This window comes from Labrys sedimenti, from assembly GCF_034424805.1.
In the GTDB taxonomy this organism is placed as follows: domain Bacteria; phylum Pseudomonadota; class Alphaproteobacteria; order Rhizobiales; family Labraceae; genus Labrys; species Labrys sedimenti.
On record NZ_JAXOUF010000001.1, the window covers coordinates 962,935 to 1,012,529 of the forward strand.

A 49,595-nucleotide genomic window follows, 5' to 3' on the forward strand; every position below is an offset into this window, starting at 1 on the left:
CGGACCATATCGGCGAAGCCATGGCCCAAGCCAGCGGAAATGCTTTGAAGACACCGCATAACACCTTCGGCATCCTTGACCGCGTGCGACAATCTGCCATCAATCGCAGAATTCCCGAAGGTTCACGGGGCGATGGTGATGACGACTGCGGCGGGCGCTAACGGATCTCGTTTTTCACCTGGACTGGCCCTGGCGGCGCTCGGCGTCGTCTATGGAGACATCGGCACCAGCCCGCTCTATGCCTTCGCACAGGCCATCGGCGCCAGCGGCGATGGCGGCGCGAGCCAGGCCTGGATCGTGACCGGTGTCGTCTCGGTAATCTTCTGGGCCCTGATCCTGATCGTATCCCTGAAATATGCCATCCTGATCCTGCGCGCCGACAACAAGGGCGAAGGCGGCATCGTCGCCCTCCTCGCCATTCTGGGCGGCAGCGGCCGCCGCGAAGGCCGTCACCATGTCGTCTTCCTGATCATCGGCCTGGTCGGTGCGGCGCTGCTCTATGGCGACGGCGCCATCACGCCAGCCATCTCGGTGCTCAGCGCCATCGAAGGACTGGAAGTCGCCACGCCCTCTCTGGCCCATATCGTGGTGCCCCTGACCGTCGCGATCCTTCTGGTCCTGTTCATGGTCCAGCGCTACGGCACCGGCATGATCGGCCGTTTCTTCGGCCCGGTCATGCTGGCCTGGTTCGTCCTCATCGGGCTGCTGGGCCTGGCAAGCATCGTGCGCAATCCTGCCATCCTCGCCGCCCTCAACCCGTTCGTGGCCCTGCATTTCCTGGTGACGGCCAATCCGGCCGTCAGTTTTGCCATCCTGGGGGCGGCCTTCCTTGCCGTCACCGGCGGCGAGGCGATGTATGCCGATATGGGGCATTTCGGCCGAAACCCCATCCGCCTGGCCTGGTTCACGATCGCCCTCCCCGCCCTGGTCCTCAATTATTTCGGCCAGGGCGCCCTGCTGCTCGGCAATCCCACCGCCGCCTCCAATCCGTTCTACAATCTGGTGCCCGACTGGCTGCATTTCCCGGTCATCATTTTTGCGACGGCAGCCACCGTCATCGCCAGCCAGGCCATCATATCGGGAGCATTTTCGCTGGCGCGCCAGTCCATACAACTTGGTCTGCTTCCGCGGCTCACCATCAAGCAGACCGACAACCAGGAATTCGGCCAGATCTACGTTCCCCTGGTCAACTGGCTGCTGTGCATCGCCACGCTGGGCGCCGTGCTCGGCTTCGGCTCGTCTGCCGCGCTGGCGGGTGCCTATGGCGTCGCGGTTTCCCTGCTGATGGCGATCACCACGCTGCTGGCGGCGTTGGTGGCCCGGCACTGGGGATACAATCTCTTCCTCGTCATCCTGGTCAATGGTGCCTTCTTCGCCGTTGACCTGATCTTCGTCTCCGCCAATGGCGTCAAGCTCTTCGAGGGCGGCTGGTACCCGCTGCTGTTGGCCATCTTCGTCGCCATGCTGATGCTGACCTGGCGCCGCGGCCAGATCCTGGCCGAACAGGCCCGTAAGCATCTGCGCGTGGAGGAGACGACCTTCTTTGCGGCGATGAAAACCCAGCGTCCCGTCAGGCTGCCGGGCACGGCCGCCTTCCTGAGTTCGGCCGCCATCGGCATGCCCCTTTCGCTGAGCATTTTCCTGCGCCACACCCAGGCCATTCCCGAACGCGTACTGCTGGTCACCGTGCAGGGGGCGGAGATCCCTCGCGTCAACGACGGGGACCGCGTGACGGTGACCTCGCTTCGGCCCGGTTTCGAGCGCATCGTCCTGCGCTTCGGTTTCATGGAGGAACCAGACGTGCTCAAGGGCATGCGGCTGGCCATCTCGCAAGGCCTGATCTCGGGCTTCGACCTTGCCGAGATCTCCTTCTATATCGGCAGCGAGACGATCATCCCCTCCAAGAGGATTGCGGGCATGGCCTTCTGGCGCGAGGTGCTCTACGCCATGCTCCAACGCAATGCCGAGCGCTCGGCCTCCTATTTCCGCATCCCGGCGCCGCAGGTGGTGCAGTTCGGAACTGAGATCGAGATCTGAACGGGCTCAGGAGCCGATCGGTCCCTTGAACACGAAGAAGGCACCGGCACAGATCAGGCCGAGGCCGGTGGAATTTTCAGGAAGGAGCAGAAAGTTTCTCGAGCTTGTCGCGCAGCAGATCTTCATTCAGCACGAAGGCCTGATCGTAGTCGCCCGGCTCGCCGATGAGCCAGCTATAGTCGAGGCCAAGCCGCTTGCTGAGCCATAGATAGGTGCTCTTGGTGAAATTCTCGGGAAAAAGCTCGATGACTTGCGTTCCGGGGCGGCAGAACGCCAGATTGCCGAGCCCGGCGCCATGCACGCCGACAACCACCTCGGCCTGGGAGAACAGCCGAACCTGTTCGGCATGATTGTCGCCTTTGGCCTCGAAACGCTCGAAACCATGGCCTTTTGCAATCTCCCAGAGCGCCTCTTCATTGAGCAGGCGCCGGATCTTGCTGCCTCCCCGCGAAAAGAAGATGCGCCGGCCGCCGCCGGGCTCCACCCGGTAATGTGCCCGGAAGAGTTCTGCCAACCGCCATACCGGAGCGGCATCGGCAAAGCTCCATTCGGCATTGCCGGCATCGAAGGAAAGCCATAGCGCCTCCTCGACCGCCACTTTGGCGTCGTCCGGCATGGCGACCACGCGCACGCCCGGATAGGCCTGCTCGAGCAAGGCACAGCCGAGATTCAGGCTTTCCAGGCGGGAAGGCGGCAGCAGCAGGGTGAGCGGCATGCCCTCGGGGTGAAAGCGCTCGAGATAATCGATCACCGGCACCAGATCTTCAAAAAGCGCGTGGTAGTAGTTGTCCGTGCGGGCGAGCAGATGACAACGCCCGGAAAGGGCGGGCAGGACCCGGAGCCGCTTGGCCCTGGCGAAATTCCAATTTACCCATTTCACATCGCGTATCACCACGCCCTGCTGGCGAGGTGCGAAAATGCGGCTGACATGGCCGAGCAGCTCGGCCGGCTTCACCGTCACAGCCAGCTCTTGCACCGGAACCGTGACGCCGCCCGTCCACTCGCGCGCCAATGTGTCATAGGACCAGCACCGGTCCCGCACGAAGGTGCTTTCCTCCGGCGTGAACGACGTCGCCATCTCGGTTTTGCGATCCTCGATGACCAGTGCCGCGGCGATCCCGGGATCGACCCCGCGCGGATAGAACGAAAAACGCCGCCGCAGTAGGCCAATCCGGCCAATGGTCGCCCGCGCCAGCAGCCAACGCCAGTAGCGGATATTGAAGCGCTTTCGAAATCCGGATTTGACGCGGGCCATTTCTGCCGTTTGATTGCCATTGAACAGCCAAGCGGCTATAGCCGCGCCACCACCCTCTGTCTATCGGATCAGACCTTGAAAGCAATCATTCTCGCCGGCGGCATGGGCACGCGCATTTCCGAAGAATCGCATCTGCGTCCCAAACCGATGATCGAGATCGGAGGCCGGCCGATCCTCTGGCACATCATGAAGATCTACAGCCATTACGGCATCAACGATTTCGTGATCTGCCTGGGCTACAAGGGCTATATGATCAAGGAGTATTTCTCCAACTACTTCCTGCACAATGCAGATGTGACGATCGACGCCGAGAAGAACGAAGTCATCTATCACAACCAGAAGGCCGAGCCCTGGCGGGTCACCATGGTGGATACCGGCGAGACCAGCATGACGGGCGGCCGGCTCAAGCGGGTCGCGCCCTTCCTGGCGCCGGGCGAACCCTTCTGCTTCACCTATGGTGACGGCGTCGCCGATGTCGACATCGGCGCCCTCATCGCCTTCCACAAGAAGCACGGCAAGCGCGCCACGCTGACCGGCGTGATCCCCCCCGGCCGTTACGGCTCCCTGTCGCTGGAGGGCGACAAGGTCACCCGCTTCATCGAAAAGCCGCCCGGCGACAACGCGCTGATCAATGGCGGTTTCTTCGTGCTGGAACCGAGCGTGGTCGATCTGATCGAGACGGACCAGACCTCCTGGGAAGGTGCGCCGCTCGAGGCCCTCGCCGCCTCCGGCGACCTGATGGCCTACCGGCATGGCGGCTTCTGGCAACCCATGGATACCCTGCGCGACAAGAACCATCTCGAGCAATTATGGGCACAGGGCAAGGCCCCCTGGAAGGTCTGGCCGTGAGCGAGGCACTCGCCGCAGGCGCATTGCCTTCACCCGGCTTCTGGCGGGGCAAGAAGGTGCTTCTCACCGGCCATACCGGCTTCAAGGGGAGCTGGATGGCCCTGTGGCTGCATCGGCTGGGAGCCGAGGTCACCGGTTTTGCGCTGCCGCCGGCCGCCGACCAGCCGCTGTTCGCCGCAGCCGGCGTGAAAGAAGCTGTCCACTCCATTCTCGGCGACCTGCGCGACACCGACGCCGTGCGTCGCGCCGTGGATGCGGCGCAACCGCAGATCGTGCTGCATCTCGCCGCCCAGGCCCTGGTGCGTCGCTCGCTCGCCGAACCGATCGAGACCTTCGGTTCCAATGTGATGGGCACCGTCCATCTGCTCGATGCCCTGCGCTCCCGCCCCGGCCTTGCCTGTATCCTCGCGGTGACCTCGGACAAGGTCTATCTCAACCAGGAAGAGGGAGCGGCCTTCCGGGAGGACGACAAGCTCGGTGGTAAAGACCCCTATTCCGCATCCAAGGCGGCGGCCGAGATCGTCACCTATGCCTATGCGCGCTCCTATTTCGACAAGGCTGGGGTGCCGGTTGCCACTGCACGTGGCGGCAACGTCATCGGCGGCGGCGACCATTCCGCAGACAGGCTGGTTCCCGATATCGTACGCGCCGTGCGCAGCGGAAAGCCGCTGGAACTGCGCCATCCCGAGGCCGTCAGGCCCTGGCAGCATGTGTTGGACTGCGTGAACGGCTACCTCGTCTATGCCGAGCGGCTGGCCACCGTCCCGGACACACCGCGCTCGCTCAATTTCGGCCCGGATCCCTCCCGGCCCCTGCCCGTTTCGGCCGTGGCCGATGCCGTCTTCCAGGCCCTCGACCGCAAGCCGGACTGGCTGCACAAGCCGGTGCCCGGCTCCATCGAGATGAAGGCCCTGACCGTCAATTCGGAACTCGCCCGCCAACTGCTCGGCTGGCAGGACCGCCTCGCCGGGCCGTCCAGCCTGGAATGGACGGCGCAATGGTATGCTGCCGAGGCCATCGGGCAGGACATGCATGCCTACACCCTCGACCAGATTTCCCGTTTCTCGACGCTCTGAGACCGCTGCCATGACCGCTGCCACGACGACGCTTCCCCATTGCCGGTTCTGCGCCACGCCGCTGACGACCACTTTGTGCGATCTCGGCTCGATGCCGCTCGCCAATGACTATCGCCTGCCCGACGACAGCAATCCCGAGCGCAGCTTCCCGCTGCATGCCCGCGTCTGCCCGAGCTGTCTGCTGGTCCAGGTCGACGATTCCGTGCCGCCGGACGCCATCTTCTCCGACTATGCCTATTTCTCTTCCTATTCGGACAGTTGGGTCGCGCATGCCAAGCGCTATGCTGACGCGATGATCGAGCGCTTCGGGCTCGGCGCCAACTCCCTGGTGGTCGAGATCGCCTCCAATGACGGCTATCTGCTCCAGCATTTCAAGGCTGCAGGCGTGCCGGTGCTCGGTGTCGAACCGGCTGCCAACGTCGCCGAGACGGCCCGGGCCAAGGGTATCGATACCGAGGTCGCTTTCTTCGGTGTCGAAACCGCCAGGCGCCTCGTCGGCCAGGGCAAGCGCGCCGACCTCATGGCTGCCAACAACGTGCTCGCCCATGTCCCCGACATCAGCGATTTCGTCGGCGGCTTCGCCACCTTGCTGAAGCCCGAAGGTGTCGTCACTTTCGAATTCCCGCATGTACTCAATCTGATCGAGAAGGTGCAGTTCGACACCATCTATCACGAGCACTTTTCCTACCTCTCGCTGGTGACGGTGGAGAAGGTGTTCGCCGCCGTGGGCCTCAAGGCAATCGATGTGGAGGAACTGCCGACGCATGGCGGCTCGTTGCGCCTGTTCGCGGCTCCGATTGCTTCCAGCCACCGGCCCTCGGCGCGGCTCGATGCGCTGCGCGCTAAGGAGCATACCGCCGGTCTCGACGCGCTGGCAGGCTATGAAGGCTTTGCCGCCAAGGTCGCCGAGGTCAAGCGCGGCTTCCTTGCCTTCCTGGCCGAGGCAAAGGCGGCCGGCAAGACCATCGCCGCCTATGGCGCCGCAGCCAAGGGCAACACCTTCCTGAATTTCTGCGGTGTCGGCCCTGCCGATATCGTGGCGGTCTTCGACCGCTCGCTGGCCAAGCAGGGCCGCCTGCTGCCCGGCAGCCAGATCCCGATTCTCTCACCCGACAAGATCAGCGAGATTGCGCCGGACTATCTCGTCATCCTGCCCTGGAACATCGCCGAGGAAGTGATGGAGCAGACGCGCCCCCTGATGCCATCGGGCAGTTCCTTCGTGACGGCAGTGCCCAGCATCAGGCTCACGCCGTGATCTTCAGCGAAACGCGGATCCCTGGCTGCTTCCTGATCAAGCCGGAACCGCGGCGTGATGATCGCGGCTTTTTCGCCCGCACCTATTGCCCGGACGAGTTCGCCGCGGCCGGCATCACCTTCGCGCCTGTGCAGACCAATCTTTCGCGCAACGACAAGGCCTTCACGCTGCGTGGCATGCATTTTCAGGACCCGCCTCATGCCGAGGCCAAGCTCGTCCAGGTGGCACGGGGCGCGATCCATGATGTCGTGGTCGACCTCAGACCGGACAGCCCGGCTTTTCGCCAATGGATCGGTGCGGATCTGAGCGCCGACAACCTTCATCAGCTCTATATTCCCGAAGGCTGCGCTCACGGCTTCCTGACGCTCGAAGCAGGGACGGACGTCTTGTACGGCATGGGCCGCAAATATGTTCCCGGCCACGCTCGCGGCTATCGCTATGACGATCCTGCCTTCTCTATCGAATGGCCCCGCCCACCCGCAGTGATCGCGCCGGCGGACGAAGCCTGGCCCTCTTTCGGAGCTTGAAAGGCCGTCCGCCACGCCTCAATCGCAGCGGACGGGTCCACTATTTCGCGTCGAAAGCCGGGTGGTAGGCCACGTTTCCGTGCGGCGTCTCGGCCCCGAAGGGCAGGCACTGGAAATAGACCTGCGGCAGGCCGGGAAAGCAAAGCTGCTCTTCGTTCTTGAAGCCGAAGCGGCCGTAATAGGCAGGATTGCCCACCACGACGCAGCCATCTGCCTTTTGCCGGCGAAGATGGGCCAGGCCTGCCTCGATCAGCGCCCGGCCAATACCACCCTTCTGGCGATCCGGCCGCACCGATACGGGCCCCAGCCCATACCACTGCCGGAAAGCGCCCTCGATGGTGACGGGCGAGAAGGCGGCATGACCGACAACCTCGCCGTCTTCTTCCGCCACCAGGGACAAAGTCAAGGCTCCGGCCGCCCGCAAGGCGTCGACGATCGCCGCCTCCGTCTGGCTGCTGTACGGCTTACCTTCGAAGGCCGCCTTGGTAATCGCGCGGATGGTATCGATGTCATCGGCACGTTCTGGTCGGATCTGCATGGTTTTTCCCCTATTCAGCGATTATCGGCCTGCGCGCGCACGCTCTCCCGCCCCTTGCGCGAAATACGGTAGGGACCGGAGGCGTGGGATTCGATCAGCCGTTTGCGGTGGAGTTTGCCGAATGTCTCCAGCGTGCAATCGGCCAGACGATGGCCGTCGCGGGTGAAACAGTCGACATGGTGGATGCGGCCACTATCGCCGCGGTGATGACGGATATGCCCGCCCTGGGCCAGCACGTGCAGCACACGCTGCTCGCCCCGTGAGATATTCATGATGGTGGAGCCTGTCGCAGAAACCATGACAAGCATCGCCCGCGCACGCGCCCGATCCGGCCGCAGTGCCTCGCAATGCTTTCTCATGTCTCGTCAAATCGAGACGGTCAGCGGTTTCCCACAAGCTCTGACATAAAACCTTCCGCTCAAATCAGCAGGCCGTAATCGCTTAGTTCGGCATCGGTCCGATGTCAATCCGACCCGGCCACGCGCGATCCTCCCAACCCAACAGGACATAGAGACGCCGTGCATCGATTTCGACAAGTGACGCCCGGCCGGCGAGTGCCTGAAACGACCTCGCCGTGGAACCCCGCGCCTCGCTGCGCATTTCATTGATGAATGCACTATTCAGGACGACTCGAATGACCCAGTTCATCATCATGAAACGCCGCGGCGCTCACGTCGAACCATTGCCGGATGCACCGATTTTCGATGATCTCATCGAGGCGGAGATTTGGGCGGCCACCTATCTGGAAGGCGACCCGGCCTTGTTCGACAAGGGCCTGGACTCGATCGAGGTACACCGGCAGGAACAACGGCTGGTACCGCGCCAGTTAGCATCAGGCAGGCGCTGAGCGCGCGCTACACACAAATCGACGATTCTGAATATTCAATGAATGGTGGGCGGTGACGGGCTCGAACCGCCGACCCTCTCGGTGTAAACGGCGAGGCCTCCCCTTTTAGGCCATGATTTCCGCTTCAGAGCGTCGAAATCACCCCGATTCGTGCATGTTCGTCGCCGGGGTTTATGGTGCATTTCTGGTGCGGGGTCCACCCCCAGCGATCAATACGACCCCACTGCGTCCACGACATCGCGAAGGAAGTCGGGATGGTGGTGCCCATAGACGTCACGAACGATCTTCTCTGAGGTGCCGAGCGCGCCGGCGACGAGCGGGATCGGCTGGCCGCTCTGCATCGCCCAGGTCGCGAAGGTGTGCCGGAGAACGTGCGGCGTCACATCGTCGGACAGGCCAGCTCTCAGCACCGCCGAAGCCCATGAGCGCTTGATGCTCGCAACAGGTGCGCCCTCGAACTCGATGACGTGCGTGGTGCTGTGCCGCTTCCAACGCTTGAGGTGCGGCAGCAGCCGGCTGCTGATGGGAACTGGCGTCTGCCTCTTGTTGGTCTGCGCCTGGCGCTGCGACTTCCGGTAGATGAGCCGGCGTTCGAGATCGACGCGGCCGCTCACCGTATTTGGCAGCCATTGCAGGCCGAGCGTCGCGCTTTTGCGGGTACCAGTATAGAGCGCGCAGAGAATGAAGCGGGCAAGGTGGCGGCTCATGTATTTGAGCTCCTGCCAATTCCTCTCCCTCATGTTCGGCGGCTTTGTCTGGCCCCAGCACGGCTTCCACGCCGCCCAAAGCAGGCGGGCGGCTTCGTTCCTAGTCAGCCAGCGATCGACGGCATCTGCCTTATCGGGGAGATGGACGACCGGCACGCGGTTGAGCTTGTTCTCGCCGACTGCATACCCAAGTGCGGACCGGAGATCCTCAAGCTCGCGGCGAGCCGTCTGGTCGCTGATCCGCGGGGCCTTCTCCGGATCCTTGTAGCGACTATCCGGCTGGGCCGTTCGCCACTTCACATATTCCTTGCAAGTGTTCTTCGTGATCTGGGCAACCGTCATCCCGGCCCAGAACTCGCCGAGGGTCTCGACCGACCCGAGAATGACATCGGGCCGCTCGACAGTTGGTGCATGCTCATTGGCATAGAGTGTCAGGGCATCGACGATGCTTACTTCAGACGGATCACCGCCGCCGAAGTCCGGTTGGTGTTTTTCGGCGAGGTAGTCTTTGAGCTTTCTCTCAGCCGCTGCACGGTCCGGCTTAGCGCAGCCAGTTCCTCGCTCCTTTTGTCCGTCCCTGATGAACCAGAGGCCACGGTTTTCACGGAAGACGAGGCGGGCGCCTTTTGTCGGACGAGGCATGACTCTCTCATTCTCTTGATCGCACCGAGCGTCGTGTACTCGCGATTTGCCACACGCTCGACAGCGAGAGTCCCCCGATCCCGCTCTTTGCGCAAGCCGCTCACCGACATTGATCCATCGGGATATGCGAGTTGTGCAGCGATATGAAGCTGCAGCGGTGTGTCGTCGTTGATCAGCGACGGGTCCGGGAGACGGGGAGAGCGCGTCATGCTGCTCCTCCGAACCCAGAACGGACCACTATTCCACGCCTTTCTTTTCCCGGAGAGAGAGTAAATACCGCCGACATGCATCCGTTGCTGGCCGACCTATTGCAAGCGACAGTTGTTCTGATGTGGGATGAACTTGACCCAAATTGGACTTCAACAAAACTAAATGCATACCCAAAACTTTCTTTCCATGATTGAGCACCGCAGCGTGCGGTTAATGCTGAAGACATTAGGCTCACAGTTCTCCCACGCCATTGTGGTGAACATGCAGCATGATGTGGGTGGCACCGTCGCGGTCCTTGTTGAAGAAGCGCTGCAGACGCTGAGATTTCGGTCATACCGCCTCCTTCAGCGCGTCGATATTCTGCGTATGCACGGCAAAGGTCAGCGCTACCACCCAGGGGTTTGCCTCCCAGGAGCCGGGGCCGTTGATGTATTCCCAAAGATCACGGAAGGCGTCGCGCGCAGACCCGTAGGTCTCAATGATTGCGGCAGCAACATCGCCATCGGACGCGCCGGGCCAATCCAATCTTTCAGCGCTGCGATGGAAGGAGATGATCCCCTCATCCCATGCATCCACCTCGCTGATGTCCCGCAACCGCTCGACCTTGACGCCAGTCACGGTCAGCGTGAGGCGGCTGGCCCAGCGGGGCATGTGGATCGAAGGCAGTGTCGGTCGGCGCCATGACCACACCATGTTGCCGAGATCCGGCGGAACGGCGTGGTCAGCCGCATAGCTGATCCATCGCATGCCCTGATCGTTGTGGTCCGCAGCCAATGCCTCCCGCACCCACAGGCAGTCACCGACGCGCCAGGAGTAGGCATCATCGCGCCACTTCTGATTGCCGGGGTCGAGCACGTAGCTATCCGACCAGGTGCCGTCGAACAGGTTCGGCCTATTCGGGTTATGCCGTGGCTTGATGATGCGGCGCGTTTGCGTCTTCGTGCCGGCGAGTAGGGCGCCGACCATCGGCGCAGACATGAGAATCGGGCGATCGGTCATTTGGTGCCCCTTTCCGCTCTCGATACGGTCATGCCGAAGGGGGTGACCTCGTAATGGACTGCGAACCCTCGGCGCCAGGGCTTTGGTGCCGCTTCACGCCACAAGCCTGCGGCGATCATTTTTTTTGCTGTATGGACGCCCGTTCCCACTTGCCCGACGGCGAACGTGTCGCCGCGTGCCGTGCATACCTTAGCCTTTTCGTGGTAGCGCCACTGTGCGGGCGAGAGAGCGATTTCCATTAAATACCCCCTGCCGCTTCGACGGCACTCCCGTTGAACCTGTCGATAAGCCCTCCCCACCCCCACGGCAGGTGATTGAAAGAGCGCAGAGACTCGGCCCAACGTCGTGAGATCACGCGGGGAGCGAGACGATGTCGAAGGCGCCGAAAGCTTCGGACGACAAAGGCGCGATTGCCGCCGCAGCGGTTCTGATTTTCATCGTGCTGGCTGGCTTGTTGTGGCATCCGGCAAACGCCGCCCTGTGCCCGCCGACCGACGCTATGCTCAAAGGGAACCCGGCGTTGAATTGCTTCGATTTTTGGCTGAATCGATATCAGACCTTGCTGACAGGTATTTTCACCCTCGCAGCAGCAGCAGCGGCATTTTTCGCTGTATCCGTCCAAATCCACCACAACGAGAAACTTGCAACCCGGGATGGCCGACACGGAGCGCGTGCATTGGTGGCAATACTTAGATTGTGCCACCAAAGAATGGTTGAAAATTACGGCTCCCGACTTTCTGACGTGTCGCGAATTAATGCGGATTTCGTTACTGACGGATGTGTCGCAACAATCGATGTCGTTATCCGAAATATTGATGCTATTAGAGATCGACTGTTTTCCGATGATCTCGCTGAGGCACTTAACGTCTACAACAATTTCATTTTCTTCAAAGAGCGACTGATTGCGAACAAAAATGAACTCTCTTACTTCAAAATATTCAAAGATCTTGTGCGTATTGAAAATGAAATCGAGCGCCAACTTGCGGTGTTGATCGCCGCCATCCAACACAATGCCGCGGCTCGCAGCGAGTAGAACCCGGAGGCAGGAATGCAAAGCGCTCATTCCACCTCACTCCCACACTGAAACTTCCCTCCCCGCACGGACGGATAGTCGCCGGCATCGCATCGCTGTTGGGATAGGTCGCAGGAGCAGAGCTCGACAGGCGGTAGGCCAATCGCAGTCAGGCGGTCGGATGGCACCTTCAGGTAGCCGATCGCGCCCTCCTCGAAGCCCTTCTCGATCTCCTGGTCCTTGTCCAGGACGACGGTAGCCTTGCGCTGATGCCACGAACGGATCACGCCCCGTCGGGTTACTTCCCTCTTACGGAAGCCCGTAAATTCGTCGGGCTCAGGGACGAGATCGAACGCCTTCACCTCGACGACGGCACCTGGCGGGAAGTCTTTCTGCGGCAGCCGGCATTGCAGCGTTGCCTTCGTGATGCTGAGGCCCTTGAGAGCCGCCAGCGTCTTCGCGCGGATGCTGCAATCGGGTTTGCGGTGGCAGTTGTGGCAGGGGTGCAGGACCGTCATGCCGCACCTCCAGCCGGAACCTCAATGCCGGAGGCCAGTTGTAGGGCCGAGGTACGTTCATGCACATTCATCTCTGGGCACGGCCGGTCGACCTGCAAACCTACATCGGCGATTACCGCAGGATCGCCTCGACCGAAGAAGCAGTGAGTTTCCTGCTCAAAAACTGGCCAATAGATTCCCGCGGGCAGCCGGTCCGCGGGCGCCAGAAATTCATCGTCGCGATTAGAAACGCCACGTCGACTGAGGACGCCCGAGCGACCTTCATTGAGGCGTGCATGCATCTCGGGGTGGAGATAGTCGAAGGTTCCTAGTGGCGTGGCTTCCTCCCGTGGAACCAGATCGCCCCGCCGACGTTGAAAGCGCGGAGGTGCGCCATGAACGACAAAACCTGGACTCACCCTGTCAAATTCGAGACCGGGGTCGGAACCTTTCGGGTCGCAGCATCGCCTGAGGAAGCCGCCAACGTATTGCTCAACCATTGGCCCATTGAGGGGGGCGAGAAGCATATGCTTGCCCGGAAAGCCTGCCTGGATGCCTTGGCCGGAGCGGTGCCTGCTGACCTGGCGCGTAAGGCGTTCATCGAGGCCTGCGACGAGGCTGGGATGTATGTCGTTCAGTGAAGGCATGCACCCAGCCCTCCATCCGATTTGACTTTCCTCAGGCTGAGGACCGACAATCTCAAGGGATGGGCCGAACCGTTTCAGCGGCCACGGACTATGACAATGCGATTTCGTCGATGGGCACCTGTGGTCTTCTCCGTTTCCGTGGCGACGTTGGTCCTCATGATGCCGGCGCCGGGACAATCGACGGCCAGCAATGAATCCTGGCTCGTAAACCTGATAAAGGCATTGGCCGTGGCCCTGTTTTTGGGCGCCGTTGCTCCTTGGATCGCATCCCGCCTTGAGGCGAGATTGAATCACGCCCAGAAACAAAAAGAGCTTGCCCAAAAGCGGCGGGACCAGCCTGCGGATTAGAGGGGGCTTTAGCTTCTTCCTGTCGTCTGTAACGCGACGCGCAAGGCCTGTCTCGATGCGTTGCCTGGATCGGCCACCGTGGCCTTGTCCCGCAAGGCCTTTATCGTGGCGTGCGAGGAAGCCGGCATTTATGTGATGGAGTGAGATCATGCCGTCACCTCGGGGACACCGTTGCGCTCGACACCGTCAAACAGCCGGCCGGCAGCCTTCTTGCCGACCTTGAACATGAGAGCTGGGCGGACACCGTCCACACCCGAAGGAACGCGCTGCCATTCCACGCGGGCGCCTTCCTTGAAGTGGGCGCGCTCCGGCATATGCGCCCATTGCCCCCATTGCTTGCCGAGGTAAGCGACATGGGCATCGGCGCACTGGAGGCGGATCGACCTTTCCCAGGTCGGATGCATCGGCCGCGCGCCATGTCCGCTTTCGCCACCGACGATCGCCCAATGGATGCCGGTGAAATCGATATTCTCGATCGGCCCGAGCAAGGGTTCGAAAGAGACGAAGCGAATGGCAGCCGGCGTGCTTCTGAGGTCGGGCAGACGCTCGTCCGCCCGCTTCTGATCCTCTGCTGAGACGCCGAGCCAGACATTCGGCAACGGCATGTCCAGCGGTTGCGGTTCCTTGAACCCGGTTCCGAATTGCTCGACAGCGGTCTTCGCCCAATAGGGGAAAATACGGCCTGGCAATGCACCATACTCATTGGCGAGAAACTGGTTCATCCTCGCGGAGCGCTTGGTCAGCACCTGAAAGGTATGTTGCGGCGCCAGTGCCATGACGGCGAAAACTCGATTGATCCATTCGTCCGGAACATCCTCATGAAAGAGGTCGGCCATGGAGTTGACGAAGATCTTGCGCGGCCGTTTCCAGCGCAGCGGCTGGGTGAGGATATGCTCGGGCGCGAGCGCAACCTTGCCAGTCCAGACTGCCTGTCCATTCACCTTGCGGGTGGTGCCGGCATAGTGCGAGGCCTTCGGGTTGCCGTCGAGAAGGCGCGCAGCCTGCTTCATGGCATAGCAGTTGGTGCAGCCGGGCGAGACGATTGTGCACCCAACCACGGGGTTCCAGGTCGCATCGGTCCATTCGATCTTGGTGCTGTCACCCATGGACAGTTCCCTTTGCATTGGTACTGTCGAGAGCTGAAGGAGAGCCGTCATGCCGCTGCACGATTTTGTCGGAGAGCCGTTCGTTCGCCTCCATGGCGTGGGCTTCCGGATGCAGGGCGACGCCGAAATCGTGCATTGCTTCGTGACGGCTGAAGCACTCGAAGACTTCCTCGGGCGAACGGAAGTGGAGGCCGGCTATGCCGCGACTTTCAATGAACTCCGAGCGAGAATCGGCGCCCTTGCAAGTAGGCTGTTCGATAAGGGAGATCTCGAAGGCGATGTTGTCGTTGTGAACAGTTGGGACTTGAATCCTCAGCTCTTCCCCAATCTCCATATGCGGGATCACCCCCCCTAATTTACTCATGCCGCGCCCCCATCAGCCTGCTTAGCGGCCTGGTCCAACCCCTTGAGGTGCGGCTCGATCTCGGCCATTTCGGCTTCGGTCAGCTTGCCCTTCCAGAACCTGAATGCCTTTGTCCCTTCGATCGATTTGGCACGAGCCTTCCCCAGGAGGCTGTCGTCATCCGGCAGGTCGTCGTCGTTGTGCTCGGCACCGTCCTGGTCGGTTGACGTCTCGGCCACTTCGGTTGCCGCATCGCCCGTTTCGGTTGACGGTTCCCCATCCGCCGGCACCTGATCCAGCACCTCGCCAGTCTCGGCATCGACATGTTCCTGGGAGAAACCTTCGATCTGTTGTGCCGGCTCCTGAGCGTTTCGCAGCCGATGGACGAGCCCGGTCGGCTGTTCGGCCTGCAGCTCGAGGTGATGTTCGGCTCTGTCCTCGATCTGGAGCGCGGTGCTGAGATCGGGTGATTGCGGCAGCCGCTTCATCAGCCGGCGGATGCAGGTCTTCTTTGCCATCTCGTCGTAGTCAGTCGACCAGGGCGTGCTCTTGATCTTGCCCGCCTTGAACGCCCGGAATCCGTCGGATTTGTCCCGGATCTTGTCGATCTGGACCGTCGTCATTGGCTCGAAATCGGTCTCGCCGTCCTTGAACTTGACCACCGCGTAATAACCGACGATCTCGCCACGGTCGCCGAACAGGTCCGGCTTGTGCTTCAAGCGCTTCTCGTCACCGAGGACGCACTCGATCTCATCGTTTTCATAGACTTCATGGGCGTAGACGCTGGCTATCTCTCCGGACTGTCGGGCGAGTTTGATCAGCCCCCGGTAGCCGATGCGAGCCTGCGGGCCGGTCGCCGACGCGATCAGATAAGCCTCACCGAGCTGAGCATCGAAGAGAAGGCCGAGCGCAGCAACCTTGGCGACCTCGCGGAAGACCTCACGCGGATTGAGGGTCATCAGCTTCGGCTGGTTCATGATGGCGTTGGACAGATTCCGCTCGAACCGCTCGAACGGAACGTGTGCAGGCAGGACTGACTTCACTGCCTGCTTGTCTGCGGGTGGCAACACGCGGCCCATGAAGGCCTGGAGTTGGGATGGCTTCTGGCGCTCTTCCTGGAGCGCGACGGCGGTGCTCATTCTGCTGCTTCCTGATAGGTGTTTTCGATTTCCGGAAGGAGACCGAACTTCGTCTCCGTCTCGACCCGTTTTCGGAGCCAATCCGGCATGGATGTCGTGATTTCAGAGGGGTAAGCAGGCCATTCGCCCGACTTCAGGCAGGCCGCGAACTTGTCGATCGCGCGCCGGTTGCGCCGGGCGCCGTAGCTGATCCACTCCGGATCGACGGGCGAGACATTCACCGCCCAGGGGGCGTCGCCTTCGATCCAGACCAGCACGAAGTCGGTCATCTCGAAGCCAAGCACCTGCCGGAAAGCCTCACCGACGAGCGCACCCTGGGCGTCGTAGCCCCAGGACTGAACCGCACGCTGGATCTTGTCGGGCGAGGCATCCGTCGTCGTCTTGATGTCGCCTGCGATGCCGTCGGATACCGGGATGACGTCGGGCCGGCACTTCAGCCAGACGCCGGTCTTTCGGTCCTGCCAGAATATCGAGCGCTCGACATGGCCCTGAAGCAGGCCCGCTTGGATGCTGGGATCGCGCGCCAGGCTCGCCGCCATGCCGCGGATCGCAACGAGGTCATCCGGCACCAGGACCGTTCGGCCAGCCTTACGCATCTCATCGCGCCAGGCCTTCGCATCCATCGTTCGCCAATCCGGCCATTCATCCGGCCGCACCGCGTAGCGCTTCTTGAAATCGGACTCGCCGAGCAGGAGGGTGTGAGCGGCCCGCCCGAAATCGAAGGCGTCCTTCTGCTCCTCCGGCTTGCGCTTCGGGTTCAGATAGGACTGCGCCCAATAGTGGGCTGGCGACCGGCTATCGAGCAGCCGCAAGCCAGATGACGAAATGCTGGGCCCCTCGCAGATATTGGAGTGGTAGGCCTCCATCGGCACGCCGGAGTAAATGCCCGGCTTCGTGATCTTCTGGCCGTTCCAGGGAATTGCGTCGATCATAGGCCGAGTTCCCTCTTGATCTGCTGGGTCCTGAGGGCAACCATGCGGTCGTCGAAGCTGCTGACCTTGCGGTGGCGCTTGCTTGCCTCGGCGCGCTGCTGACGAAGCGTCTCGATCTCCTCGACGATCGGGCCCACGAGCTTCTTCCACCGCCATGCGCGCCAGGCCGCAATGACAGAGCGGATCTGGTCAAACGGAGGCATGGCGCTTCTCCACCGGCTGGCAGACGAAACCGCGTTTCTGATCGCGCATCACGACCTTTTCCGAGACCGACTTGCTGCCGGCTTCCCCGTTACAGTCCCTGCATGCCAGTACGAGGTTCGACGGATGGTTGGGGCCGCCGTGGGCCTTGGGTACGAGGTGCTCGATTGTGATCGCGGCGCTGTCAGGCGACAGGAATCCGATCTCGCAGAACCAGCACCAAAGCCCGTCTCGCTTGGAGAGATCTTCGATGAGGTGACGGAGGCGAACCTTGCTTTTCAGGTCTGGCGACAACGCCACATCCTGCTTCGCCTTGTAGGAATTCAGGATATCGACCAGTTCATCCGGCCAAGTCTGCCGGCCCGCCTTGTTCGTGTAGACGACGAACGGTCCAAAGCACGTCCGGACGCGCAGGACTTCCCAGACGTTTGTCGGCGGATCGACGATCGCCCCGCGTTTGGTCAGCCAAGCCTTGAAGGCAGCGACTTCCTTATCCGACAGCATGGCTTGCCTCCATCTGCCGGCGGCGAGCGCGGGCGCCTTCCAAAGCGTCGTCGAAGCAAGCAAGAACCTCGACCGGATCGAAGGGAAGCGCCGGCACCGGGCCTTTCTGGACCGTGAGCAGTTCCAGGCAGCGCGCCCGGTCGTCGAGATCGACGCCCGACACGGCCAGGAAATCGCCGATGTCTCGGACGGACTGGACCCGGGCGACAACGGCCTGGGCCGCTGAGCCGATCGTGCGGAAGGTTGGGAGGAGCGGGCCGGTCATGGACCCTACTCCGCGGCGACCAGAGACGGAGCAGCTTCAAGCCACCTGCCCTCGACGATCTCGGAGACCCAGTCCGGCACGACCTTGTAATCCTGCATCAGGCGCAGGCGATTGCCATCGCAGTGCAGTTCGTTCGCCGCGATGTAGTGCTCGGCCTCTTGGCAGATCGCCTTGGTGACGTCCTTGCAGGTGCCGACGGCCGGATCGATTTCCAGGACCTGCAGCAGCCCCTGCCCGCGCTTATCGCTGGGATCAAACTCGCCGTTGACGAAACGCTCGACGATTTCCTTGCGGGTAAGTGAGGCGGCGCACTCGTCGAAGGTGACGCCATAGCGACCAAAGCAGGTCTTGGTGATGAGGTGAGGCATTTGAGCTCTCCATCCGGTGTCGACCGGGTATGGAGAAGATAATGAGCGATATTTTTATCTTGTCAACGCCAATAGCGATAAATTTATCTTCGTCGCATGATTTTGCAACACAGCAATAAAAAATCGTCCCACCTCCGTTGACTCCTCGTTAGCCATGTTCTTGAATTGTTCTAGTTCAGTGAGCGTTTGGGGGAAGCATCGTGGCCAGCATCACGTACTTCGTCGTTCTGCCATTTGTTGAGGGAATGCGAGGCAGGCTTTTGCCCGGTGAAGCGCGCGAGGCACGCGATCGAGATCATGCAATTAAGCTTGCCGCCGCTATAGGCCTCTCTGTGGGAGCCATCGCATTTTCACGAACGGGCGACCCTGATCTGGGCGAATTCCAGGATGCCGAGATTATCGCTGAGGTCGGCCGTATTCCGCCGGCTGGAGCAGAGGCCTATGCGGCCTAGCGGCGACCAACAATCACGTGGATCGCCTTGACGAGAGGTCTATCAATATTGAATTCCTCTGCAGGATTCCACTGCCAAAGCAAAAGCTTACTGGGGGACCACCCCCTAAATTCCTTGATATAACCCTCTGGCGGATCGCCTTCCACATCCGGGTGGAGCTGCACCACTACGTCGTCTTCGCGCTTTGGCGACTTGCCGGGATGGATCCACACCAGCTCGCCCGCCTTATAACGCGGGAACATGCTGTCCCCTTCGACGTACAGGCCATAAGCCCCTACGACCCCGCGCAGAAAGTCTGGGCGCGGAATAGTTTCGACGACATCGCCGTTGAATTGAAAGCGCCCATCGGCGCCTCCTTTTGCCAATCCAAGGACGTTTATATGATCGTCCAGCATCCTCGGCGCTGGCACCGTCGAGAGGGATGAATTCGGCGGAGGCAAGGTTTGCCTTGGGGGTAGCGACGGCTCGGCAGAAATGACCTCCAGCTCCTTTGGTCCGCGGTTTTCACCAAGCCAATCCACCGTTGTCTTGAGGACGCGAGCCAATCGAACCAGGGTGTCATTCCTGGGCGATTTCGACTTACCTTCTAGGATGTTACGAATGGCACTCGAGGACAGACCCGCTTCCAATGAGGTTGGAGTTGGATCCAATTTCAGATCGCTTAGCCGGATCTGAATTCGGCCGGCAAGGGTGCTGTCATCGTTCATGAGATAATATTATCGCGCACAACAATATCCCGCTTGCGCTAAATTTACCCTTGCGAAAGGGCTATTTTTATCGCATCGTGGCGATATGAGCCAGATAAGCACCCTTCTGAAGTTGGCATCGGCCTTCGCCGACCAGCGCAAACTCTCGGAATCCCGCGTATCCACGCTGGTCTTCGGTGACGGCACTCGCTTGAATCACCTTCGCCAGGGTGGCGACATGGGTTCACGGCGCGTTGAGCGGGCAATCCAGTGGTTCTCCGACAACTGGCCGGAGATCGCCCCCTGGCCGACCGACGTGTTGCGACCGGTTGCGTTGTCACCTGCCGAGGTGGCGGCATGATCTGGGCCATCGTCCTCGCCTATCTCATCGCTGCCATGGCTGGCGCGAGCCTTGTGGGCAACCTGCTGAAGGAACGCCCCTGATGCAGCAGCCCGACGACCCCGGCATCGACCCCGACTACAACACGCTCGCCGAGCCTCTCGCCGGCGGCAATCGTGTCGTCGCGCTCGCAGCCGTGATCTTCATCGGCTTCGTCATCGCCGGCCTGATCGGCCTCGCCACTCGGTGGCTCTCATGAAATCTCCCGTCGCATGTCCCCCTCCCTGCGACGGCACTAGCCGGCTCCCTGCAAAGGGGCCGGCCTTTTCCTTTAGCTCTCGCGTCCTCCGCCAAGATGCCGCTCGAGCTCCTTTCACGCCGTGAGTTCTGACCATGCAAGGTGTCACTGTTCTCCCTGATGGCCGTCCTTCGATGCAATCAGCATCGTTGGATAGGTCTGGAATGTCCCACCTCCAAAATTCCTCTCGCGGCAATATCAATTCCTTGTTTGGCATTTGTTCCGGTCCCGAGTTGCGGGATCGGGTCACCGCACATCTGCGGAAGATCTATCCAAACAAGCCGGCCGAACACGTCGCCGCAGCAACCGATCTTCCTGTCGACACTGTCAGGAAATGGTTTGCTCGCCAGAACACACCCAACGGGCCCGCGATCGTTCGCCTGACATTCGTCTACGGCATCGAGTTCCTATGCGCGATCATGGACAAGCCGCCGCGCTGGCTCGACCGCGCCGCCGAGGCCGCGGAAAAAGCCGCGATCGATGCCGACCTTGAGGCCCTCCTGAAACGCCGGGAGGCGCTCCGTTGAACCTGGTCCGCGCCATCTACTTCCGGGTTGGAATTGCCTTCGCGCTACGCCGCTATCGGCGCGCCGTTCGGCTGTCCGGTCACTACACCGATGACGCCCTGCACTGGCGAAGCGTCGCCGAGGCCTTGATCGCCAAGTCCAAATCCCCAACCGCCAACCAATAGGAGAGCCCCATGGCCCGCGGCCGGAAGAAGAAAGAGAAAGTCGAACGCGTCATCAAGATCAAGCCGTCGGAGTTCCGGGCTGCGATCAATGAGGCCTCTCGGCTAAAGGAGCAGTCTTCGAGCTACAGCGGCTTCCATGGCCGCCACGTCAAGACCTTCGTCGAGCGTACCGGTTTCAGCCGCCACGCCTTCGCCGTCATCTCCAAGATGGAGAAGCTGGGCGATGATCTGAAACGGCAATCCCTGATGGACGAGATCATCATGGGGTTCGACCTCATGGGCTGGAACGACCAGGGCAACCTGTTCGATCGCGTGACCGCCAAGCTCGAGAACGACGTCGAGAAGGAGGAAGGCGAGAGCGAGGAAGACGAGGACGTCGACGTCCGGCCGTCCTTCCTGCAGAACGCCATGCCGCTCGATGAGGCGAAGGAGAAATTCGACGCCGCACTCGAGGTCGCCGAAGCCAAGAAGGCTGTTGCCGCTAAGGCGAAGGCGGCCAAGCCGGATGCATTGTCTGCCTTGACGGCCGAAGAGCCAGCAACCGCACACTGAGGTCAGCATGGCATTCGATGGCGATATCATTGCGCTCGACGTCTCGTCCAGCCGGACGGGGATTGCTCGCGGCAGGCCGGGGCAGATCCCGGTCCTGACCTCGCAGGAATTCACAGGTCTGGGTCAAGGTGTGACAGCCGATCATACGATGGCGTTCGGCCAATGCCTTCGTTGGTGTGCGGCAGAGTTTGCCATCAAGCCGGCGCTCGTCGTCCTTGAAGCTCCCCTTGTCCGTTCCGGCGACAAGGACGGTCAGAACCGCGCGATTTTATTGCTGGGATTAACGGCCGTGGTGCGCTCGGCCGCCAACTCTCGCTCCATTCGATGCGAGCTCGCCCACGTCGGGACTTGGCGCAAGTACATGCTCGGCAATGGAAACCTTCCGGGTGCAGACGCCAAGAGGCGCGCGATGGCCATCTGTAAACAGATCGGCATGCCGGCGAAGAACCACGATGAAGCCGAAGCCTGCGGGGTTTGGCTGTGGGCCTGCGGCAAATTCGCCAAACAGCACGACGATCGTCTCCTTCCTCTCCTCGCCAAAGCAAGGTTGCAGGCAGCATGAGCACCTATCCGAAATCGCAGGTGAACATCTCGCTCGACGGTCGCGTCTACGCCGGCCTCCAGAAGCTGGCCAAGACCGCCGGCATGACGACGACGGGGTATGCGACGCAGTTGTTCAGCGCCGCATATTCTGCCCGTCACAAACCCACCGGCGACCGGGAACTGGATGAGGCAGTCGCCCAGATGTCGAAGCCCGCAGCGGTGCCTCAGGCAGACCCGTCGCCGGTCAAGACGATCGCCGAACTGACCGCCAAGGTGAACTCGCTCCGGGCCCAGCTGATGGAGGCCTCGGAGCACAGGCGTCGGATCGAATGCTTGGTCGTTGAGGATCAAACCTACAAGCGCCAGCTCGATGCAGCACGCGATGAGATCGACCGTCTCCGCGCCGAATTGGATGCGCGACCGGTGCTCTCCATTCCCAACACCGCCATCGGCCGCTTCCTGCACGCCTGGAACGCCGATCTGAGGAACGCCGCATGACTGAAGACGAAATCCAGAAGGCCGCCCGGCTGTGGCTTCAGGGCCGCAACACCGTTGAGATCGCGGCCGCACTCGACCTCGACGAGCCCCGGATCTGCACGAACCTGAGGCGTATCCGCTCTGAAGCCCATTTGATCGCAGCGAGGGCAGCCTGAAATGTTCAACTGGGATGAACCAGCTGTCGACAGTCTGAAGCGCCTCCGTTCGGAAGGCTTGAGTGCCAGCGAGATTGCCACTGTTCTCGGCACGACGCGCAACGCGGTTTGCGGAAAGGCTCATCGCCTCGGCATCCCGTTCTCGCCACCAAAGAAGTTCGGCCAGGCTGGCGGCACACCTCAGGCTGCTCGCGCCGCGGCGACAGCTCGCTCGGCAGGGTCCCGTAAGCCCGAGATCACGCTCGCGCCCTCCAGGCCGAAGCCCCTCGTACTGCGCGAACCGGAAAAGGTCTCGATCTGGATTGCGCCACCGGTCCCTGCCCCACAACCCGGCGACTTCGGCCCCCGCACGATCCTGGACCTCGGACGCCGGCACTGCCGGTTCCCGCTGTTCAAGGGTCACGAACCGATCGACCAGAAATTCTACTGCGGCGAGCCGAAGTTCGATGGGTCGTACTGCATGCATCACGCCTCACTCTGTTCCGGCACCGGGACGCCTGCGGAACGTCGGGCCCACCTGGAGGCAGCAGAGTGACGGCAGTCGCCAAACAGGCACATGTCTGGGAGCGATCAAGCCTCGACTGGTATCAGGAGGAGGCCTGGTGCTCGTCTGCCCTGGCTCGCGTCGAATCCTTTCACGGCCAGGTCTGGGACCCCTGCTGCGGTTCAGGAACAATCCCGAGGATGCTGCACCAGGCAGGCATTTCCGCCTACGGCACCGACATTGTCGAGCGCCGGCAGCGCGAGAATCCGCAGGGCTTGGACTTCTTCGAGGACGCCAAGACCCGGGAGCCTGAGAGCATCCCCAATATCGTCTCGAACCCTCCCTACTTCAGCGGCAAGGGCACAGAGGCTTTCATCCGTGCCGCCTTCCCGCTCGTCCAGCACAAGCTGTGCGTGTTCGTCGACAAGCGCTTCCTCGGCGGCGACGATAGGGCGGCTGGCCTTTATGTCGAGATCCCGCCCACGAGGATCTGGATGCTGACGCCCAGGCCTTCCTGCCCACCAGGCGAATACATCGCCGCCGGCGGCAAGGTGGGTGGTGGCACGGCCGACTATGTCTGGATCGTCTACGACAAGCAGGCGTCGTTCTTCGGAACGACCTGGGGCTGGCTGCGGAGGGATGCGGTATGAACGTGCATTCCTCCATCCAGCCCCCCACAAGACCGGCCTTGCGTTGGCACGGCGGCAAATGGCGCCTGGCTCCATGGATTCTCAAGCACCTCCCGCCGCACCGTGTCTACGTTGAGCCCTTCGGCGGCGCCGCCTCCATCCTACTGCGGAAGGAGCGCAGTTACGCCGAGGTCTACAACGACCTCGACGACGAAGTGGTGGGTCTCTTCCGAGTCCTCCGGGATCCTGGGCAGTCTGAACGTTTGAGCCGTGAGCTCGAGCTGACGCCTTTCGCCCGCACAGAGTTCCTGTCTGCCTACGAGCACACTGACGACGAGGTTGAACGCGCGAGGCGCTTAATAATCCGAGCCTTTATGGGCTTTGGTTCCAATGCGCACAGCAGCCAGCAGAAAGGGCATCGCTCAACCGGATTTCGCGGGAACTCCTCACGCTCCGGAACCACACCGGCAACGGACTGGCGCAACTATCCAGCTGCGCTGCCGGCCCTCATCGCGCGGCTCGCCGGTGTGGTCGTCGAAAATCGAGACGCCAAACTGGTGATGGCCACCCACGATGGACCGACGACGCTCCACTACGTCGATCCCCCGTATCTACCGGAAACTCGAGCTCGCGGAAATAAGTACGACCTTGCCTGGCGCATGTATCGCCACGAGCTGACGCCGGCGGATCATGAAGAGCTGCTCGTGTTCCTGTGCGAGCTCGAGGGAATGGTGGTCCTCTCCGGCTACCCCGCACCACTATACGATGAGTTGCTACCCGATTGGCGTCGTATCGAAACCGTCGCTATGGCCGACGGCGCACGCGAGCGCACCGAAGTTCTCTGGATCAATCCACAGGCCTGCGCAGCGCTGGACCAGGCCCGTCCGATGGCAAGTCTCTTTGACGGGGTGGCGCAATGAACGCGATGGCCCCTCTCCCGCCCCGCCCGATCGCGTCCGTCGAAGCCGAACAGGCAATGCTCGGCGCCATCATGCTGAACAACGAAGCCTATGGCGCCGTTGCTGATGTCGTGAAGCCGGAAGACTTCTACGAGCCCCTGCATCGCACGATCTTCGATCTCATCGGCCGCCAGATCCGCGACGGGGTCAAGGTCGACGCGATCACGCTTCGCCAGGCTCTGCCGGATGTCGAGGTCGCCCCTGGGATCCGGACCCAGCAATACCTAATCCGCCTCGCCGCCGAGGCTACAACCGTCATCGGTGCCAAGGACTATGCGCGGGCTGTCAGGCAGGCTTTCGTCGCCCGGCAGATCGCCGCCGTCGGCGAAGAGCTCCGCGCTGCACCCGACAACGCCAAAACAACAAGTGAAGCCCTGGATGAGGCCTGGAAGCGTCTCGACAAGCTTCGCGAGGATACCCAGGAGAGCGAGGACAAATCCGCGACCGTCGGCGAGGCTGCCCAGAAGGTCGCCCAGCGCATCACCGAGATCAGGGCCGGCAAGTCCGAATCCGTTGTCAGTACCGGTCTCGCCGAATACGACAAGGCGATCGGTGGCGGTTTCAGGTCCGGCCGCCTCTATGTCCAAGCCGGCCGCCCCGGGCAAGGCAAAACCGTTCTCGCCCTAGCGCAAGCGCGCCGCATCGCCCGCGCCGGCCATGGCGTCATGTTCTTCAGTTTAGAGATCGACGACGAGGAAACCGCGGCGCGCGTAATCGCTGCTGACCTGGCCCGATCATCGAGCCCGCTGAGCTATCGCGACATCCTCACCGGACAGGTCGACGACCACAACCACGAGCGGGTGTCCGAAGCCGCGCTGCGCATGCAGGAATGGCCTCTGCGTTTCGACTGTACCGGCGGCATCTCGATGGCCCAGATCGCAGCCAGGGCCCGGCTCCAGAAGGAACGCCTGGCCAAGATCGGCAAGGAGCTCAAGGTCGTCTTCATCGACTATCTCGGGCTTCTTAAGGTCACCGATCGCTACAAGGGCAACGCCACGATCGAGCAAGGTGAGCTCGCCCTCGCCGGCAAGACTTTGTCCAAGGAACTCGGTGTCGCGATGGTGATGCTGGCCCAGCTCAACCGCGGCGTCGAAGGGCGCGAGGACAAGCGGCCGACGATGGCCGATCTCCGCCAATCAGGAAATATCGAGGAGCACGCCGATTGCGTCGGACTGCTCTACCGGCCGGCCTATTACCTGGAGAAGACGGCCAAATACAAAGCCGACGATCCGGACGCGCTCGACGAGATGCTCCGCATCAAGAACGACTTCGAACTCATCATCGACAAGAACCGCCTCGGCCCGACCGGGACCCGCCATTTCTGGTGCGAAGTCTCGTTGAATTCGGTCGAAGACAAGACGAGGTACTGACCGTGGCCAGGATCCGCACCATCAAGCCCGAATTCTGGTCATCGGAACAGGTCATGGAGTGTTCGCCGAACGCTCGCTTGCTCTTCATCGGACTCTGGAATTTTGCTGACGATGCCGGGCGGATGACGAACTCGGCCAAACGCATCAAGGCTCAGATTTTCCCCTCGGATGATTTTTCGTCGGAGACTGTTCGTGGAATGATCGACGAATTGGCGTCGAATGGTCTCCTACTGATCTACACCATTGAAAACATTGAATATATCCAGATCACAGGGTGGAAACACCAGAAGATCGACAAGCCTCAACCGTCGAAAATCCCCGCTCCGTCGACGAATGCCCCCTCAAATATCAAGCCCCATTCGCCGAACGCTCTACGAACGGTAGCCGACGGAAGGGAATGGAATGGAAGGGATCTTAAGGGAGAAGAACCAAATCCTGAGCAGCAGCCGCCTGAAGGCCGCGCGTCGCAAGCTGCGCTGCTTGAAGATCTCGAAATCAGGTGCCGGGAGGCAGCTGGGATTGAAAACGATCCCTCCCCTGGATTGCTGGTCATCGGGCCCATAGCCGACCTGATCGAAGCCGGATGGTCGCTAGATCGCCACGTCCTGCCGGCGCTGCGCTCAGCCAAGGCCGGGGGCCGCAAGGGCAAGACCTGGACCTATTACGCCAAGATCATCACCGACGGCGCCGCTGAGCCACCCAGGGCTGTTGCGCCGCCTACCGAGCAGCCCAAGCCCGAATTGACCGAGCGCCATCTCGTCCAGCAAGCCCGACAGTACATCGAGCGCGGCAACGACTGGCCGTTCAACTCACCGCCACCAGGTGCGCCCGGAACCAAGATCACCCCCGAAATCCTCGAAAGAGCCCGCGCCGAAGTCAGCGCGGAACGTCAACGCCGTGCCCGCCCCGGAGAAGCCGCATGACCGCCGATACCGATGAATTTTACCTCGTCTGGAACCCCAACGGCCAGAACCCGCGGTACCGCCACACGAGCTACGAGTCCGCTGCGGCCGAAGCCAAGCGCCTGGCCGAACAGAACCGGGGTCAGAGCTTCTTCGTCCTGGCCGCCCTCGCCTTCGCCAAGGTCCGGGATCCAGTCGAATTCACCACGATCAACCGCGATCTCATCCCGTTCTGAGGTGCCAACGATGACCGCCGCCAACAAATCCGCCCCCGCTGACCTCGCAAAGTATACGGGTGAAAAAATAGAAACCATGAGCATTTCGGAGTTCAGGGGCTTCGTGCTCTACCTCTCGAAGACCGAGGGAATGAGCCAGCGCGAGATCGCAGCCATCACCGGCCGCACCAACCAGGCGATCGGGCGCATCCTGAAACGCATGGAGGCGGCACCCGGGCGCCGCGGTGCAACGCGCATCATCAGCGGCCGGTCTCATCATCGGATCGCGAAGAAGTTCGCCGAGATGGCCCAGGCTAGCAACCGCAGCGTCGGCAGCTATCACGACCTCTGGATGCGCGCGATCACCGAGGATCCGGTCGGGGCGACGCGGTTTCTGGGAAAGATGGCGAAGGGGGTGCGGTGATCGTCCCTCTCGCCAAGGTCATGGCCAATTCTCGGTCAGCACATGCGGAAATTGATCCAAACCGGTCATTTCGAGGAACGTCCGCGCGAACTCCTCATTTGCGTCCTCGGACTCGACCTGGAGCTCGAAGAATTTTGCAGGGCTCGCCGATATCTCAAACATCGTTGACCAGCGGCCATAGCAAAACTCGCCGAACATCGACAGGAAGGTTCCCAGGCCGTCCTCGCTCCGCTTCTGGAAGGTTAGGCCTAGAGCCTTCTCAATGTCGGCAGCCTCCGCGTAAAGCGCCGCGATGCTCCACTCCAAGGAGCGAAACTTACGTCGAGGCGGAACGACCGGTCTGTAGGAGGCTGTCACAGGGGCCCTCTTTGGCTGCAATCCTGGGTTCGGCGCGGAGGGCGCGCCTGGGGTCGCTATTGCTCGAAGCGCACCCCTGCCCCGCCTTGCCGCATGTCACCTGGCTCGAGGAAAACGACGCCGGCGCCACGGAAGGCTTCCTGGATCGACGCGAGCGTGCTCGCCTTCGCATCGGTAGCGCCGCGCTCGATGTTCTTGATCGAGATTTCAGAAACGCCAGACGCCTCGGCCAGCTGGACCTGCTTCCAGCCGAGGAGCGCCCGAGCGGCACGGATTTGGGCCGGGGTGATCATGGCCGCAACGTATGCGGCGGTAGCGCCCTGGTCAATCACGATGAACCTCACGTATATTTTTATCCTTGAAGGCGTCCACAATATACGCTAGGGATATTCATGTAAACTTTTTCAGAGGCGCACATGTCCCCTCCCGCATCTCCGGCCACGCTGCTCACGGTCTTTGCGATCTGCGCGATGGCCTACCTCTCCGCTCTCGGCATCGGCGCGCTCTGCCAGGGATTGCTGAGATGAACGCCATCGTACCCCGCGCCACGATCGACGGCATCGTTGCACACCGAAACATGGCGATCGAGCTCTACGAGGCAGCGCACGCCGCCCTCGGCAATGCCAGCGAGGCCTTGCGCGCGGCCTTGGACGCCACCTTGCGAGCCGCGCCGACACAGACCGGCATGAACCACCACGCCAAGGAAGAAAAGAGCGGCTTCCTGTCCGGCCTGGCGCTGCCGCTGCGCGACGATTTCATAACCACCGCGCGCCGTATGATCGATACCGACGTCTGGGCGCACCTGATCGTGATGACCGATCTCGAAAGCCTGATGGACAAGAAAGCCAAGGATGAATTCCGCGCCCAATTGCAGAAGGATCCGCCCGAGGTCACGATCGAGAACGTGGTCGCCACGCTAGAGAAGTTCGCCTTGGACGCGGACACCATATTCAAGCGCGGGATTGCCGAGTGCTTTTCGAACCTGGACCGTCGATTCCGGTCGCATGACGGATGGAAGATCGGCGGCCGGGTCATCCTGACGATGGCCTTCAACTCCTACGGTTCCTGGAACTATTACCGCAACGAGCGCGACACGATCCAAGATATCGAGCGGACGTTCATGGTGCTCGACGGCAAGCCCGTTCCGAAAAACTATGCCGGCCTCGTCGCCGCCATCGACCAATCCCGCAGCGGTTGGGGTGCTCGGCAATCCTTCACCGAGACCGAGTATTTCCGGGTCCGCGCCTTCAAGAACGGCAACGCCCATCTCTGGTTCAAGCGGGATGATCTGCTGCGCAAGGTCAACCAGTTACTCGGCGAATATTACGGCGCGCCGATCCCTGAAGATCGAGAGGCCGACGACGATGGCGGCCTGAACACGCCGAAGACATCGCTTGCGAAGAATTATGGCTTCTACCCCACGCCCGATGCCGCTGCCGATCGCGTCATCGATGCCGTCCCCCTATTCAAGAAGGACGGCTATCCACCTCTGACGGTGCTGGAACCGTCGGCAGGTACCGGTGCCCTGGCTCGCCGGTTGGTGGCGGCCGGCTGCATCGTCGACTGCGTCGAGATCCATGGCGAGCGGGCGCGCGAGCTGAGGGATAGTCGCCGCTATCGCGAGGTCAGAACTGCGGACTTCCTGAAATTGATGCCGCCTTCTGATGGCGATCTCTACGACCGTGTCGTCATGAACCCGCCCTTCGACCGGGAACGCGACATCGATCATGTCGTCCATGCCCTGAAGTTCCTGCGCCCCGGCGGCTTCCTGATCGCGGTCATGTCCGCCAGCACTGAGTTCCGCGACACGAAGAAGAGCAAGGCGTTCCGGCAGCTGATGGTCGACATGGAGGGATCCTTCGCGGACCTGCCGGCCGGATCGTTCGCCAGCGTCGGAACCTACTGCAACACAATCATCGTGCGGGTCAGGAAACCCCATCCGGACGACAGCCAGCGCTATTCCCACAATTCCTATTGGGGCCAAAAGTTCGAGGTTGTGACGCCATGACCCCAGACCTCACCCACCCCGACCTTGAGAAGAAAGACGCAGAGCTACGGGCTTTGGCGAAAGGTCAACCAGCGACCAAGTTCCGCGTCCTCGACCTGTTTTCTGGCATTGGCGGTTTCAGCCTCGGCCTTGAACGGACAGGCGGCTTTGAGACGGTCGCCTTCTGCGAGATCGAGCCATTCCCCCGCAAGGTACTCAAGAAGCACTGGCCCAATGTCCCCTGCTATGAAGACGTCCGCACGCTCACCGCAGAGCGACTGGCAGCAGATGGAATTTCCGTCGATGTCATCTGCGGAGGCTTCCCCTGCCAAGATGTCAGCAACGCCGGCCCGAGACTCGGTCTGGCTGGCGAGAGGTCTGGGCTTTGGTCAGAGATCACCAGACTGGTTAGCGCGATACGACCGCAATTCGTCATCGTGGAGAACGTCTCAGCTTTGCTTGGTCGAGGGCTACACCGTGTACTCGGAGACTTGGCCGAGATCGGGTTTGATGCGGAATGGCATTGCATACCGGCTTCCGCCTTTGGTGCCCCTCACGCCCGGGATCGCGTCTGGATTATTGCCTACCCCGACCAAGAGCATGCGCAAAGGCAGTTCGGCGGGAGCGATGGTTCGAAAGAGCGGAAAGAGCCGGCTTCGCGACCGACTGGACTATTACATCGAACAGGGCGCCTCCCATCTTGGCCGGTTGAACCCGTTGTGGGTCGAGTGGGTCATGGGTTTTCCAACCGGATGGACCGAGCTGCAGCCCTCGGAAACGCCGTAGTCCCCCAGATCCCCGAACTGATCGGACGCGCCATCCTTGAAGCGAGGCCCCACCCATGACCAAGACCGCGACCGGCGGGGCGTTTCCCGCGTGGCAGAGACCCACAACCTACTACGGCTGGGGCGGCCATACGATCGACGCTGATCACCTGAACGGCATCGCCCGCAAGCTTCGCACGTACGCCGGAATTTACACCGGCGACAAGGAAGCACGCGAAATGGCCAACTGGTGCGAGCGCGCTGCAGCCGCCCTCCCGCACCCGGCAAGGGAGGCAATAGCGATGTCGGTTGAGCTGAAGCCGTGCCCGTTCTGCAATTCGGACGACATCCATGCCATGGAGACATCCGTCTTCTGGTATCGGTGTGAGGGATGCCTGGCTGAAGGCGCAGCAGAATTAACCAAATATGGCGCCATCACAGCCTGGAACACCCGCGCCTACGAGCCCGACCAGGCCAGGATTGCGGAGCTGGAGACCGCGCTTCGCAATATCGCCGAAGGCAACCTCGGGGACAATCGCTGGCAGGCGAACTATGCCCGCATCAAGCAAGTTGCCCGCGCCGCCCTGGAGAAGCGCCATGATTGATCGGGAAGCTGACTTTTGGTGTCGCCTGTTGGGTAAGGCGCTTGATTGCCTCGACGAGTGTGCAGGAGACGATGAAGAAGGATGGAACCGGCAGGAGCATGCTCATAATTCTGCTGCGGCGATCCGAGCACAGTATGAAAATCGACCTCTCACCGCCCTCGCCAGCCGGGAAGGCGCGCAGGCGGGGGAGAGGGAGTTCGCTTACGTCGAAGGCCCCAAAGGTTTGGTCAGGTTTGATCTAGGCTCTAAGGCTACCCCTCCCGCCCCCTCAGCGCAGGCGGGGGAGGTGGATGGGGCAAAAGATTTGCCTGAGGCAATGATGAATGCTGGATACGAGGTGATCCAGTCCAAAGCCGTGCACCTGATAATGGCTGGCTTCTGTCTAGGGCACGCTGCTGAAATCTACGAGGCAATGGAACGTGTACGTATCGCGCACACCCCACCCGCCCCCGGCGATGCAGTGCTGGCGGCGCTGAGGGCCGAGCGAGCCGATTTGGCAGGACACATGCATGTCCTTCGTCATCACTGCTTATGGCTGCCGGATATCGACTATCGAGAGGATATCCGAGAGGTGGCGCAAACCCTGGTCGACAAGACCTTAGAGCGAGTTTGCAACAGGATCTTGCGCGAGAATAAGCGCCAAGATTGGGAAGCAAAGCGCGCCCGCAAAGGCGGTGCGGCATGACACCTAAACAGAAGACGGGCGTGCATTTTAGCCAACGCGCCTACGAATGCATGATGGCCCAAGCCCGCGCCGAGGCTCGTACGGCAGCGCTTGAGGAGGCGGCCAGTCTGCTAGGTCTGAATGCGGACCAGCTATTGCTGATGGCCGGAGAGATGACAGCGCAAGAGCTGCGGACCGTGCGCGCTGTGTTGCGCAACCGCGCCGCCGCCATTCGCGCCCTGATTGAGGAATCCCCATGAACCGAGAGATCTTTGTTTTTGGGTCAAATCTTCGAGGAGCCCATGGCAAGGGCGCAGCGCTCCATGCTCGCCAGCACCATGGCGCGATCTACGGCCAGGGCGAGGGATTGCAGGGCAACAGCTACGCCATCCCGACGAAGGATGAGTGGATACGTTCGTTGAACCTCTACCAGATTGAGCTTGGAGTCGTCCGGTTTAAGGACTTCGCCACTAGCTATCCCGAACTGACCTTCCGCCTCACGCCGATCGGCTGTGGCCTGGCCGGCTACAAGCCCGAGCAGATCGCTCCGATGTTCAAGGGCGCTCCTTCGAACGTGATCATCCCTGACGAGTTCAAGCCGTGGATCGAGGAATCCCCATGATTACGGAAAAAATGAAGCGGGCTGCCGCAGAGGTGCTGCAAGAGATAGCCCGCAAGGCCGGCGCCATCCAGCCGCTAGAGGCGTTCTACGCAGAGGCCACCGCCGCCCTCGAAGCGGCCGAGCGGGCTGCATGGAGGCCGGTGGAGGAAGCTGACCCAGAGATGGAATATCTGCTGTACTATCCGGAGAAGGTCACGGGCGCCCATAAGCAGGCGAAGCTACCGGCTCGAGTTGTTGTCGGATATCCCGGAGACAGCCCTAATCGGCCACCCACCCACTTCCGCCCCCTTCCATCACCACCGGAGGCCCCGAAGGGGGAGGACCTATGATCAGGCTTTCGGAAAGGGAACTGCGTTCCTTGGTGCTTCTTAGCAAGAAGGCCGCTCATGAGCTTCAAGACAAGCCGCTGGTTGTTTTGCTCCGACTGAAAGAAACCGGCCTGTGCCAAGTCACGAGCTATTATCAGGATATGAGCCGGAGCAGAAAAAAGGTTTGGAATTGCCAAGTAGTAGAAATAACTCCGGCTGGCCTCGACTACCTGCGTTCTGTGGGTGCTCTCCAATGACCCCGCATCCTCCTCCTTCTCGCGCTCATGGCGGGGTGTCAGTGCAACAGGCTTTCCCTGATGTCCGCCAGTAGCGCCAGCGCCATTGGCGACATCTTCTGGACATTGAGATCCATGTGCTCCCGCAACGCTTCCGGATACTGCCCGCGCTCCAGCACCCCATTCCGCTCCAGGCAAAGCACCAGCACCTCGATCGCAGCGGCGTTGGCCTCGATCATCGATTTCATAACGTCGCGTTCTTCGTCGGACATGGCGGCCTCCCTGCCCTCACATCATCTGCTGGCGAAACGCTGCGAGAAGTTCACGGGCCATTGGTGGCAGATGAAGGTCGGGATTTTCAAGATCCGCCGAGAGAGATGCAGCGTACTGCCCAGGCATCAGCGTTCCGGCAGCTTCCAAGGATCGCACCAACGCCTCGAGCGCGACGGTCAGCATAGTGATCTGGGCCCGCATAACCTGGTCTCCCGCTTCCGACATCGTGCTCGACCTTTCTGCAGCTTTTCAACGCCGGATCTTAGATCGACCTTATCTCATAGGAATGGAATTTGATGCTCGCTCGCGATCTCGCCCGAAGCCATGATGTTCAGTTGGATATCGATCTCAACTCCCCTGCCGGTGCCGACAGGATCAAGGCCGTGATGACCTGCATGGTCGACGCCTTCGAGACGCTGCGCCGAATCCCTGGCGCTGTCGGCCCGAAGCACCCCGGCAGTGGCTGGCCGGCGATCGTGCGCGAGATGGGCGAGGAGTATTCCTTCCGCTCTGACGGCCGGGAGTATCAGCGCGCCCTCACCAAAGCCCAGATCAGCCGCATGGAAGAGGTTCTGGCCTGGCCGGTGCAGTTCCTCTCGGATCAGCCCCTGGCAGCCGACGCGCTCAATCTCTGGGCGATGTGCAAGGCCTGGGGTCGCTCGATTGATGGGGTGCTGCAGGGGCGCGCGAAGGAAGCGGCCGAGATCGCTCGTGTCGTCGAGCGCGAGATCAATGAGCGACGGGGTGTGCAGCGGAAGGCGGCGGCCGGCGAAGTTGCGGCCTGGGCGAACATGAAGTTGGCGGCTGCGGACGGTGAGCGGGTCGAGCGCATCCGCGCGAATGCCGTCATCCGCCTTGAACGCGAACTGGCGAACAAGGGCCTCATGCAGGCGACGGTCATCGTGAAGCCGGCTGAGTGCTCGCCCGACAAGGTCATCAGCCGGACGAGTCTGGATCGTTGGCGGTTTGCGGGGGCAAGGGTGATTGCCGAAGGCCTGAGCCATCGTTGAACATATAAAAACGGGTCGTGCAGGCACAAATTGCTCGACTAGATAATACTTGCTAGTCTCCCCCGATCACGGCAGTTTTATTTCATTGATTCTCACTATCTTGAATTGATTTTAAATGTAAAATTCGAACTTTCTTTAATGATTTCCAGGAACCATCGTTCACTCGGCCCCGAAGATTCACAACACTTGGTCTGTCAACATGGACGTCGATCATAGGAATTGGGAGAAGTGCTCCATAGTCCGGTCCGGTTACTTCAATTTCGGAATCGAACTGAGCCAGGGGCTTTTTTCTGCCGTCTAACAGAACTTCAAAAACGACCTTTGATGATCCTATCTCAGGCATATCGGCCACGACTACCCAAGATAGGGGCACCTTGGCGGGTAACTGCGGGACGCCAACTACGCTATGATAGCACCCGATAAGTATAAGTTTCGAGCCAACCTCAAACCGCACCTGATCGCATACGATTGCCGTGATCAGCTTGATCATGTGCACGGAACCAGATGCGATTTGAATCGAGCCTTTTCAGACACGGGCTGAGATACAGCCATCTCTACCGGCGAGTGCACGATGAAATAGGAATGGCTGCTCATCGTCACCGATGGAATTGCACGCGTCTCCACTTTAGGATGGAGCACACTGAGGGCGTCGTTCTCCAGAGATGGCATCTCTTCATAGGGAACTGCCGCAAGAAACAAATCGTGTTCCAAAACGGCGAGATAAGCGGCAAGGGACTCCAAAGTCATGCCAGCGCCGGCGCCGTTCAACAAGCGCGAAACCTGAGATTTGTTACGATCTAGTTTCTCGGCCAGCTTCGAAAGCGTCATGCCCTTTTCGGCTCGCAGATTGAACGCCTTCTTGAGCACCGCATACGCGTCCAATTGGGCGTGGGAGACCGCTTCCGCGATGGGAAGTTCCGCTCGGAGCCAATCCAGTTTTCTCTTCTTAGTTGACATTGGATGCCTCAACACACAGGGACTCGATGGAAGTGTTGCAACGATTGAAGTTAGGAAAGAGTTTCAGCCAAAGCTCGCAACACATATCAATGGCTTCGTTATAGTGCCCCGCCAAATCAGCGCGAGACGCTGCAACCAACCCAATGAAATCACCGGGAACGATGAACCCCCCGATTAAACGAGCTTCTGGAAAACCTTTATATTGCAATTTCCAGACTCCCAGTCCGGGGGAGCCGTTACGCTTCGTGGCTCTGGCTGGCGCCAAAAGGTGGCTATCAACGACGGCACCACCCTCGCAGAAATGCTGGATCGACGTTGAAAGACCCAACCATACGCCATATTCGTCACCATCTCGGTCAGCGAGACCTTCATCCAAACGTCGTGCGACTGACTTGTACAACCAGACGCGACGCACAAAGCGCCTTCGCCGTCGACGATCAAAAAGCACGAGCTCTCCGTCGTCCACCAGCGCTCGCAGATGGTCATGAGTTGACATCGTTGTCAACCCATCGTTGCGTATATGTAATGCGCGCCACGAACCTACCTCAGCCCAGAATCCCCATTTAATGGGACGATTCAGGCCTATCCTGCAATCGGCGCGTTAGACGGCGAGCTATCATTTCACGTTTGTGTCACATGCCGCCCGTCGTGCGCGCGAAAACACGCCTTGACGCCTTACTTCCTCGGTAACTACGCCACCGCCTCCTTCTTCGGACGCCCCGCCTTCCTCGGCCGGTAATGCGCCTGCATGATCAGCGGATCCCGCATCGCCGCCCGTAGCGCGATTGCTACTACTTTGGCGCCCCTGCCCAGCTCCCCGGCCTTGTACAGGTTCCAGGTGCTCAGAGAGACCCCCAGCAGATCGGCCGCCTCGTGGTTCGACAGGCGCGCCTTTTCCTGCCATGCGGCGACGTCGATCGGCGCCTGCTCCTCGGCAAGAAGCCGCAGATGCTCGGCATCGATCATCCAGTCGTCATCCTCGCCCCAGGCAACGGAGGTTCCATACTCAGCAACATGAGCGGAGGCGAACAGCGGAGCGTGCGCAAGCGGCGCCAGGAGATCACCACCGGTCGCGATCCAACCCGAAAGATTGACCGTCGACACGCCCCCGGCCTTCCACTTGATCTGCAGCGTGAGCGGGACCAACGTCTCGACGGACTCGATCCTCGGCAGTTCCTCAGTCATGGCTCTCTCCTCTCACGCGATCGGGAAGCGGGGGTTGATCCGATTCCACTCCGCCTTGATCGTTTCGATGTTGGCGGAAACCCAGGCCTCGACTTCCTTGCGGTTGGACTTGATCGAGCCTTTCAGCACGCGCTGCGTCTCGATCTCGACCAGCGCCTGGAAGTCAGGGGCGACGACATGGAAGTGCGGGGGCAGATGATCATTGGCATACACCCGGATGATGATGTTGCCGATCTGAAAGAGTTTGCCCATCGCCGTCCCCGTCGTTCGATGAAACAAACCTAATCCGAATTTCGGACAATGTCAATAAATATAGTCCGATTTTAGGATGATATAAAAACAAAATATGCCTCCAATCAAACCGTCCTAGGGGGTTTGAATGAGAATTTCGGGCCTCCGAAGGGGTGGTGACAATAGCCGCGAATATTGGCATCAAATCGCCACTGTCGCCGAAGGTGTGAGCAACGCACCTTCCACCGAGCGCACCGCGCTCCCAGAGAGCCGAGAGGCTCTCAGCGGCAGCCTTTGCCGGAGTAGAGCAGCCAGGTCAGCTCGCCAGCCTCATAAGCTGGAGGCCGCAGGTTCGAATCCTGCCTCCGCAACCAATTCGCCTGAACAGGCAATCGACTTCAAGCAGGCAGACGGACGAGGCTTTGGCCCGTATGTCTGCGCCAGGGCGTGGGAGCAAGGGGCCGACCTGGGCTCCTCGGCGGCAAACCACCGAAGGCGCGGGCGAACCGGGGTGGGTAGCGAGCGGTCTAGCCTGCTTGATCGTGCTATTTCTTGGCCCGCCTGCCGATAGGAAGATTAAGCGCGATTGTCACCAAGGCGCCCCCACCCAATCCTACAATCAGGCATGCCTGCAGCGCGTCGATTGGGTCCGATACGAGGCGCTGCCAGTTGTAGGCGGCGCGAGAGACCAAGACGGTCAATGCGAGCACCAGACTGTAGAAACCGAATTGTCTAAGCTTGGACATGAGGGTTCGCGCTCGGAGTTGCCGATCATCCTAGCATGGGCGGCGTGGCATTCAGAGGCGATCGCCTCGAAGAACCGTAACGGAAGCCTTCAGCGACTGAGCCTGATCTGCCTTGAGTTCATCGAGCGTCTTCGTTGCGCCTACCGCCATCAAGGTCGAGTGAAGTGCCTCTTCCTCTCGCTTGCAGGAGGCCATTGCCTTTGAGACAACCGCGTCGACCGACTGGTTGGTTCGCGCCATGGACCATGCAGCGGCGCGTGTACACCTTTGATACTCGGCATAGGCTGGAGCAGCAGCGCTATCGCCTCGCTTGGCCGTATGTGTGCATGCAACCAAACCTGTGGCGGCGATCACCACCGAGATCGTTAACAACTTAGACATGATGGCTCCCCAGCCAGCTTAACGTCACCGCAGCTATACCGACTGGAGCGAGACGCGCAAGGCGCCGCAGTAGGTTTCGGGCGGCCGGATGGGGTAATCTAGCCTGCTTGATGGGGCGAGAGATATCGAGCGAAGCTGCAAAAAACGAGATTGACGAAGCTAAAGGCCATTTCGACGGCGATAACGGTCAGCACCATCGACCCGAACCATGCGAAGGGGTGCTCATAAAAGGGTGCCCGCCCAACCATGAACACCAATATCGAGACCCATGCGGCCGCGATCCCGGTGGTCTTCAAAGCTCGCAGCAGAGTGCTCATCTGAACCGCCTTGTTTAGCAACGACTTCCTATCACATTTTCGCCCCGCCGGCCCAGCCGCGCGGGGTTTTTGTTTGGAGAGAGCTAATGACTGAGGAGCAGATCAAGCACCTGGCGAACCGCTTCCTCAGTTGGAGGCTGCCGGAGCATTTCAGACCAGACGGCGGGATCAGCTTTGACCCTATCGCCAGCAAGGGAACGCCCTACGAGTCCAAACGCGAGCCAGTGGGCACAAACCTTCTGAGTGCCGAACAGGCCGAGGCGATGGTCCGTCATATGGTCCAGGGGATGCCAACTTAATGCCGACCGAACAGGAAAAGCGCAAGGTCGTCGCCAACTGGCTGGTCAAAGAGAACATTGCAGATCCGGCCCTCGCCAATCTGCTGGCGCCGGCGGTGACGGAGCTGTTTTGCCCGGAACCGAAGCGCATCAGCATCGAGCACTGGCAGTTGATCGCCAAGAAGGCCGGGCCGACCGAGAAACCCGAGTGAATCCATGACCGACGAAACGCCAAAGAAAAACAAGGGCGGAGGTCGTCGACCGGGGTCTGGCCGCAAGAAGGGCGTCCCGAACAAGATCACGCTGGCAGAGAGGAAGAAGGCGCTCGAAGGCGGTTTCTCGCCCCTCCAGATCCTCACCAACCTCGCCCGCGACCACTACGACGCCTACCTCAAAGAGCGGCGTAAAGGGATCAAGGTCGACGACGCAAAGCTGATGGAAAAAGCCAAGGCCGCCGAGAGCGCCGCTGAAAAGGCCGCTCCCTACATCCATTCGAAGATGCCGACGGCCCTGCACCACAGCGGCCCAGGCGGAGGCCCGATCCCCACGCTGGATCTCACGAAATTGACCGATGAGCAGCTTGCCGCCCTCGAACCTGTCATCTCTGCGCTTGCCGCCGCCGGCGGTCTTGCTGGAGCAGATCCGGAAGGAGAAGGCACGCCGGAAGCGTGAGGCAGAGCTTCAGCGGCTCGCCAATGACGCCGAGGCCACCCGGCAGCGCTGCAAGACCTTCGCCGGCTTCGTCAAGGAAGCCTGGCCGATCATCGAGCCCAATACCCGGCTGATCTGGGGTTGGGAACTGCAGGCGATGTGCGATCACCTCGAGGCGATCACACTTGGCAAGCTGCATCCTCGCCTGATCATCAACGTTCCGCCTGGGTCGTCGAAGTCTACGATCGTTTCCGTGCTCTGGCAGGCATGGGAATGGGGCCCGATGGGCATGAGGTCCCATCGCTTTGTCTCGACGTCCTATGAGACCGGGAACGTCACGCGCGACACCCGTAAGACGCGCAATCTCATCCTGTCGGAGTGGTATCAGACACTCTGGCCCGAGGTGAGGCTCAACCGCACTGGCGAGACGAGCTTCGAGAACACCGACACCGGTTTTCGTGAGGGCGCCGCCTTCAAGTCACTCACCGGCAAACGCGGCCGGCGCCTACTGGTCGACGATCCGCATAGCGTTGATGGCGCCGAGTCCGAGAAGGAACGCGCATCAGCTGTGCAGAGCTTTCTGGAAGGCGGCCTCAATCGTATCGAGAGCGAAGACTCCGCAATCGTCGTCGTGATGCAGCGTCTGCACGACAGCGACCTAACCGGCACATTACTCGCTCGAAATTGGGGTTTCCTCCACCTCAGGATTCCGATGGAATTCGAGGTGAAACAGCGTTGTGAGACACCCCTGCCCTGGCGCGATCCTCGCTCCTTCGAGGGCGAGTTGATGAACCCGTTGAGGTTCACGCAGGCGGGCCTGGTGCCGTTCAAAGCACAGGCCTTCGTCTGGGCTGGGCAGTACCAGCAGCGGCCAGTCCCGCGCGAGGGTGGTCTCTTCAAGCGTTCCTGGTTCGATGGGAAAATTATCGACACGGTACCGGCTGGGACAATCTGGGTCCGACATTGGGATCTTGCAGCGACGAAGGGCGGAAACGGTGCCCGGACCGCGGGTGTGAAAATGGGTCGGATGCCGAACGGCTCCTATGTCGTTGGCCACGTCCGCACCTGCCGAGAAGACGGTGCCGGCGTCCGCGGGGCCATCAAGCAGCAAGCGGAGATCGATGGCAAAACCGTCAAGATCAGCCTGCCGCAAGATCCTGGACAGGCGGGCAAGGTGCAAGTCAGCGACTATGCCACCCTGCTCGCCGGATGGACACTCACGGCTGAACCCGAAACTGGCGACAAGATCACAAGGGCAGAGCCGTTTGCCGCTCAATGCAAGCTCGGGAACGTCTACCTCCTCGCCGGGGAATGGGTGGACCCATATCTCGATGAGCTCTGCCTGTTTCCCGGATCCGCCCTGAAAGACCAGGTCGACGCCTCGTCCGGTGCGTTCGGTCAATTGGTCAGAAACAAAGCATCGGGCCCCTCTTTTGGAACCTATGGACAGACCTGATGGAATCCGAACCGAACCCGCAGGCGATGGCGTCGGACCGGGCCTCCATGTCCGCCTTTTGGGAAATGGTGGATGCCATTCTCGGGGGGGCGGAGACGATGAGGGCTGCGGGCCCCATCTATCTGCCCAAGTTCGAAAACGAGACGGCCAAGGACTACGACGAGCGGAGGAAAACGGCTCCATTCACCAACATCTATGCCGACATTTCGCGGGATCTGTCCGCCAAGCCGTTCTCGAAACAGCTCGTTGTCGGCGAAGGCGCATCCCAGAATATCGCCGGCAAGATCGACGGCGGGAAGCGCAGTGACGGCTTCGTCGATAACGTCGATGGGCGGGGCAATAATCTTCACGTTTTCGCAGCCGACAGCTACAAGGCCGGCATCGACTACGGGCTGGATTGGATCCTCGTCGACTATCCCAAGGCAACTGCCGATCGGGCGCTGACGCAGGCCGAAGAGGCCCAGCGCGGCTTGAGGCCATACTGGGTCCACGTCCGCGCCAAGCGTGTCCTGGCGGCCTACAGCGACTTCGTCAATGGCAAGGAAATCCTCGTCCACGTTCGGCTCGATGAGAGCGCCACTGTTCGCGAGGGCTTTGAGGAAAAGACCTATGAGCGGGTTCGCGTCATCGATCGCGTGCCCATCAAGGGCGACGACGGTGCCGTTGTCAGCTACGGGCCGGCGACTTGGACGATCTACGAGAAGCAGAAGGTAGCGAGCTCGGATCGAGAACAGTGGCTCGCGATTGAAGAAGGAACCTACACGATTGGGGTGATCCCACTCGTTCCGTTCATTCCTGGTGATCGCATTGGGACCTCCTTCGCGGTCCGCCCACCTCTCAAGGACATCGCCTACGCGCAGGTCGAGGAGTTCCAGCAGGAATCCAACCTCAAGGCGATCAAGAACCTGACGGCGTTTCCGATGCTTGTCGGCGAAGGTGTCCAGGCCAGCGACGAAAACGGTACCAAGATCGTTGTCCCGGTCGGCCCGCGCGCAGTGCTCTTGCCCGGCACGAACGCGAGTGGGGAGAACGCCACCTTCAAATTCATCGAGCCGGCGGCGACGTCCCTGACTTTCCTTGAGGAGAGCCTGGCCAAGCATCGCAAGCAGATGCGCGAGCTCGGCATGCAGCCGCTGACTGAGACGAACATAACCGTCATCACGTCGGCAAACGTCTCTCGCAAGGCCGGGTCGGTTTCGGAATCCTGGGCAATCAAGTTCCAGGACATGCTGGAGCAATGCTTCGTGCTGACCTCGATGTGGCTGAAGGAAACGCCGTCCGCGGAAGCTCTTGTCCACACCGACTTCACGGTCGACCTCGACGGCGCCGCCCAGCTGGATTCTCTCCTGAAGGCCCAGGCTCAGGGCGTGCTTTCCAAAGAGACTGTCCAGTCCGAATTCAAACGTCGCGGGGTCGTTTCTGATGAATTCGACCCGGCCGTCGAAAAGAAGCGCCTCGAGCAAGATCAACTCAGCGCAGTTCCCGCAATCGACCCTGTGACCGGCGAACCGGTGCAGCCACTGACCAGACCCCAGAAAGTCTAGCCGGCCCGTTGCTGCGGATACAGCAGGGCCATTCCGAGGCGGATGCCTCAACACCAGCGGTCGGATGACCGGAGACCACCATGAAGTTGAAACTTGATGATGCCGGCCACGTTGTCGTGGCGGACGGCAAGCCCGTCTACGTCTATGACGACGGCAAGGAAGCCCCCTTCGACGCAGCCCATACCATGGCCACCATCACGCGCCTCAACGGCGAGGCAAAGACCCACCGTGAGGCCAAGGAAGCCGCGGAGACCAAACTCAAGGGCTTCGAAGGCATTGAGGATGCGGCTGCGGCGCTGAAGGCACTGGAGACCGTCCGCAACCTCGACCAGGGCCAGTTGGTCACCGCCGGCAAGGTCGAGGAGATCAAGGCAGCCGCGAAAAAGGCAGCCGAGGAGCAGGTCGCTGCCGCCGCGAAGGCCAGCAACGAGACCATCACCCGGCTGAAGACGGAGAATGGCAAGCTCACCTCCGACCTATTCAGCGAGAAAGTTGGCGGCGCCTTTTCCAGGTCGAAGTTTATTTCGGACAAGGTCGCCGTCCCTCCGGACATGCTGCAGGCAGTCTTCGGCAATCGATTCAAGATCGAGAACGGCAAGGTCGTCGGCATCGGCCTCGATGGTCAACCGATCTATTCCCGCACCAAAGCCGGGGAAATCGCGGAGTTCGACGAGGCGATCGAGAGCATGGTCGATGGATATGCTTTCCGGGATTCGATCCTGAAGGGAAACAATCACAGCGGCGGTGGTGGAAAGCCCGGCAATGGTGGCAATCACGGGAACAAGACCATGAGCCGCCAAGCCTTCGACGCCCTTGATCCGGCTGCGCGTGCCACGAAAATGAAAGAGGGATACACCCTCACCGAATAGCGCCACCAGGCGCGTAATGCCCCACGCGGATGCGGGACGGGGCGACCGGGCTGGATGGCCCAGACACCCTGACATCAATCCCAATCCCAAGAGGCAATAACCATGGGCAATACGCTCACTGGGCTCATCCCGACTATCTACAACGCCCTGGACGTCGTGAGCCGGGAATTGGTGGGGCTGATCCCCTCCGTTTCTTCGGACATGACTTTCGAGCGCGCTGCCGTCGGCCAGACCGTCATGTCGCCGGTCGCTCCTCCTGCCACCGGCACCGACATCACCCCCGCGGTGATCCCGCCGAACGATGGTGACCAGAACATCGGCAACGTCCCGATGACAATCACCAAGGCCAAGCGCTCCCCGATCCGCTGGAACGGTGAGGAGAAACTCGGCCTCGACAACAACGGCGCCTCCTACAACGTGATCTTCCGCGACCAGATCGCCCAGTCCATGCGTTGGCTGGTCAACCAGGTCGAGGCCGATCTCGCCGCGCTGTTTCCAGCCGCATCTCGCGCCTACGGCACTCCCGGAACGACCCCGTTCGCCTCCGATCTGTCGGACACCGCGCAGATGCGCAAGATCCTGGCTGATAACGGGGCGCCGATGGGCGATCTGCAGTTGGTGTTCGATACCACTGCCGGCGCCAAGATGCGCACCCTGACGCAGCTCACCAAGGCCAACGAAGCGGCCGATACGTCGCTTCTGCGTCGCGGGGTGCTTCTCGATGTCCACGGTTTCGCACTTCGCGAATCCGCGCAGATCAAGACCAGCACCGCAGGCACCGGCGCCGGTGCCACGACGAACGCCACCGGCTATGCGATCGGCGCCACCGTCATCACGCTGGCCTCGGCCGGAACCGGCACGCTCGTTGCCGGCGACGTGATCACCTTCGCCGGTGACACCAACAAGTATGTCGTCGCGGCCGGTGACGCAGATGTCTCGAACGGCGGCACGATCACGCTCGCAGCGCCCGGTCTGCGCAAGGCCATTCCAGCCGCTGCCACGGCAATCACCGTGCTCGCGGCCGCCGTGCGGAACATGGCATTTGCCCGTACCGCCATTGCGTTGGCTACTCGTGCACCGGCTCTGCCGCCCCAGGGCGACAGCGCAATCGACCGACAGATCGTCACCGACCCGGTGTCTGGCCTGTCGTTCGAAATCGCTATGTACGCGCAGTATCGCCAGATGCAGTACGAGGTCTCTCTGGCCTGGGGTACGGCGGCGATCAAGCCCGAGCACATGGCCCTCCTTCTCGGCTGAGGCGAGCAATACTGAGGGCGCGCTTCGGTGCGCCCTCCCTCCCCTATTTCGCGAGATCAGACATGAAAACGATCAAGGTAAAGCCTTGGGGCGAAGGTCAGGGCGAATTCGTCGTGATCAATGTGGACGACCTCACCGAAGGCCACGAGGTTATTTCGGAAGACGGCACAGTCGATCCGGCCGTTGAGAAGCGCGCCCTGTCCGACAGCATCATCGCCAAGATCTTCGCCAGACGCGCCGGCATCTCGCTCGATGCGTGGTATGCCCTGCCGATCGAGGAGCATATCGACCAACTCCGCAAGGCCGAAATCGAGATCGATGGCGCAGCCCCGGTCGATGAAATCCAGGACGCCCTTCGAGTCGCTAAGGGACCAGGCGGCAGACTCTACCTGAAACGCGGCAAGGAGACCGTCGGCGGCCCATTCGAGAACGAAGAAGCCGCTCAGGCCGCCATGCAGGAGTTGCTCAACCAGGAGGCCGGCGCCCGACAGACCGGCGATCAATGAGCAACATCGTCACCCTCCCGCGACGCGACGCCGACAAGATCGTGTGGCGTTGCGATTGCGGATGCCTGACGCACTTCATACGTGCCGACGACGAGGTGGAATGTGCTCAGTGCGGCACTCTCGCCAACGGCAGCGGAGGCGAGTGGCGGAAGAACCTTCCTGATGTGCCAGCCATAATCGGAGAAGTGGAGAGCGGCGACGTCAAAGTCACCGACCTCAACTCCGCTGATGCCGCGATCAAGCGCGTTTTGCGCAAGGTCGATGCCGAACAGATGTTCGCCCTGATCGTAGTGAACACCGACGGCTCGCTTTCGGTCTGGGGGCGAACGCTCAAGACCGATGATCAGCGTGATTGGTTCGACCGCAAGATGGCTGACGCCAAGGCCTTTCTGTCCAGGGGATGATGACCGATGGCTTTCATCGTTGAGGACGGGACCGGTCTGGCGAACTCCAATAGCTATGTCAGCGTTGCCGACGCCGACAGTTATTTCGCCGATCGCGGTGTTTCGACTTGGGCAGGCAGCGACGCGGTCAAACAGGGAGCGCTGGTCAGAGCCACGTCGTTTATTGACGTCACTTTCCGCCAGCGCTTCACAGGCTATCGGGGAAAGCGGCATCAGCAAGCATTGGAATGGCCGAGGATCGGAGCCTACTACGACAATGGCATGCCGCAGACTCCGCCGGACGGATTTTTCTATGGCATCGGGTATCGGCTGTACGAATACGAGCCGATCGATCCAGCGACGATCCCGAAGGAACTGAAAAACGCCACATGCGAGGCCGCGCTACGAGAGCTCGCTGGCGCCGGTTCCCTGACACCAGACCTCGATTCCAATGGGGCAGTCAAAAGGGAGCGCGCCGGCGATACCGAGCGCGAATACGTCGGCTTTTCCTCGCTGACCAGGACCTATCCAGGCATCTTCGCAGCGATCTCGGGTCTACTCGGCAATGACTATGGCCTTGCGGCCCGCGCCGTGCGGGGCTGACCACAAACAGGTGATCCGAGATGTCCTTCCTCTATCCCAGGACGATCGCGGTCACCCGGCCGGTCGAGAACCTCGCCGTCGGCATCCAGCCCTATAGCGGCGTGCAGCAGGCAACGGAGACGCCGGTCGTCTCCGGCATTCCGGCATCGGTCCAGGCCGCCAGTGGCTCTGCCAGGCCCCGTGGCGGCGATCTTCCTGCCTCTCCGCCGGCGCCGATCCAATGGAACATCTTCATTCCGCGCGGCAAGGTCGCCAAAGGCGTCATCGAAGACCGTGACATCGTGACCGACGACCTCGGCGACCGCTATCAGGTCTCCGCAGCGTATTGGAACTCCATGGGGTGGAAGCTCCTGACCATTCGCCTCGAGGCGCACTGACATGGCCGATGAAGCAGATGCCGGCAACGCACTGGTCGCTCTGATCGCGGCGGCGGTCTATCCCAACGGCACAAGCCAGCCCTCGGCCCTCGGCGCGCCGACATCCATCATGCGAGGCTGGCCGGTTCCTGCCGTGCTCGACCAGGCCATGAACGCCGGCCAGGTCGTGATCTCGGTCTTCGGCCAGAACGGCACCGAGAAGAACGTCACCCGGTTCTCGCGGGACTGGGCGCAGTTGGTGCCCGCCGTCGAGACAATCACAACCACCGTCGTCGACAACGTCTTGACGCTCGGCGGCGCCATCCAGACGCCCCAGAACGTTGCCGTCATTGTCGGCGATTATCCGCCCACGAAGATTTCAGCGATCTATCCGGTGCAGCCGGGCGACACCTTGGCCTCGATCGCAACTGGTCTCGCGTCTCTCCTAACCGCTCAAGGCGTCACCGTGTCGACTGCCGGCCCGGTGCTGACCTTCGCTCCCAATGCGCGGGTGGTCGCCCGCGCTGGTGGCTACGGAACGATCGTGCGCGAGCTGAAACGCCAAGAACGCTGCTTTACGATCACGGTTTGGTGTAATTCGCCGGCTCAGCGGGACCATGTCTCGCCAATCGTCGATATAGCGCTCGCTCGCCCGGAGAACCTCCGTTTTGCCGATGGAACTGTAGGCCGGCTGCTCTACGAGCGGACCCTCGTTCTCGATGAGCGCCAAACGGTCGAGATCTACCGGCGCGATATCCAGTACCGCGTCGAGTACCCGACGATCGAGACGCAGGACGCCACCAAGATCCTGGTGGTTGAAACCGACATCACCGCGAACTGATCACGTCGACCAGTTGATGCAACCGAGCCGCCGCAGGGCGGCTTTTTCTTTTGGGAAGAGCCCATGCCCATCGTTCAGCAAGGCTTTCTGAATACGACCGCGCTGAGTGTCAGTGACGTCTACATTCAGATTGTCCCGCCCCAGTTCCTGATCAACGGTGTTCCGTCCAATGTCCTCGGCCTGGTCGGCTCCGCCACCTGGGGCCCGGTCAACCAGCCTCAGATCGTCGGCTCGCCGGCCCAGTTCAAGGCGAAGTTCGGCCCTTATCAGGCCCGGCAGTATGACATGGGCACCTGGGCTACTATCGCCTTCCAGCAGGGCGCCACGGCCATTCAATGCGTGCGCGTCACAGACGGCACCGATATTGCCGCCACCGTCCTGGCCCAGGCCAGCGCGCCCAAAGCCGCCGGCAAGATCTCCTTCAGCGGCCAGCCGACGGCATCGCAGACGATCACGCTGAACGGTACCGCCGTGACCTTCGTAGCCTCTGGCGCGACCGGACTGCAGGTCAACATCGGCGCCAACCTCGCTGCTACCCTGGCTTCGCTGCTCACCCTTCTCCAGGGCTCCAGCGACACGCAGCTCGTCAAGTTCACCTATGCCCTGTCCGGCACGGATCTGAACCTGACGGCCGCCACAGGCGGCACGGCCGGCAACTCGCTCACTGTTGCCACCACTGTCACCGGCGCGACCGTCACGAACATGTCTGGCGGAGCTGCTGCGGCCCCCGCCCTAACGCTGACCTCGAAATATACCGGCAGCTTCGGTAACGGCATCATGGTCACGATTCAGCCTGGCTCGGCGGCCGGCACCTCTCAGGTCCTGATTGCCGCCCCTGGTCTGGCGTCCGAGAAATTCGACAACATCGGTGGCAGCGGGGCAACCTTCTGGGCCAATGTCGTCGCGGCCATCAACAACGGCCTGAGCGGCTCGCGCGGCCCGTCGGACATCATCACGGCGACCATCGGCACCAGTTCCGCCTCTCCGCAGACCGCAACCTACTATTTGCAGGGCGGCACGGATGGCGTTGCCGGCCTCAATGCCACCGCCCTGCTTGGCGTGGACACCGTGCCACGCACCGGGATGTATGCACTTCGCGGCCAGAGGGTTGCCGTGGGCGCCCTCTGCGACGTCACCGACACCACTTCCTGGGCGGCGCAGGTCGCTTTCGGGCTCGGTGAAGGCGTCTACATGATCACCTCCGGCCCTGCCGGTCAGTATCCGCAGACGGCAGCAACCGCCAAGGCCACGGCCGGCATCGACAGCTACGCTATGAAGATCATGCTGGGCGACTGGGTGTATTGGAACGATACCGCGAACGGTCTGCCGCAGCGCCTGGTCAGCCCGGCGGCCTTCTCCGCTGGCTTGCTCTCGGCCCTGTCTCCCAACCAGTCAACGCTGAACAAGCAACTCCAGGCGGTTGTCGGTACCGAACAAAGCGCTTCCGGGCAGCCCTACACAACGGCCGATCTCCAGATCCTGGCCGGCGCCGGCATCGACGTGATCTGCAACCCGGTTCCGGGCGGCAACTACTTCGGCTGCCGGAATGGCCGTAACGCCTCGTCGAACGACGTCATCCATGGCGACAACTACACCAGGATGACGAACTACATCGCCACGACGCTGGACACGGCCATGGGGATCTACGTCGGCAAGTTGCAGAGCGCGACGACCCGGCGCCAGGCCAAGACCACAATCGATTCCTTCTTCGGCAACCTGCAGCAGCAGGGCCTGATCGGGACGCCGAATGGTCGCGACGATGCCTGGGCTTCGGTCCTCGACGACAGCAACAACCCGGCCTCACGCGTGGCCCTCGGCTACATGCAGGCCGATGTGCAGGTCCAGTACCTGTCGGTGATCGAGTACTTCCTCGTGAATCTGGAAGCCGGCCAGTCCGTCCAGATCGAGCGCAAATCCGTCAATTTCGCAGTCTAAGGAGCGCTGACACATGCCAGCCAATACCGGCTTTGGCGTCCTGACGATCGGCAAGGACGTCTCGATCGACGTCACCTTGCCGAGTGGCCAGGTGCTCAACATCGACAGGGTCACCTCCTTCGATAAGAAGCAGGAGACCACCTCCCTCAATTCGAAGGGCCTGGATGGAATCCACCGCTACGCCGAAATCCCGGACGGCTGGACGGGCTCAATCGGCATCGACCGCGGCGGACATTCGCTCGACGACTTCTTCGCGGCGCTGGAGGCGGACTATTACGCCACCGGCACACTGAACAACGTCCGGATCACCGAGACGATCGAGGACACTGACGGCAGCGTCACGCAGTTCCGGTATGACGGCGTCGCTCTGAAATTCTCCGACGCAGGCAAGTCGCAGCCCGACGCCTATGTCACGCAGCAGCTGAGCTGGAAGGCCAGCAAGCGTATCAAGGTGCTCTGATGACGACGGTGAAACTCAATCCGGTCCGCGAAGCCGCCACGGCCAAGTCGCCGTCGCAGCAGATCGTCGAGGAAGCCAACCGCATCGTGTATGTCACCGATGCGCGCGGCCGAAACCTCGGCGTCCGCAGGATTACGACACCTCTGCGCCGCAGGATCTTCAAGGCCCTCTCGGCCGAGTCCGCGGAAAAGCGTCAATATCTCGGCATGGTCTTCGTTGCCGCGTCTTGCTGCAGCATCGACGGCGAAGAAATTCGCCTTCCGGCTTCCGAACTCCAGTTTGACGCCCTGATCGATCGCATCGATGACGAC

General features: G+C 61.2%; 77 protein-coding genes, 1 tRNA gene and 1 pseudogene (1 of these 79 running past the window's edge). 52 read left to right on the top strand and 27 right to left on the bottom strand.

Annotation, left to right across the window (positions count from 1 at the left end; all coding sequences use genetic code 11):
* Window positions 1-138: 138 nt before the first annotated feature.
* On the top strand, window positions 139-2,037 hold the full coding sequence (locus U1R88_RS04505) for a potassium transporter Kup (RefSeq protein ID WP_322430153.1): 1,899 nt from the start codon (window positions 139-141) through the stop codon (window positions 2,035-2,037).
* Window positions 2,038-2,113: 76 nt separating this feature from the next.
* Here the strand turns inward: U1R88_RS04505 and U1R88_RS04510 are convergent, their stop codons facing one another.
* Window positions 2,114-3,292 (bottom strand): glycosyltransferase family 61 protein, encoded by a 1,179-nt coding sequence (locus U1R88_RS04510; RefSeq protein ID WP_322430154.1) that lies wholly within the window; start codon window positions 3,290-3,292, stop codon window positions 2,114-2,116.
* Window positions 3,293-3,367: 75 nt separating this feature from the next.
* Here U1R88_RS04510 and rfbF point away from each other — a divergent pair, with 75 nt between their 5' ends.
* Genes rfbF through U1R88_RS04530 form a run of 4 tightly spaced genes read left to right on the top strand, consistent with a single transcriptional unit; the run spans window position 3,368 to window position 6,999 of the window.
* Window positions 3,368-4,141, top strand: a complete 774-nt coding sequence (rfbF, locus tag U1R88_RS04515; RefSeq protein WP_322430155.1) for a glucose-1-phosphate cytidylyltransferase — start codon at window positions 3,368-3,370, stop codon at window positions 4,139-4,141.
* Window positions 4,138-5,217, top strand: coding sequence for a CDP-glucose 4,6-dehydratase (rfbG, locus tag U1R88_RS04520; RefSeq protein WP_322430156.1), 1,080 nt, complete (start codon window positions 4,138-4,140; stop codon window positions 5,215-5,217). The genes rfbF and rfbG overlap by 4 nt, the downstream gene beginning before the upstream one ends.
* 10 nt (window positions 5,218-5,227) lie before the next feature.
* Complete coding sequence (locus U1R88_RS04525) at window positions 5,228-6,472, top strand: class I SAM-dependent methyltransferase (RefSeq protein ID WP_322430157.1); 1,245 nt, start codon at window positions 5,228-5,230, stop codon at window positions 6,470-6,472.
* A complete protein-coding gene (locus tag U1R88_RS04530; protein ID WP_322430158.1) occupies window positions 6,469-6,999 on the top strand; it encodes a dTDP-4-dehydrorhamnose 3,5-epimerase family protein in 531 nt (176 codons plus the stop codon). The genes U1R88_RS04525 and U1R88_RS04530 overlap by 4 nt, the downstream gene beginning before the upstream one ends.
* A 40-nt stretch (window positions 7,000-7,039) precedes the next feature.
* Here the strand turns inward: U1R88_RS04530 and U1R88_RS04535 are convergent, their stop codons facing one another.
* Together U1R88_RS04535 and U1R88_RS04540 are read right to left on the bottom strand one after the other, a co-directional pair.
* Window positions 7,040-7,537, bottom strand: coding sequence for a GNAT family N-acetyltransferase (locus U1R88_RS04535; protein WP_322430159.1), 498 nt, complete (start codon window positions 7,535-7,537; stop codon window positions 7,040-7,042).
* A 14-nt stretch (window positions 7,538-7,551) separates the two neighbouring features.
* The gene (locus tag U1R88_RS04540; protein WP_068296378.1) at window positions 7,552-7,809 is read right to left on the bottom strand and encodes a YjhX family toxin; all 258 of its coding nucleotides are present in this window, start codon (window positions 7,807-7,809) and stop codon (window positions 7,552-7,554) included.
* A gap of 362 nt (window positions 7,810-8,171) precedes the next feature.
* On the opposite strand from U1R88_RS04540, the gene U1R88_RS04545 reads away from it, so the two are divergent.
* Window positions 8,172-8,384 (top strand): hypothetical protein, encoded by a 213-nt coding sequence (locus tag U1R88_RS04545; protein ID WP_322430160.1) that lies wholly within the window; start codon window positions 8,172-8,174, stop codon window positions 8,382-8,384.
* A gap of 209 nt (window positions 8,385-8,593) precedes the next feature.
* On the opposite strand, the gene U1R88_RS04550 is transcribed toward U1R88_RS04545, so the two are convergent.
* From U1R88_RS04550 to U1R88_RS04565, 4 genes are all read right to left on the bottom strand, one after another.
* Window positions 8,594-9,733: a site-specific integrase gene (locus U1R88_RS04550; protein WP_322430161.1), complete on the bottom strand. Its 1,140-nt coding sequence runs from the start codon at window positions 9,731-9,733 to the stop codon at window positions 8,594-8,596.
* 441 nt (window positions 9,734-10,174) lie between these two features.
* On the bottom strand, window positions 10,175-10,258 hold the full coding sequence (locus U1R88_RS04555) for an ATP-dependent Clp protease adaptor ClpS (protein ID WP_322430506.1): 84 nt from the start codon (window positions 10,256-10,258) through the stop codon (window positions 10,175-10,177).
* 15 nt (window positions 10,259-10,273) lie between these two features.
* Window positions 10,274-10,942 carry a hypothetical protein gene (locus U1R88_RS04560; protein WP_322430162.1) on the bottom strand — a complete coding sequence of 223 codons (669 nt, stop codon included), beginning with the start codon at window positions 10,940-10,942 and terminating at the stop codon, window positions 10,274-10,276.
* Window positions 10,939-11,181: a hypothetical protein gene (locus tag U1R88_RS04565; RefSeq protein WP_322430163.1), complete on the bottom strand. Its 243-nt coding sequence runs from the start codon at window positions 11,179-11,181 to the stop codon at window positions 10,939-10,941. The genes U1R88_RS04560 and U1R88_RS04565 overlap by 4 nt, the downstream gene beginning before the upstream one ends.
* Window positions 11,182-11,312: 131 nt before the next feature.
* Between U1R88_RS04565 and U1R88_RS04570 the strand changes: the two genes are divergently transcribed.
* A complete protein-coding gene (locus U1R88_RS04570) occupies window positions 11,313-11,975 on the top strand; it encodes a hypothetical protein (protein ID WP_322430164.1) in 663 nt (220 codons plus the stop codon).
* Window positions 11,976-12,001: 26 nt separating this feature from the next.
* Here U1R88_RS04570 and U1R88_RS04575 read toward each other — a convergent pair whose 3' ends face one another.
* Window positions 12,002-12,472 (bottom strand): hypothetical protein, encoded by a 471-nt coding sequence (locus tag U1R88_RS04575; protein WP_322430165.1) that lies wholly within the window; start codon window positions 12,470-12,472, stop codon window positions 12,002-12,004.
* A gap of 59 nt (window positions 12,473-12,531) precedes the next feature.
* Here U1R88_RS04575 and U1R88_RS04580 point away from each other — a divergent pair, with 59 nt between their 5' ends.
* The 3 genes and pseudogenes from U1R88_RS04580 to U1R88_RS35650 form a co-directional block, all read left to right on the top strand.
* Complete coding sequence (locus U1R88_RS04580; RefSeq protein WP_322430166.1) at window positions 12,532-12,783, top strand: DUF982 domain-containing protein; 252 nt, start codon at window positions 12,532-12,534, stop codon at window positions 12,781-12,783.
* A gap of 63 nt (window positions 12,784-12,846) precedes the next feature.
* Complete coding sequence (locus U1R88_RS04585; RefSeq protein ID WP_322430167.1) at window positions 12,847-13,092, top strand: DUF982 domain-containing protein; 246 nt, start codon at window positions 12,847-12,849, stop codon at window positions 13,090-13,092.
* A 396-nt stretch (window positions 13,093-13,488) separates the two neighbouring features.
* Window positions 13,489-13,590, top strand: a pseudogene (locus tag U1R88_RS35650) (DUF982 domain-containing protein); the annotation flags it as partial.
* 2 nt (window positions 13,591-13,592) lie between these two features.
* On the opposite strand, the gene U1R88_RS04590 reads toward U1R88_RS35650, so the two are convergent.
* A complete protein-coding gene (locus U1R88_RS04590; protein WP_322430168.1) occupies window positions 13,593-14,552 on the bottom strand; it encodes a phage Gp37/Gp68 family protein in 960 nt (319 codons plus the stop codon).
* A gap of 49 nt (window positions 14,553-14,601) precedes the next feature.
* Here U1R88_RS04590 and U1R88_RS04595 point away from each other — a divergent pair, with 49 nt between their 5' ends.
* Window positions 14,602-14,907: a DUF1488 family protein gene (locus U1R88_RS04595; RefSeq protein WP_322430169.1), complete on the top strand. Its 306-nt coding sequence runs from the start codon at window positions 14,602-14,604 to the stop codon at window positions 14,905-14,907.
* Window positions 14,908-14,912: 5 nt separating this feature from the next.
* Here the strand turns inward: U1R88_RS04595 and U1R88_RS04600 are convergent, their stop codons facing one another.
* Genes U1R88_RS04600 through U1R88_RS04625 form a run of 6 tightly spaced genes read right to left on the bottom strand, consistent with a single transcriptional unit; the run spans window position 14,913 to window position 18,304 of the window.
* Window positions 14,913-16,034, bottom strand: a complete 1,122-nt coding sequence (locus U1R88_RS04600; RefSeq protein WP_322430170.1) for a recombinase RecT — start codon at window positions 16,032-16,034, stop codon at window positions 14,913-14,915.
* Window positions 16,031-16,966 (bottom strand): PD-(D/E)XK nuclease-like domain-containing protein, encoded by a 936-nt coding sequence (locus U1R88_RS04605; protein ID WP_322430171.1) that lies wholly within the window; start codon window positions 16,964-16,966, stop codon window positions 16,031-16,033. Before U1R88_RS04605 ends, U1R88_RS04600 begins: the two co-directional genes overlap by 4 nt.
* Window positions 16,963-17,169 carry a hypothetical protein gene (locus tag U1R88_RS04610; protein ID WP_322430172.1) on the bottom strand — a complete coding sequence of 69 codons (207 nt, stop codon included), beginning with the start codon at window positions 17,167-17,169 and terminating at the stop codon, window positions 16,963-16,965. Before U1R88_RS04610 ends, U1R88_RS04605 begins: the two co-directional genes overlap by 4 nt.
* On the bottom strand, window positions 17,156-17,671 hold the full coding sequence (locus U1R88_RS04615) for an HNH endonuclease (RefSeq protein ID WP_322430173.1): 516 nt from the start codon (window positions 17,669-17,671) through the stop codon (window positions 17,156-17,158). The genes U1R88_RS04610 and U1R88_RS04615 overlap by 14 nt, the downstream gene beginning before the upstream one ends.
* Window positions 17,658-17,936 (bottom strand): hypothetical protein, encoded by a 279-nt coding sequence (locus U1R88_RS04620; RefSeq protein WP_322430174.1) that lies wholly within the window; start codon window positions 17,934-17,936, stop codon window positions 17,658-17,660. Before U1R88_RS04620 ends, U1R88_RS04615 begins: the two co-directional genes overlap by 14 nt.
* Before the next feature lie 5 nt (window positions 17,937-17,941).
* Window positions 17,942-18,304 carry a hypothetical protein gene (locus U1R88_RS04625; RefSeq protein WP_322430175.1) on the bottom strand — a complete coding sequence of 121 codons (363 nt, stop codon included), beginning with the start codon at window positions 18,302-18,304 and terminating at the stop codon, window positions 17,942-17,944.
* Window positions 18,305-18,504: 200 nt separating this feature from the next.
* Between U1R88_RS04625 and U1R88_RS04630 the strand changes: the two genes are divergently transcribed.
* A complete protein-coding gene (locus U1R88_RS04630) occupies window positions 18,505-18,756 on the top strand; it encodes a hypothetical protein (protein WP_322430176.1) in 252 nt (83 codons plus the stop codon).
* On the opposite strand, the gene U1R88_RS04635 is transcribed toward U1R88_RS04630, so the two are convergent.
* Complete coding sequence (locus tag U1R88_RS04635) at window positions 18,753-19,463, bottom strand: LexA family transcriptional regulator (RefSeq protein ID WP_322430177.1); 711 nt, start codon at window positions 19,461-19,463, stop codon at window positions 18,753-18,755. The two genes, U1R88_RS04630 and U1R88_RS04635, sit on opposite strands and share 4 nt — an antisense overlap.
* An 85-nt stretch (window positions 19,464-19,548) precedes the next feature.
* On the opposite strand from U1R88_RS04635, the gene U1R88_RS04640 reads away from it, so the two are divergent.
* The 15 genes from U1R88_RS04640 (at window position 19,549) to U1R88_RS04710 (ending at window position 27,502) form a co-directional block, all read left to right on the top strand.
* Entirely contained in the window at window positions 19,549-19,803 is a 255-nt protein-coding gene (locus U1R88_RS04640) for a hypothetical protein (RefSeq protein WP_322430178.1), read from the top strand.
* 82 nt (window positions 19,804-19,885) lie between these two features.
* A complete protein-coding gene (locus U1R88_RS04645; RefSeq protein ID WP_322430179.1) occupies window positions 19,886-20,041 on the top strand; it encodes a hypothetical protein in 156 nt (51 codons plus the stop codon).
* Between the two features lie 134 nt (window positions 20,042-20,175).
* Window positions 20,176-20,607, top strand: a complete 432-nt coding sequence (locus U1R88_RS04650) for a hypothetical protein (RefSeq protein ID WP_322430180.1) — start codon at window positions 20,176-20,178, stop codon at window positions 20,605-20,607.
* Window positions 20,604-20,771: a hypothetical protein gene (locus U1R88_RS04655; protein ID WP_322430181.1), complete on the top strand. Its 168-nt coding sequence runs from the start codon at window positions 20,604-20,606 to the stop codon at window positions 20,769-20,771. Before U1R88_RS04650 ends, U1R88_RS04655 begins: the two co-directional genes overlap by 4 nt.
* 9 nt (window positions 20,772-20,780) lie before the next feature.
* On the top strand, window positions 20,781-21,323 hold the full coding sequence (locus tag U1R88_RS04660; RefSeq protein ID WP_322430182.1) for a hypothetical protein: 543 nt from the start codon (window positions 20,781-20,783) through the stop codon (window positions 21,321-21,323).
* A 7-nt stretch (window positions 21,324-21,330) separates the two neighbouring features.
* Window positions 21,331-21,885 (top strand): hypothetical protein, encoded by a 555-nt coding sequence (locus U1R88_RS04665; RefSeq protein WP_322430183.1) that lies wholly within the window; start codon window positions 21,331-21,333, stop codon window positions 21,883-21,885.
* Window positions 21,882-22,364 carry a hypothetical protein gene (locus U1R88_RS04670; protein ID WP_322430184.1) on the top strand — a complete coding sequence of 161 codons (483 nt, stop codon included), beginning with the start codon at window positions 21,882-21,884 and terminating at the stop codon, window positions 22,362-22,364. Before U1R88_RS04665 ends, U1R88_RS04670 begins: the two co-directional genes overlap by 4 nt.
* On the top strand, window positions 22,361-22,519 hold the full coding sequence (locus U1R88_RS04675) for a hypothetical protein (RefSeq protein WP_322430185.1): 159 nt from the start codon (window positions 22,361-22,363) through the stop codon (window positions 22,517-22,519). Before U1R88_RS04670 ends, U1R88_RS04675 begins: the two co-directional genes overlap by 4 nt.
* Window position 22,520: 1 nt before the next feature.
* Window positions 22,521-23,054: a GcrA family cell cycle regulator gene (locus tag U1R88_RS04680; RefSeq protein ID WP_322430186.1), complete on the top strand. Its 534-nt coding sequence runs from the start codon at window positions 22,521-22,523 to the stop codon at window positions 23,052-23,054.
* Window positions 23,051-23,653: a TRM11 family methyltransferase gene (locus tag U1R88_RS04685; RefSeq protein ID WP_322430187.1), complete on the top strand. Its 603-nt coding sequence runs from the start codon at window positions 23,051-23,053 to the stop codon at window positions 23,651-23,653. Before U1R88_RS04680 ends, U1R88_RS04685 begins: the two co-directional genes overlap by 4 nt.
* The gene (locus U1R88_RS04690; protein ID WP_322430188.1) at window positions 23,650-24,552 is read left to right on the top strand and encodes a DNA adenine methylase; all 903 of its coding nucleotides are present in this window, start codon (window positions 23,650-23,652) and stop codon (window positions 24,550-24,552) included. Before U1R88_RS04685 ends, U1R88_RS04690 begins: the two co-directional genes overlap by 4 nt.
* Window positions 24,549-25,961, top strand: coding sequence for a replicative DNA helicase (locus U1R88_RS04695; protein ID WP_322430189.1), 1,413 nt, complete (start codon window positions 24,549-24,551; stop codon window positions 25,959-25,961). The genes U1R88_RS04690 and U1R88_RS04695 overlap by 4 nt, the downstream gene beginning before the upstream one ends.
* A 2-nt stretch (window positions 25,962-25,963) precedes the next feature.
* A complete protein-coding gene (locus U1R88_RS04700; protein WP_322430190.1) occupies window positions 25,964-26,884 on the top strand; it encodes a hypothetical protein in 921 nt (306 codons plus the stop codon).
* Complete coding sequence (locus U1R88_RS04705) at window positions 26,881-27,099, top strand: hypothetical protein (RefSeq protein WP_322430191.1); 219 nt, start codon at window positions 26,881-26,883, stop codon at window positions 27,097-27,099. Before U1R88_RS04700 ends, U1R88_RS04705 begins: the two co-directional genes overlap by 4 nt.
* A 10-nt stretch (window positions 27,100-27,109) precedes the next feature.
* Window positions 27,110-27,502: a helix-turn-helix domain-containing protein gene (locus tag U1R88_RS04710; RefSeq protein WP_322430192.1), complete on the top strand. Its 393-nt coding sequence runs from the start codon at window positions 27,110-27,112 to the stop codon at window positions 27,500-27,502.
* An 18-nt stretch (window positions 27,503-27,520) separates the two neighbouring features.
* Here U1R88_RS04710 and U1R88_RS04715 read toward each other — a convergent pair whose 3' ends face one another.
* Together U1R88_RS04715 and U1R88_RS04720 are read right to left on the bottom strand one after the other, a co-directional pair.
* Window positions 27,521-27,859, bottom strand: coding sequence for a hypothetical protein (locus tag U1R88_RS04715; RefSeq protein WP_322430193.1), 339 nt, complete (start codon window positions 27,857-27,859; stop codon window positions 27,521-27,523).
* Window positions 27,860-27,915: 56 nt separating this feature from the next.
* Window positions 27,916-28,203, bottom strand: coding sequence for a helix-turn-helix domain-containing protein (locus tag U1R88_RS04720; protein WP_322430194.1), 288 nt, complete (start codon window positions 28,201-28,203; stop codon window positions 27,916-27,918).
* Window positions 28,204-28,382: 179 nt separating this feature from the next.
* On the opposite strand from U1R88_RS04720, the gene U1R88_RS04725 reads away from it, so the two are divergent.
* The 8 genes from U1R88_RS04725 to U1R88_RS04760 are packed head-to-tail and all read left to right on the top strand — an operon-like array spanning window position 28,383 to window position 33,066.
* The gene (locus tag U1R88_RS04725; protein ID WP_322430195.1) at window positions 28,383-29,867 is read left to right on the top strand and encodes a DUF4942 domain-containing protein; all 1,485 of its coding nucleotides are present in this window, start codon (window positions 28,383-28,385) and stop codon (window positions 29,865-29,867) included.
* Window positions 29,864-30,691, top strand: coding sequence for a DNA cytosine methyltransferase (locus tag U1R88_RS04730; protein ID WP_322430196.1), 828 nt, complete (start codon window positions 29,864-29,866; stop codon window positions 30,689-30,691). The genes U1R88_RS04725 and U1R88_RS04730 overlap by 4 nt, the downstream gene beginning before the upstream one ends.
* Entirely contained in the window at window positions 30,688-31,215 is a 528-nt protein-coding gene (locus U1R88_RS04735; protein WP_322430197.1) for a Lar family restriction alleviation protein, read from the top strand. The genes U1R88_RS04730 and U1R88_RS04735 overlap by 4 nt, the downstream gene beginning before the upstream one ends.
* A complete protein-coding gene (locus U1R88_RS04740) occupies window positions 31,208-31,900 on the top strand; it encodes a hypothetical protein (RefSeq protein ID WP_322430198.1) in 693 nt (230 codons plus the stop codon). The genes U1R88_RS04735 and U1R88_RS04740 overlap by 8 nt, the downstream gene beginning before the upstream one ends.
* Window positions 31,897-32,139 carry a hypothetical protein gene (locus U1R88_RS04745; protein ID WP_322430199.1) on the top strand — a complete coding sequence of 81 codons (243 nt, stop codon included), beginning with the start codon at window positions 31,897-31,899 and terminating at the stop codon, window positions 32,137-32,139. The genes U1R88_RS04740 and U1R88_RS04745 overlap by 4 nt, the downstream gene beginning before the upstream one ends.
* Window positions 32,136-32,501: an A1S_2505 family phage non-structural protein gene (locus U1R88_RS04750; RefSeq protein WP_322430200.1), complete on the top strand. Its 366-nt coding sequence runs from the start codon at window positions 32,136-32,138 to the stop codon at window positions 32,499-32,501. Before U1R88_RS04745 ends, U1R88_RS04750 begins: the two co-directional genes overlap by 4 nt.
* Complete coding sequence (locus U1R88_RS04755) at window positions 32,498-32,830, top strand: hypothetical protein (protein WP_322430201.1); 333 nt, start codon at window positions 32,498-32,500, stop codon at window positions 32,828-32,830. The genes U1R88_RS04750 and U1R88_RS04755 overlap by 4 nt, the downstream gene beginning before the upstream one ends.
* Window positions 32,827-33,066 (top strand): hypothetical protein, encoded by a 240-nt coding sequence (locus U1R88_RS04760; RefSeq protein ID WP_322430202.1) that lies wholly within the window; start codon window positions 32,827-32,829, stop codon window positions 33,064-33,066. Before U1R88_RS04755 ends, U1R88_RS04760 begins: the two co-directional genes overlap by 4 nt.
* A gap of 38 nt (window positions 33,067-33,104) precedes the next feature.
* On the opposite strand, the gene U1R88_RS04765 is transcribed toward U1R88_RS04760, so the two are convergent.
* Window positions 33,105-33,317: a hypothetical protein gene (locus U1R88_RS04765; RefSeq protein WP_322430203.1), complete on the bottom strand. Its 213-nt coding sequence runs from the start codon at window positions 33,315-33,317 to the stop codon at window positions 33,105-33,107.
* A 16-nt stretch (window positions 33,318-33,333) separates the two neighbouring features.
* Window positions 33,334-33,519, bottom strand: a complete 186-nt coding sequence (locus U1R88_RS04770) for a hypothetical protein (RefSeq protein WP_322430204.1) — start codon at window positions 33,517-33,519, stop codon at window positions 33,334-33,336.
* Window positions 33,520-33,614: 95 nt separating this feature from the next.
* Here U1R88_RS04770 and U1R88_RS04775 point away from each other — a divergent pair, with 95 nt between their 5' ends.
* The gene (locus tag U1R88_RS04775) at window positions 33,615-34,328 is read left to right on the top strand and encodes a hypothetical protein (RefSeq protein ID WP_322430205.1); all 714 of its coding nucleotides are present in this window, start codon (window positions 33,615-33,617) and stop codon (window positions 34,326-34,328) included.
* Between the two features lie 82 nt (window positions 34,329-34,410).
* Here U1R88_RS04775 and U1R88_RS04780 read toward each other — a convergent pair whose 3' ends face one another.
* From U1R88_RS04780 to U1R88_RS04800, 5 genes are all read right to left on the bottom strand, one after another.
* Complete coding sequence (locus U1R88_RS04780; RefSeq protein ID WP_322430206.1) at window positions 34,411-34,818, bottom strand: hypothetical protein; 408 nt, start codon at window positions 34,816-34,818, stop codon at window positions 34,411-34,413.
* Window positions 34,815-35,285 carry a helix-turn-helix domain-containing protein gene (locus U1R88_RS04785; protein ID WP_322430207.1) on the bottom strand — a complete coding sequence of 157 codons (471 nt, stop codon included), beginning with the start codon at window positions 35,283-35,285 and terminating at the stop codon, window positions 34,815-34,817. The genes U1R88_RS04780 and U1R88_RS04785 overlap by 4 nt, the downstream gene beginning before the upstream one ends.
* Entirely contained in the window at window positions 35,275-35,781 is a 507-nt protein-coding gene (locus tag U1R88_RS04790; RefSeq protein ID WP_322430208.1) for a hypothetical protein, read from the bottom strand. The genes U1R88_RS04785 and U1R88_RS04790 overlap by 11 nt, the downstream gene beginning before the upstream one ends.
* 194 nt (window positions 35,782-35,975) lie before the next feature.
* On the bottom strand, window positions 35,976-36,470 hold the full coding sequence (locus U1R88_RS04795; RefSeq protein ID WP_322430209.1) for a hypothetical protein: 495 nt from the start codon (window positions 36,468-36,470) through the stop codon (window positions 35,976-35,978).
* A gap of 12 nt (window positions 36,471-36,482) precedes the next feature.
* A complete protein-coding gene (locus U1R88_RS04800) occupies window positions 36,483-36,722 on the bottom strand; it encodes a DUF4160 domain-containing protein (protein WP_322430210.1) in 240 nt (79 codons plus the stop codon).
* A 274-nt stretch (window positions 36,723-36,996) separates the two neighbouring features.
* On the opposite strand from U1R88_RS04800, the gene U1R88_RS04805 reads away from it, so the two are divergent.
* A tRNA-Met gene (locus U1R88_RS04805) sits at window positions 36,997-37,075 on the top strand.
* Window positions 37,076-37,498: 423 nt separating this feature from the next.
* Here U1R88_RS04805 and U1R88_RS04810 read toward each other — a convergent pair.
* Together U1R88_RS04810 and U1R88_RS04815 are read right to left on the bottom strand one after the other, a co-directional pair.
* A complete protein-coding gene (locus tag U1R88_RS04810) occupies window positions 37,499-37,828 on the bottom strand; it encodes a hypothetical protein (RefSeq protein WP_322430211.1) in 330 nt (109 codons plus the stop codon).
* Between the two features lie 98 nt (window positions 37,829-37,926).
* Window positions 37,927-38,145 carry a hypothetical protein gene (locus U1R88_RS04815; protein ID WP_322430212.1) on the bottom strand — a complete coding sequence of 73 codons (219 nt, stop codon included), beginning with the start codon at window positions 38,143-38,145 and terminating at the stop codon, window positions 37,927-37,929.
* 86 nt (window positions 38,146-38,231) lie between these two features.
* Between U1R88_RS04815 and U1R88_RS04820 the strand changes: the two genes are divergently transcribed.
* From U1R88_RS04820 to U1R88_RS04890, 15 genes are all read left to right on the top strand, one after another.
* Window positions 38,232-38,444: a hypothetical protein gene (locus tag U1R88_RS04820; protein ID WP_322430213.1), complete on the top strand. Its 213-nt coding sequence runs from the start codon at window positions 38,232-38,234 to the stop codon at window positions 38,442-38,444.
* Window positions 38,444-38,635: a hypothetical protein gene (locus tag U1R88_RS04825; protein ID WP_322430214.1), complete on the top strand. Its 192-nt coding sequence runs from the start codon at window positions 38,444-38,446 to the stop codon at window positions 38,633-38,635. The genes U1R88_RS04820 and U1R88_RS04825 overlap by 1 nt, the downstream gene beginning before the upstream one ends.
* A 4-nt stretch (window positions 38,636-38,639) precedes the next feature.
* The gene (locus tag U1R88_RS04830) at window positions 38,640-39,095 is read left to right on the top strand and encodes a hypothetical protein (RefSeq protein ID WP_322430216.1); all 456 of its coding nucleotides are present in this window, start codon (window positions 38,640-38,642) and stop codon (window positions 39,093-39,095) included.
* Window positions 38,995-40,530, top strand: coding sequence for a phage terminase large subunit (gene terL / locus U1R88_RS04835; RefSeq protein WP_322430217.1), 1,536 nt, complete (start codon window positions 38,995-38,997; stop codon window positions 40,528-40,530). The genes U1R88_RS04830 and terL overlap by 101 nt, the downstream gene beginning before the upstream one ends.
* Entirely contained in the window at window positions 40,530-42,074 is a 1,545-nt protein-coding gene (locus U1R88_RS04840; RefSeq protein ID WP_322430218.1) for a DUF4055 domain-containing protein, read from the top strand. Before terL ends, U1R88_RS04840 begins: the two co-directional genes overlap by 1 nt.
* Window positions 42,075-42,259: 185 nt before the next feature.
* Window positions 42,260-42,943, top strand: a complete 684-nt coding sequence (locus U1R88_RS04845) for a DUF6651 domain-containing protein (RefSeq protein WP_322430219.1) — start codon at window positions 42,260-42,262, stop codon at window positions 42,941-42,943.
* A gap of 102 nt (window positions 42,944-43,045) precedes the next feature.
* The gene (locus U1R88_RS04850; protein WP_322430220.1) at window positions 43,046-44,200 is read left to right on the top strand and encodes a major capsid protein; all 1,155 of its coding nucleotides are present in this window, start codon (window positions 43,046-43,048) and stop codon (window positions 44,198-44,200) included.
* A 62-nt stretch (window positions 44,201-44,262) separates the two neighbouring features.
* Window positions 44,263-44,706 carry a hypothetical protein gene (locus tag U1R88_RS04855; protein ID WP_322430221.1) on the top strand — a complete coding sequence of 148 codons (444 nt, stop codon included), beginning with the start codon at window positions 44,263-44,265 and terminating at the stop codon, window positions 44,704-44,706.
* The gene (locus U1R88_RS04860; RefSeq protein ID WP_322430222.1) at window positions 44,703-45,110 is read left to right on the top strand and encodes a hypothetical protein; all 408 of its coding nucleotides are present in this window, start codon (window positions 44,703-44,705) and stop codon (window positions 45,108-45,110) included. The genes U1R88_RS04855 and U1R88_RS04860 overlap by 4 nt, the downstream gene beginning before the upstream one ends.
* Window positions 45,111-45,116: 6 nt before the next feature.
* The gene (locus U1R88_RS04865) at window positions 45,117-45,692 is read left to right on the top strand and encodes a DnaT-like ssDNA-binding protein (protein ID WP_322430223.1); all 576 of its coding nucleotides are present in this window, start codon (window positions 45,117-45,119) and stop codon (window positions 45,690-45,692) included.
* 20 nt (window positions 45,693-45,712) lie between these two features.
* Window positions 45,713-46,069: a hypothetical protein gene (locus U1R88_RS04870; RefSeq protein ID WP_322430224.1), complete on the top strand. Its 357-nt coding sequence runs from the start codon at window positions 45,713-45,715 to the stop codon at window positions 46,067-46,069.
* A 1-nt stretch (window position 46,070) separates the two neighbouring features.
* Window positions 46,071-46,889: a hypothetical protein gene (locus U1R88_RS04875; protein WP_322430225.1), complete on the top strand. Its 819-nt coding sequence runs from the start codon at window positions 46,071-46,073 to the stop codon at window positions 46,887-46,889.
* Window positions 46,890-46,952: 63 nt separating this feature from the next.
* A complete protein-coding gene (locus tag U1R88_RS04880) occupies window positions 46,953-48,824 on the top strand; it encodes a hypothetical protein (protein ID WP_322430226.1) in 1,872 nt (623 codons plus the stop codon).
* 13 nt (window positions 48,825-48,837) lie between these two features.
* The gene (locus U1R88_RS04885; RefSeq protein ID WP_322430227.1) at window positions 48,838-49,284 is read left to right on the top strand and encodes a hypothetical protein; all 447 of its coding nucleotides are present in this window, start codon (window positions 48,838-48,840) and stop codon (window positions 49,282-49,284) included.
* Window positions 49,284-49,595 carry the 5' portion of a hypothetical protein gene (locus U1R88_RS04890; RefSeq protein ID WP_322430228.1) on the top strand. 78 nt of this gene lie beyond the right edge of the window, so only the first 312 of its 390 coding nucleotides appear in the window; it begins with the start codon at window positions 49,284-49,286; its stop codon lies beyond the right edge, outside the window. Before U1R88_RS04885 ends, U1R88_RS04890 begins: the two co-directional genes overlap by 1 nt.

What these genes read in the sequence shown, in the direction of transcription:
- U1R88_RS04595 (WP_322430169.1), top strand. Translation starts at nt 14,602, where the DNA reads ATGCCGCTGCACGATTTTGTCGGAGAGCCGTTCGTTCGCCTCCATGGC.
- U1R88_RS04795 (WP_322430209.1), bottom strand. Translation starts at nt 36,470, where the DNA reads ATGACTGAGGAACTGCCGAGGATCGAGTCCGTCGAGACGTTGGTCCCG.
- U1R88_RS04635 (WP_322430177.1), bottom strand. Translation starts at nt 19,463, where the DNA reads ATGAACGATGACAGCACCCTTGCCGGCCGAATTCAGATCCGGCTAAGC.
- U1R88_RS04840 (WP_322430218.1), top strand. Translation starts at nt 40,530, where the DNA reads ATGGAATCCGAACCGAACCCGCAGGCGATGGCGTCGGACCGGGCCTCC.
- U1R88_RS04875 (WP_322430225.1), top strand. Translation starts at nt 46,071, where the DNA reads ATGGCCGATGAAGCAGATGCCGGCAACGCACTGGTCGCTCTGATCGCG.
- U1R88_RS04745 (WP_322430199.1), top strand. Translation starts at nt 31,897, where the DNA reads ATGACACCTAAACAGAAGACGGGCGTGCATTTTAGCCAACGCGCCTAC.
- U1R88_RS04645 (WP_322430179.1), top strand. Translation starts at nt 19,886, where the DNA reads ATGCAGCAGCCCGACGACCCCGGCATCGACCCCGACTACAACACGCTC.
- U1R88_RS04870 (WP_322430224.1), top strand. Translation starts at nt 45,713, where the DNA reads ATGTCCTTCCTCTATCCCAGGACGATCGCGGTCACCCGGCCGGTCGAG.
- U1R88_RS04845 (WP_322430219.1), top strand. Translation starts at nt 42,260, where the DNA reads ATGGCCACCATCACGCGCCTCAACGGCGAGGCAAAGACCCACCGTGAG.
- U1R88_RS04580 (WP_322430166.1), top strand. Translation starts at nt 12,532, where the DNA reads ATGCACATTCATCTCTGGGCACGGCCGGTCGACCTGCAAACCTACATC.
- U1R88_RS04695 (WP_322430189.1), top strand. Translation starts at nt 24,549, where the DNA reads ATGAACGCGATGGCCCCTCTCCCGCCCCGCCCGATCGCGTCCGTCGAA.
- U1R88_RS04705 (WP_322430191.1), top strand. Translation starts at nt 26,881, where the DNA reads ATGACCGCCGATACCGATGAATTTTACCTCGTCTGGAACCCCAACGGC.
- U1R88_RS04550 (WP_322430161.1), bottom strand. Translation starts at nt 9,733, where the DNA reads ATGCCTCGTCCGACAAAAGGCGCCCGCCTCGTCTTCCGTGAAAACCGT.
- U1R88_RS04825 (WP_322430214.1), top strand. Translation starts at nt 38,444, where the DNA reads ATGCCGACCGAACAGGAAAAGCGCAAGGTCGTCGCCAACTGGCTGGTC.
- U1R88_RS04710 (WP_322430192.1), top strand. Translation starts at nt 27,110, where the DNA reads ATGACCGCCGCCAACAAATCCGCCCCCGCTGACCTCGCAAAGTATACG.
- U1R88_RS04865 (WP_322430223.1), top strand. Translation starts at nt 45,117, where the DNA reads ATGGCTTTCATCGTTGAGGACGGGACCGGTCTGGCGAACTCCAATAGC.
- U1R88_RS04505 (WP_322430153.1), top strand. Translation starts at nt 139, where the DNA reads ATGACGACTGCGGCGGGCGCTAACGGATCTCGTTTTTCACCTGGACTG.
- U1R88_RS04855 (WP_322430221.1), top strand. Translation starts at nt 44,263, where the DNA reads ATGAAAACGATCAAGGTAAAGCCTTGGGGCGAAGGTCAGGGCGAATTC.
- U1R88_RS04765 (WP_322430203.1), bottom strand. Translation starts at nt 33,317, where the DNA reads ATGTCCGACGAAGAACGCGACGTTATGAAATCGATGATCGAGGCCAAC.
- U1R88_RS04545 (WP_322430160.1), top strand. Translation starts at nt 8,172, where the DNA reads ATGACCCAGTTCATCATCATGAAACGCCGCGGCGCTCACGTCGAACCA.
- U1R88_RS04820 (WP_322430213.1), top strand. Translation starts at nt 38,232, where the DNA reads ATGACTGAGGAGCAGATCAAGCACCTGGCGAACCGCTTCCTCAGTTGG.
- U1R88_RS04755 (WP_322430201.1), top strand. Translation starts at nt 32,498, where the DNA reads ATGATTACGGAAAAAATGAAGCGGGCTGCCGCAGAGGTGCTGCAAGAG.
- U1R88_RS04575 (WP_322430165.1), bottom strand. Translation starts at nt 12,472, where the DNA reads ATGACGGTCCTGCACCCCTGCCACAACTGCCACCGCAAACCCGATTGC.
- U1R88_RS04610 (WP_322430172.1), bottom strand. Translation starts at nt 17,169, where the DNA reads ATGCCTCCGTTTGACCAGATCCGCTCTGTCATTGCGGCCTGGCGCGCA.
- U1R88_RS04570 (WP_322430164.1), top strand. Translation starts at nt 11,313, where the DNA reads ATGTCGAAGGCGCCGAAAGCTTCGGACGACAAAGGCGCGATTGCCGCC.
- U1R88_RS04740 (WP_322430198.1), top strand. Translation starts at nt 31,208, where the DNA reads ATGATTGATCGGGAAGCTGACTTTTGGTGTCGCCTGTTGGGTAAGGCG.
- U1R88_RS04565 (WP_322430163.1), bottom strand. Translation starts at nt 11,181, where the DNA reads ATGGAAATCGCTCTCTCGCCCGCACAGTGGCGCTACCACGAAAAGGCT.
- U1R88_RS04625 (WP_322430175.1), bottom strand. Translation starts at nt 18,304, where the DNA reads ATGCCTCACCTCATCACCAAGACCTGCTTTGGTCGCTATGGCGTCACC.
- U1R88_RS04665 (WP_322430183.1), top strand. Translation starts at nt 21,331, where the DNA reads ATGGCATTCGATGGCGATATCATTGCGCTCGACGTCTCGTCCAGCCGG.
- U1R88_RS04560 (WP_322430162.1), bottom strand. Translation starts at nt 10,942, where the DNA reads ATGACCGATCGCCCGATTCTCATGTCTGCGCCGATGGTCGGCGCCCTA.
- U1R88_RS04690 (WP_322430188.1), top strand. Translation starts at nt 23,650, where the DNA reads ATGAACGTGCATTCCTCCATCCAGCCCCCCACAAGACCGGCCTTGCGT.
- U1R88_RS04725 (WP_322430195.1), top strand. Translation starts at nt 28,383, where the DNA reads ATGAACGCCATCGTACCCCGCGCCACGATCGACGGCATCGTTGCACAC.
- U1R88_RS04790 (WP_322430208.1), bottom strand. Translation starts at nt 35,781, where the DNA reads ATGTCAACTCATGACCATCTGCGAGCGCTGGTGGACGACGGAGAGCTC.
- U1R88_RS04815 (WP_322430212.1), bottom strand. Translation starts at nt 38,145, where the DNA reads ATGAGCACTCTGCTGCGAGCTTTGAAGACCACCGGGATCGCGGCCGCA.
- U1R88_RS04785 (WP_322430207.1), bottom strand. Translation starts at nt 35,285, where the DNA reads ATGTCAACTAAGAAGAGAAAACTGGATTGGCTCCGAGCGGAACTTCCC.
- U1R88_RS04885 (WP_322430227.1), top strand. Translation starts at nt 48,838, where the DNA reads ATGCCAGCCAATACCGGCTTTGGCGTCCTGACGATCGGCAAGGACGTC.
- U1R88_RS04750 (WP_322430200.1), top strand. Translation starts at nt 32,136, where the DNA reads ATGAACCGAGAGATCTTTGTTTTTGGGTCAAATCTTCGAGGAGCCCAT.
- U1R88_RS04650 (WP_322430180.1), top strand. Translation starts at nt 20,176, where the DNA reads ATGCAAGGTGTCACTGTTCTCCCTGATGGCCGTCCTTCGATGCAATCA.
- U1R88_RS04670 (WP_322430184.1), top strand. Translation starts at nt 21,882, where the DNA reads ATGAGCACCTATCCGAAATCGCAGGTGAACATCTCGCTCGACGGTCGC.
- U1R88_RS04535 (WP_322430159.1), bottom strand. Translation starts at nt 7,537, where the DNA reads ATGCAGATCCGACCAGAACGTGCCGATGACATCGATACCATCCGCGCG.
- U1R88_RS04860 (WP_322430222.1), top strand. Translation starts at nt 44,703, where the DNA reads ATGAGCAACATCGTCACCCTCCCGCGACGCGACGCCGACAAGATCGTG.
- U1R88_RS04880 (WP_322430226.1), top strand. Translation starts at nt 46,953, where the DNA reads ATGCCCATCGTTCAGCAAGGCTTTCTGAATACGACCGCGCTGAGTGTC.
- U1R88_RS04620 (WP_322430174.1), bottom strand. Translation starts at nt 17,936, where the DNA reads ATGACCGGCCCGCTCCTCCCAACCTTCCGCACGATCGGCTCAGCGGCC.
- U1R88_RS04830 (WP_322430216.1), top strand. Translation starts at nt 38,640, where the DNA reads ATGACCGACGAAACGCCAAAGAAAAACAAGGGCGGAGGTCGTCGACCG.
- U1R88_RS04590 (WP_322430168.1), bottom strand. Translation starts at nt 14,552, where the DNA reads ATGGGTGACAGCACCAAGATCGAATGGACCGATGCGACCTGGAACCCC.
- U1R88_RS04775 (WP_322430205.1), top strand. Translation starts at nt 33,615, where the DNA reads ATGCTCGCTCGCGATCTCGCCCGAAGCCATGATGTTCAGTTGGATATC.
- terL (WP_322430217.1), top strand. Translation starts at nt 38,995, where the DNA reads ATGAGCAGCTTGCCGCCCTCGAACCTGTCATCTCTGCGCTTGCCGCCG.
- U1R88_RS04585 (WP_322430167.1), top strand. Translation starts at nt 12,847, where the DNA reads ATGAACGACAAAACCTGGACTCACCCTGTCAAATTCGAGACCGGGGTC.
- U1R88_RS04735 (WP_322430197.1), top strand. Translation starts at nt 30,688, where the DNA reads ATGACCAAGACCGCGACCGGCGGGGCGTTTCCCGCGTGGCAGAGACCC.
- U1R88_RS04615 (WP_322430173.1), bottom strand. Translation starts at nt 17,671, where the DNA reads ATGCTGTCGGATAAGGAAGTCGCTGCCTTCAAGGCTTGGCTGACCAAA.
- U1R88_RS04800 (WP_322430210.1), bottom strand. Translation starts at nt 36,722, where the DNA reads ATGGGCAAACTCTTTCAGATCGGCAACATCATCATCCGGGTGTATGCC.
- U1R88_RS04850 (WP_322430220.1), top strand. Translation starts at nt 43,046, where the DNA reads ATGGGCAATACGCTCACTGGGCTCATCCCGACTATCTACAACGCCCTG.
- U1R88_RS04640 (WP_322430178.1), top strand. Translation starts at nt 19,549, where the DNA reads ATGAGCCAGATAAGCACCCTTCTGAAGTTGGCATCGGCCTTCGCCGAC.
- U1R88_RS04600 (WP_322430170.1), bottom strand. Translation starts at nt 16,034, where the DNA reads ATGAGCACCGCCGTCGCGCTCCAGGAAGAGCGCCAGAAGCCATCCCAA.
- U1R88_RS04770 (WP_322430204.1), bottom strand. Translation starts at nt 33,519, where the DNA reads ATGCGGGCCCAGATCACTATGCTGACCGTCGCGCTCGAGGCGTTGGTG.
- U1R88_RS04760 (WP_322430202.1), top strand. Translation starts at nt 32,827, where the DNA reads ATGATCAGGCTTTCGGAAAGGGAACTGCGTTCCTTGGTGCTTCTTAGC.
- U1R88_RS04675 (WP_322430185.1), top strand. Translation starts at nt 22,361, where the DNA reads ATGACTGAAGACGAAATCCAGAAGGCCGCCCGGCTGTGGCTTCAGGGC.
- U1R88_RS04660 (WP_322430182.1), top strand. Translation starts at nt 20,781, where the DNA reads ATGGCCCGCGGCCGGAAGAAGAAAGAGAAAGTCGAACGCGTCATCAAG.
- U1R88_RS04730 (WP_322430196.1), top strand. Translation starts at nt 29,864, where the DNA reads ATGACCCCAGACCTCACCCACCCCGACCTTGAGAAGAAAGACGCAGAG.
- U1R88_RS04680 (WP_322430186.1), top strand. Translation starts at nt 22,521, where the DNA reads ATGTTCAACTGGGATGAACCAGCTGTCGACAGTCTGAAGCGCCTCCGT.
- U1R88_RS04605 (WP_322430171.1), bottom strand. Translation starts at nt 16,966, where the DNA reads ATGATCGACGCAATTCCCTGGAACGGCCAGAAGATCACGAAGCCGGGC.
- U1R88_RS04525 (WP_322430157.1), top strand. Translation starts at nt 5,228, where the DNA reads ATGACCGCTGCCACGACGACGCTTCCCCATTGCCGGTTCTGCGCCACG.
- U1R88_RS04810 (WP_322430211.1), bottom strand. Translation starts at nt 37,828, where the DNA reads ATGTCTAAGTTGTTAACGATCTCGGTGGTGATCGCCGCCACAGGTTTG.
- U1R88_RS04540 (WP_068296378.1), bottom strand. Translation starts at nt 7,809, where the DNA reads ATGAATATCTCACGGGGCGAGCAGCGTGTGCTGCACGTGCTGGCCCAG.
- U1R88_RS04780 (WP_322430206.1), bottom strand. Translation starts at nt 34,818, where the DNA reads ATGATCAAGCTGATCACGGCAATCGTATGCGATCAGGTGCGGTTTGAG.
- U1R88_RS04510 (WP_322430154.1), bottom strand. Translation starts at nt 3,292, where the DNA reads ATGGCCCGCGTCAAATCCGGATTTCGAAAGCGCTTCAATATCCGCTAC.